The 57671-nt window shown below is 56.4% G+C and carries 59 protein-coding genes, 3 tRNA genes and 1 pseudogene (1 of these 63 running past the window's edge); all 63 read left to right on the forward strand.

Going from position 1 to position 57671, the window contains the following annotated elements; translation table 11 throughout:
* A partial coding sequence (locus RDU76_08805) for a tetratricopeptide repeat protein (GenBank protein MDQ7799024.1) occupies positions 1-704 on the forward strand: 704 nt, incomplete at its 5' end.
* 9 nt (positions 705-713) lie between these two features.
* Positions 714-1643 (forward strand): ABC transporter ATP-binding protein, encoded by a 930-nt coding sequence (locus tag RDU76_08810; protein MDQ7799025.1) that lies wholly within the window; start codon positions 714-716, stop codon positions 1641-1643.
* A complete protein-coding gene (locus RDU76_08815; GenBank protein ID MDQ7799026.1) occupies positions 1636-2403 on the forward strand; it encodes an ABC transporter permease in 768 nt (255 codons plus the stop codon). The genes RDU76_08810 and RDU76_08815 overlap by 8 nt, the downstream gene beginning before the upstream one ends.
* Positions 2400-3266: a hypothetical protein gene (locus tag RDU76_08820; GenBank protein ID MDQ7799027.1), complete on the forward strand. Its 867-nt coding sequence runs from the start codon at positions 2400-2402 to the stop codon at positions 3264-3266. Before RDU76_08815 ends, RDU76_08820 begins: the two co-directional genes overlap by 4 nt.
* 155 nt (positions 3267-3421) lie before the next feature.
* Positions 3422-3671, forward strand: a pseudogene (locus RDU76_08825) (GxxExxY protein).
* A gap of 51 nt (positions 3672-3722) precedes the next feature.
* The gene (locus RDU76_08830; protein ID MDQ7799028.1) at positions 3723-3995 is read left to right on the forward strand and encodes a TMEM165/GDT1 family protein; all 273 of its coding nucleotides are present in this window, start codon (positions 3723-3725) and stop codon (positions 3993-3995) included.
* Between the two features lie 104 nt (positions 3996-4099).
* Positions 4100-5266 carry a pyridoxal phosphate-dependent aminotransferase gene (locus RDU76_08835; protein MDQ7799029.1) on the forward strand — a complete coding sequence of 389 codons (1167 nt, stop codon included), beginning with the start codon at positions 4100-4102 and terminating at the stop codon, positions 5264-5266.
* Between the two features lie 49 nt (positions 5267-5315).
* Positions 5316-6428, forward strand: a complete 1113-nt coding sequence (locus RDU76_08840) for a pyridoxal phosphate-dependent aminotransferase (protein ID MDQ7799030.1) — start codon at positions 5316-5318, stop codon at positions 6426-6428.
* A gap of 82 nt (positions 6429-6510) precedes the next feature.
* Positions 6511-6585, forward strand: a tRNA-Ala gene (locus RDU76_08845).
* Between the two features lie 57 nt (positions 6586-6642).
* Positions 6643-6719: transfer RNA gene (locus RDU76_08850), tRNA-Ala, on the forward strand.
* A gap of 136 nt (positions 6720-6855) precedes the next feature.
* Entirely contained in the window at positions 6856-7944 is a 1089-nt protein-coding gene (serC, locus tag RDU76_08855) for a 3-phosphoserine/phosphohydroxythreonine transaminase (protein MDQ7799031.1), read from the forward strand.
* 22 nt (positions 7945-7966) lie between these two features.
* On the forward strand, positions 7967-8893 hold the full coding sequence (locus tag RDU76_08860) for a 3-phosphoglycerate dehydrogenase (protein ID MDQ7799032.1): 927 nt from the start codon (positions 7967-7969) through the stop codon (positions 8891-8893).
* 188 nt (positions 8894-9081) lie between these two features.
* On the forward strand, positions 9082-10329 hold the full coding sequence (locus RDU76_08865; protein MDQ7799033.1) for a DUF1015 family protein: 1248 nt from the start codon (positions 9082-9084) through the stop codon (positions 10327-10329).
* Between the two features lie 172 nt (positions 10330-10501).
* Positions 10502-11854 carry an amidophosphoribosyltransferase gene (gene purF / locus RDU76_08870; GenBank protein ID MDQ7799034.1) on the forward strand — a complete coding sequence of 451 codons (1353 nt, stop codon included), beginning with the start codon at positions 10502-10504 and terminating at the stop codon, positions 11852-11854.
* Between the two features lie 111 nt (positions 11855-11965).
* Complete coding sequence (locus RDU76_08875; protein MDQ7799035.1) at positions 11966-13303, forward strand: CsgG/HfaB family protein; 1338 nt, start codon at positions 11966-11968, stop codon at positions 13301-13303.
* 180 nt (positions 13304-13483) lie between these two features.
* Positions 13484-14761, forward strand: a complete 1278-nt coding sequence (locus RDU76_08880) for a hypothetical protein (GenBank protein ID MDQ7799036.1) — start codon at positions 13484-13486, stop codon at positions 14759-14761.
* Positions 14762-14805: 44 nt separating this feature from the next.
* Positions 14806-15639 (forward strand): LPP20 family lipoprotein, encoded by an 834-nt coding sequence (locus RDU76_08885; protein MDQ7799037.1) that lies wholly within the window; start codon positions 14806-14808, stop codon positions 15637-15639.
* A gap of 103 nt (positions 15640-15742) precedes the next feature.
* Entirely contained in the window at positions 15743-16903 is a 1161-nt protein-coding gene (locus tag RDU76_08890) for a flagellar assembly protein T N-terminal domain-containing protein (protein ID MDQ7799038.1), read from the forward strand.
* A gap of 13 nt (positions 16904-16916) precedes the next feature.
* The gene (locus tag RDU76_08895; GenBank protein ID MDQ7799039.1) at positions 16917-17846 is read left to right on the forward strand and encodes a CsgG/HfaB family protein; all 930 of its coding nucleotides are present in this window, start codon (positions 16917-16919) and stop codon (positions 17844-17846) included.
* A 41-nt stretch (positions 17847-17887) separates the two neighbouring features.
* Positions 17888-18673, forward strand: coding sequence for a FecR family protein (locus RDU76_08900; GenBank protein MDQ7799040.1), 786 nt, complete (start codon positions 17888-17890; stop codon positions 18671-18673).
* A gap of 25 nt (positions 18674-18698) precedes the next feature.
* Positions 18699-20042 carry a DUF6340 family protein gene (locus tag RDU76_08905; GenBank protein ID MDQ7799041.1) on the forward strand — a complete coding sequence of 448 codons (1344 nt, stop codon included), beginning with the start codon at positions 18699-18701 and terminating at the stop codon, positions 20040-20042.
* Between the two features lie 120 nt (positions 20043-20162).
* Positions 20163-21380, forward strand: a complete 1218-nt coding sequence (locus tag RDU76_08910) for a DUF512 domain-containing protein (GenBank protein ID MDQ7799042.1) — start codon at positions 20163-20165, stop codon at positions 21378-21380.
* A 9-nt stretch (positions 21381-21389) separates the two neighbouring features.
* Positions 21390-22271: a phosphatase PAP2 family protein gene (locus RDU76_08915; protein ID MDQ7799043.1), complete on the forward strand. Its 882-nt coding sequence runs from the start codon at positions 21390-21392 to the stop codon at positions 22269-22271.
* 7 nt (positions 22272-22278) lie between these two features.
* Entirely contained in the window at positions 22279-23043 is a 765-nt protein-coding gene (locus RDU76_08920; protein ID MDQ7799044.1) for an ElyC/SanA/YdcF family protein, read from the forward strand.
* Positions 23044-23049: 6 nt separating this feature from the next.
* Complete coding sequence (locus tag RDU76_08925) at positions 23050-23694, forward strand: small multi-drug export protein (GenBank protein ID MDQ7799045.1); 645 nt, start codon at positions 23050-23052, stop codon at positions 23692-23694.
* Positions 23687-25072, forward strand: a complete 1386-nt coding sequence (gene der, locus RDU76_08930) for a ribosome biogenesis GTPase Der (GenBank protein ID MDQ7799046.1) — start codon at positions 23687-23689, stop codon at positions 25070-25072. Before RDU76_08925 ends, der begins: the two co-directional genes overlap by 8 nt.
* A 38-nt stretch (positions 25073-25110) precedes the next feature.
* On the forward strand, positions 25111-25761 hold the full coding sequence (gene plsY, locus RDU76_08935; GenBank protein ID MDQ7799047.1) for a glycerol-3-phosphate 1-O-acyltransferase PlsY: 651 nt from the start codon (positions 25111-25113) through the stop codon (positions 25759-25761).
* Complete coding sequence (locus tag RDU76_08940; GenBank protein MDQ7799048.1) at positions 25758-26777, forward strand: NAD(P)H-dependent glycerol-3-phosphate dehydrogenase; 1020 nt, start codon at positions 25758-25760, stop codon at positions 26775-26777. The genes plsY and RDU76_08940 overlap by 4 nt, the downstream gene beginning before the upstream one ends.
* Positions 26771-27496 (forward strand): peptidoglycan editing factor PgeF, encoded by a 726-nt coding sequence (gene pgeF, locus RDU76_08945; protein MDQ7799049.1) that lies wholly within the window; start codon positions 26771-26773, stop codon positions 27494-27496. Before RDU76_08940 ends, pgeF begins: the two co-directional genes overlap by 7 nt.
* Positions 27489-27884 (forward strand): MerR family transcriptional regulator, encoded by a 396-nt coding sequence (locus RDU76_08950; GenBank protein ID MDQ7799050.1) that lies wholly within the window; start codon positions 27489-27491, stop codon positions 27882-27884. The genes pgeF and RDU76_08950 overlap by 8 nt, the downstream gene beginning before the upstream one ends.
* A gap of 56 nt (positions 27885-27940) precedes the next feature.
* Positions 27941-28018 (forward strand) — tRNA-Pro (locus RDU76_08955).
* A gap of 108 nt (positions 28019-28126) precedes the next feature.
* On the forward strand, positions 28127-28273 hold the full coding sequence (locus RDU76_08960; protein MDQ7799051.1) for a hypothetical protein: 147 nt from the start codon (positions 28127-28129) through the stop codon (positions 28271-28273).
* 63 nt (positions 28274-28336) lie between these two features.
* Complete coding sequence (locus RDU76_08965; protein ID MDQ7799052.1) at positions 28337-29437, forward strand: aminopeptidase; 1101 nt, start codon at positions 28337-28339, stop codon at positions 29435-29437.
* Between the two features lie 96 nt (positions 29438-29533).
* Positions 29534-30199: a glycosyltransferase family 2 protein gene (locus RDU76_08970; protein ID MDQ7799053.1), complete on the forward strand. Its 666-nt coding sequence runs from the start codon at positions 29534-29536 to the stop codon at positions 30197-30199.
* A 78-nt stretch (positions 30200-30277) separates the two neighbouring features.
* Entirely contained in the window at positions 30278-31057 is a 780-nt protein-coding gene (gene surE / locus RDU76_08975) for a 5'/3'-nucleotidase SurE (GenBank protein ID MDQ7799054.1), read from the forward strand.
* On the forward strand, positions 31057-32304 hold the full coding sequence (locus RDU76_08980) for an MFS transporter (GenBank protein MDQ7799055.1): 1248 nt from the start codon (positions 31057-31059) through the stop codon (positions 32302-32304). The genes surE and RDU76_08980 overlap by 1 nt, the downstream gene beginning before the upstream one ends.
* A gap of 38 nt (positions 32305-32342) precedes the next feature.
* The gene (locus tag RDU76_08985; GenBank protein MDQ7799056.1) at positions 32343-33602 is read left to right on the forward strand and encodes an MFS transporter; all 1260 of its coding nucleotides are present in this window, start codon (positions 32343-32345) and stop codon (positions 33600-33602) included.
* A 57-nt stretch (positions 33603-33659) separates the two neighbouring features.
* Entirely contained in the window at positions 33660-34310 is a 651-nt protein-coding gene (locus RDU76_08990) for a protein-L-isoaspartate(D-aspartate) O-methyltransferase (GenBank protein MDQ7799057.1), read from the forward strand.
* Positions 34300-34761, forward strand: a complete 462-nt coding sequence (locus tag RDU76_08995) for a TIGR00725 family protein (GenBank protein MDQ7799058.1) — start codon at positions 34300-34302, stop codon at positions 34759-34761. The genes RDU76_08990 and RDU76_08995 overlap by 11 nt, the downstream gene beginning before the upstream one ends.
* A 102-nt stretch (positions 34762-34863) precedes the next feature.
* Positions 34864-35484: a hypothetical protein gene (locus tag RDU76_09000; protein ID MDQ7799059.1), complete on the forward strand. Its 621-nt coding sequence runs from the start codon at positions 34864-34866 to the stop codon at positions 35482-35484.
* 19 nt (positions 35485-35503) lie between these two features.
* Positions 35504-35779 carry an acylphosphatase gene (locus RDU76_09005; protein ID MDQ7799060.1) on the forward strand — a complete coding sequence of 92 codons (276 nt, stop codon included), beginning with the start codon at positions 35504-35506 and terminating at the stop codon, positions 35777-35779.
* 364 nt (positions 35780-36143) lie between these two features.
* Positions 36144-36671 carry an adenine phosphoribosyltransferase gene (locus RDU76_09010; GenBank protein MDQ7799061.1) on the forward strand — a complete coding sequence of 176 codons (528 nt, stop codon included), beginning with the start codon at positions 36144-36146 and terminating at the stop codon, positions 36669-36671.
* Positions 36672-37070 carry a hypothetical protein gene (locus RDU76_09015; GenBank protein MDQ7799062.1) on the forward strand — a complete coding sequence of 133 codons (399 nt, stop codon included), beginning with the start codon at positions 36672-36674 and terminating at the stop codon, positions 37068-37070.
* A 76-nt stretch (positions 37071-37146) separates the two neighbouring features.
* Positions 37147-40017, forward strand: a complete 2871-nt coding sequence (locus tag RDU76_09020; GenBank protein MDQ7799063.1) for a BamA/TamA family outer membrane protein — start codon at positions 37147-37149, stop codon at positions 40015-40017.
* Entirely contained in the window at positions 40017-40574 is a 558-nt protein-coding gene (gene rsmD, locus RDU76_09025) for a 16S rRNA (guanine(966)-N(2))-methyltransferase RsmD (GenBank protein MDQ7799064.1), read from the forward strand. Before RDU76_09020 ends, rsmD begins: the two co-directional genes overlap by 1 nt.
* Position 40575: 1 nt before the next feature.
* Entirely contained in the window at positions 40576-41058 is a 483-nt protein-coding gene (gene coaD, locus RDU76_09030) for a pantetheine-phosphate adenylyltransferase (protein ID MDQ7799065.1), read from the forward strand.
* Positions 41055-42032, forward strand: coding sequence for a GTPase ObgE (gene obgE, locus RDU76_09035; GenBank protein ID MDQ7799066.1), 978 nt, complete (start codon positions 41055-41057; stop codon positions 42030-42032). Before coaD ends, obgE begins: the two co-directional genes overlap by 4 nt.
* A complete protein-coding gene (locus RDU76_09040) occupies positions 42025-42663 on the forward strand; it encodes a HEAT repeat domain-containing protein (protein MDQ7799067.1) in 639 nt (212 codons plus the stop codon). The genes obgE and RDU76_09040 overlap by 8 nt, the downstream gene beginning before the upstream one ends.
* Entirely contained in the window at positions 42650-43750 is a 1101-nt protein-coding gene (dprA, locus tag RDU76_09045; GenBank protein ID MDQ7799068.1) for a DNA-processing protein DprA, read from the forward strand. Before RDU76_09040 ends, dprA begins: the two co-directional genes overlap by 14 nt.
* A 22-nt stretch (positions 43751-43772) precedes the next feature.
* The gene (locus tag RDU76_09050; protein ID MDQ7799069.1) at positions 43773-44531 is read left to right on the forward strand and encodes a GGDEF domain-containing protein; all 759 of its coding nucleotides are present in this window, start codon (positions 43773-43775) and stop codon (positions 44529-44531) included.
* A 21-nt stretch (positions 44532-44552) separates the two neighbouring features.
* Positions 44553-45665, forward strand: coding sequence for a DUF362 domain-containing protein (locus tag RDU76_09055; GenBank protein MDQ7799070.1), 1113 nt, complete (start codon positions 44553-44555; stop codon positions 45663-45665).
* Positions 45662-46570 (forward strand): lysophospholipid acyltransferase family protein, encoded by a 909-nt coding sequence (locus tag RDU76_09060; protein ID MDQ7799071.1) that lies wholly within the window; start codon positions 45662-45664, stop codon positions 46568-46570. Before RDU76_09055 ends, RDU76_09060 begins: the two co-directional genes overlap by 4 nt.
* Positions 46567-46758, forward strand: coding sequence for a hypothetical protein (locus RDU76_09065; protein MDQ7799072.1), 192 nt, complete (start codon positions 46567-46569; stop codon positions 46756-46758). The genes RDU76_09060 and RDU76_09065 overlap by 4 nt, the downstream gene beginning before the upstream one ends.
* Before the next feature lie 25 nt (positions 46759-46783).
* Entirely contained in the window at positions 46784-48514 is a 1731-nt protein-coding gene (gene mutL, locus RDU76_09070) for a DNA mismatch repair endonuclease MutL (GenBank protein MDQ7799073.1), read from the forward strand.
* A complete protein-coding gene (gene miaA / locus RDU76_09075; protein MDQ7799074.1) occupies positions 48511-49419 on the forward strand; it encodes a tRNA (adenosine(37)-N6)-dimethylallyltransferase MiaA in 909 nt (302 codons plus the stop codon). The genes mutL and miaA overlap by 4 nt, the downstream gene beginning before the upstream one ends.
* A 162-nt stretch (positions 49420-49581) precedes the next feature.
* Positions 49582-52371 (forward strand): hypothetical protein, encoded by a 2790-nt coding sequence (locus RDU76_09080; GenBank protein MDQ7799075.1) that lies wholly within the window; start codon positions 49582-49584, stop codon positions 52369-52371.
* Positions 52365-54158, forward strand: a complete 1794-nt coding sequence (locus RDU76_09085) for a BamA/TamA family outer membrane protein (GenBank protein ID MDQ7799076.1) — start codon at positions 52365-52367, stop codon at positions 54156-54158. Before RDU76_09080 ends, RDU76_09085 begins: the two co-directional genes overlap by 7 nt.
* 241 nt (positions 54159-54399) lie before the next feature.
* Positions 54400-54771: a helix-turn-helix transcriptional regulator gene (locus RDU76_09090; GenBank protein MDQ7799077.1), complete on the forward strand. Its 372-nt coding sequence runs from the start codon at positions 54400-54402 to the stop codon at positions 54769-54771.
* A 412-nt stretch (positions 54772-55183) separates the two neighbouring features.
* Positions 55184-55669, forward strand: a complete 486-nt coding sequence (locus RDU76_09095; protein ID MDQ7799078.1) for a ferritin family protein — start codon at positions 55184-55186, stop codon at positions 55667-55669.
* A gap of 100 nt (positions 55670-55769) precedes the next feature.
* Positions 55770-56075 carry a hypothetical protein gene (locus RDU76_09100; protein ID MDQ7799079.1) on the forward strand — a complete coding sequence of 102 codons (306 nt, stop codon included), beginning with the start codon at positions 55770-55772 and terminating at the stop codon, positions 56073-56075.
* Positions 56076-56079: 4 nt separating this feature from the next.
* Positions 56080-56292: a hypothetical protein gene (locus RDU76_09105; protein MDQ7799080.1), complete on the forward strand. Its 213-nt coding sequence runs from the start codon at positions 56080-56082 to the stop codon at positions 56290-56292.
* 111 nt (positions 56293-56403) lie between these two features.
* Positions 56404-56631, forward strand: coding sequence for a protein L (locus tag RDU76_09110; protein MDQ7799081.1), 228 nt, complete (start codon positions 56404-56406; stop codon positions 56629-56631).
* Between the two features lie 95 nt (positions 56632-56726).
* A protein-coding gene (locus tag RDU76_09115) for an N-6 DNA methylase (GenBank protein MDQ7799082.1) crosses the window boundary here: on the forward strand, positions 56727-57671 show its 5' portion. The gene runs 1932 nt beyond the window's last position; the window shows 945 of its 2877 coding nt (coding positions 1-945); it begins with the start codon at positions 56727-56729; the stop codon falls past the right edge of the window.

Consider the following 57671-nt stretch of genomic DNA (forward strand, 5'->3'; position numbering starts at 1 on the left):
GCCTGGGGGCCTCGGCCTATGCCCGCAACCAGGTCTGGCGGGACGACCTGCTGTTGTGGCACGACACCGTCACCAAATCCCCCGGCAAGGCCCGGCCGCACCTCAACCGGGGCAATGCCTTTATGAAGCTGGGCCGGTATGACCGGGCTTTGGGGGACTACCAGCGAGCGGTCGAGTTGGATCCCGCCTATGCCCAGGCCTGGTATAACCGGGGTTTGATCTATGCCATCGCTAAGCAATACGCTCTGGCCAGAAATGATTTCAAAAAGGCCGCTGAGCTTAAGCCGGAATATATATCGGCTGTGATCAATCTGGGCAATACCTATAACGACACCGGAGAATACCTCGCGGCAATAGAAGCCTACACCCAGGCCCTGAGGATAGATTCCAGCGATGCCAACGCTTTGTGCAACCGCGGTCTGGCCTATTATCGCCTGGGAGATCGGACAAATGCTTTAAAAGATTACAACCAATGCCTGGCAGCGGACAGTACTTTTATCAACGGCTATCTCAACCGGGGGCTCCTGTTTCTGTCGGAGGATCTGAACCCTTCGGCCCTCAGTGATCTGGACCGCTATATTTCAGTCAATAAATACAATCCCCGGGCCTATTATTACCGCAGCCAGGCGCTTCTTAAGCTGGGCGACACCGTTTCGGCCGGGGAGGACCTTAAGGTTTATAATTCATTATCAGGAAGCAAATAAGGGACGCATATGGAAGCAGTGATACAGATCAAGGACCTCACCAAGATGATCCAGCCGCACTTCTGGTCGAAGAGACAGATGATACTCCAGGGTCTGGACCTGGAGGTCCATTCCGGGGAGATCTTCGGATTTCTGGGTCCCAACGGGGCCGGCAAGACCACCACCATAAAATCGCTGATGGGGATCATCGGCCCCACCTCCGGGCAGATAAGGATCCTGGGGAGTGACCCCCGGGATACAGCGGTCAAACAGCAGGTCGGCTACCTTCCGGAGACGCCTTATTTTTACGACTACCTGACCGGGCGGGAATTCCTGACCTTCTGCGGCGATCTGTTTGAAGGCAGGAAGGCCGGCCTCAAGGAAAAGATCGGCTATCTGCTGGCCCTGGTCAGGATGGAGGAGTCGGCCGACCGCCAGCTGAGGAAATACTCCAAGGGCATGCTGCAGCGGATCGGCCTGGCCCAGGCCCTGATCAACGACCCCAAGCTGGTGGTGCTGGACGAGCCGCTGACCGGCCTGGACCCGATGGGCCGCAAGGAATTCAAGGACATCATCGCCGGACTGAGGGAAAAAGGGACCACGGTGTTCTTCAGCTCGCACATCCTGCCCGATGCCGAGACCATCTGCGACCGGGTGGCCATCATCAACAAAGGGAAGGTGCTCAAGGTCGGAAGGCTGGACGAGCTGCTGGATGCCAAGTTGGAATCGGTGGAACTGATCTGCCGCGGTCTGTCCGCCGAAGGGTTGAATAAGATCCAAAAACTGGCAACCGGCTCCAGCCGGAACGGCGACGAGTATATTCTGACCTTTCCGGATATGGTTTCGGCAAACACTGCGGTGAAAGATGTTCTGGCTTCCGGGGGGCAGGTGGTCTCCCTGAATCCGCTCAAGGAAAGCCTGGAAGAATATTTTGCCCGGGAGGTAAGCCAAGATGCCTAAGATATTCGCCATCGCCAGGAATACTTTTACCGAGGGCCTTCGGGCCAATACCCTGTATATCATTTTTGCTTACGGCCTGCTGATATTGCTGGGCCTTGCTTTTTTGACGCCGCTGGCCCTGGGAGAACAGGGCCGGATCCTCAAGGACCTGGGGCTGGCCGGCATCGAGGTGATGGGGATGATGGTGGCCATCATTGTCGGGACCACCCTGGTATACAAGGAGGTTGAGAAACGCACCATCTATGTGCTGGTATCAAAGCCCCTGTCCCGTTCCCAGTTCCTGGCCGGCAAATATCTGGGGATGGAGATGCTGTCCGCCGTGATGGTGGGCCTGATGGCGGTCATTTTCTATGCCGGCCTGCTGGTGATGAAGCAGGACAGGCTGGCGGTATACACGGTCCCGATTTTTCTGATCTTTGTCAAAATATCCATCATCAATGCCGTGGCCTTGTTCTTCTCCAGCCTGGCCTCGCCCATCCTGGGGGCGGTTTTCACCTTCTGCCTTTACCTGGCCGGGACCCTCAGCCGGGATATTTTGGAGCTGGCCCAGAGGCTGAGCATTCACTCCGTCAGCCTGGCCGTGAAGGCGGTATATTATCTGCTGCCCAACCTGGGAAACCTGGATGTCAAGAACCGGATCATCTACGACCAGCAGATAATCTGGCCCCAGATATGGTGGGGGATAAGCTACAGCCTGGCCTACATACTTTCCGTCATGTTGATAACCGTAATGGCCTTTGAAAAAAAGGATTTCAAATGAGGTTCCGGACCGGGACATATCTTTCGAAGACCATATTATGGCTGCTGCTGCTGGCATCGGGGCTTTTGGTATTCACCAGCCAGAACAGCCTTGACCGGATGAAGGCCGCCGATGGCCAGCAGGGGGAGCTGTTGTATTTTCCCTCGGCCCGCTTCACCAGGGCCGCCGCCTTCGGTTTCACCAATCTGGCGGCCGACGGGATCTGGCTGCAGATGATCCAGTATTACGGCCAGCATTCTCTGAGCGACCGGGAATACAAGTACCTGGGGCATATGTTCGATCTGCTGACCTACCTGGCGCCGCAATTCAAAATGGCCTACAACTTCGGGGCGCTGTTGTTGGTAAGCGATGCCCGCGATCCGGCCGGGGCTTTAAAGTTATTGGATAAGGGGATATCCTTGAATCCGGAGGACTGGTCGATCCCCTTCACCAAAGGGTTCATCAATTACATTTTTTTGAGCGATTACCGGGAGGCCGGCCGGTGGTTCACCATCTCCTCCCGCCTGGCCGGCGCCCCGGAGATGGCCGGGCGTTTCGCCGCCTTCGCCCGCAAGAAAGGCGGCGACATCTATGCCTCCCGGGAGCTGTGGGTGGAGATCTACAACAAGAGCCGGAACCAGACCGAAAAAGAAATAGCCAAAATGTATATAGACCAGATCGACCGGCAGCTGATCATTGATAAATTGAACAGCATTGTCAGCGCTTACCGAAAAGAAAAGGGAGACTGGCCAAAGGGATTGGGGGAGATGGTCGAATCCGGTCATTTGAGGCATATTCCTAAGGATCCCCTGGGAGGTAGATTTGTTCTGAATAAAACCAGGGATTCGGTTATGGCGGTTGGCGGCAGGGATAAGAAAAAATAAGGTTGATAAGTATAAGTTAATGTAATATCATTACCGGAATGAAAGTTGATCAGGAAAGAGTCGATCCGCAGAATACTCAGATGATCGCAGATAAAGTTAAAATCCAGGGTACTGATAAAAGGGATTTAGAGACCTATGCAATAATTGGTGCCGCAATGAATGTTCACAAAGAACTGGGGCAGGGGTTTTTAGAGCCGGTTTATCAGGAAGCTTTGGCAATCGAATCGGGCTGATTTTATTTGTTTTGGCAGTGTAATCCTGGAATTAAAGGCGTTATCAAATATGAGCGGTATTGAAGAAGCCCAAGTCATAGATTATCTAAAAGCTACCGGTCTCAAGAAGTCTTTATTGCTAAATTTTGGCAAACCCCGACTAGATTACAAGCGCCTTATCCTGACTAAATAGAATCTGTGCCAATCGGCGAACATCTGTGGATAAAAAACAAAGAGGAACCTTATGAACTGGAAGATATTCGGCGCCGCTTTCCTGACCCTGTTCCTGGCCGAGCTGGGCGACAAGACCCAATTGGCGGTCATCACCATGAGCGCCGAGTCCAAGAGCTGGCTCTCGGTCTTCCTGGGCGGCAGCCTGGCACTTATCTGCGTGACCCTGATCGGGGCGCTGTTCGGGCAGGCCATCATCAAAGTGATCCCGCAGAACATCCTGCATTACATCGCCGGGGGGCTGTTCATCGTGATGGGCATCCTGGCCATCCTGGGGAAATTATAAACCTTACCCACTAAAGTACACTAAATAACACGAAAATATATTTATTTTGGTTTTCGTGTATTTCGTGGGCAAAAAAAGTGGGGAAAATAATAACGGAGAGATATATGAAGTTTGCAGCCAAGATGGAGAAACTGAAGGTCGAGACCGCCTTCGAGATGATGGCCAAGGCCAAGAAGCTGGAGGCCGAGGGCAAGAAGATCATCCACCTGGAGATCGGCGAACCGGATTTTGACACCCCCAAGAACATCAAGGAAGCCGCCAAGAAGGCCCTGGACGCCGGCATGACCCACTACGGGCCCTCGGCCGGCCTGCCCGAGCACCGCCAGGCCATCGCCCAGTACTACAGCAAGCAGATCGGCGTCCAGTACGGGCCGGAGAACGTGGTGGTGACCCCCGGCGCCAAGCCCATCATGTCCTTCGCCATCACCGCCCTGCTGGAGGAGGGCGACGAGTGCCTGGTGCCGGACCCCGGATTTCCCATCTACCAGTCCATGGTCAAGTTCAACGGCGGGGTGCCGGTGCCTCTGCCGCTGCGGGAAGCCAACGACTTCCGGCTGGATGTCAATGAGCTTAAATCCAAGATCACCAAGAAGACCAAGCTGATCATCATCAATTCGCCCCACAACCCCACCGGCGGGATACTGACCAGGGACGACCTGAAGGCGGTGGCGGACATCGCGGTCAGCCACAACATTCCGGTGCTGTCGGACGAGATCTACGACCGGATGATCTACGAGGGCAAGTTCGAGAGCATCGCCCAGTTTGAAGGGATGAAGGACCTGACCATCATCCTCAACGGCTACTCCAAGACCTACGCCATGACCGGCTGGCGGGTGGGCTACGGCCTGATGCCGGTGGAATTGGTGGGGCACATGGCCCAGCTGATGACCAATATCAACTCCTGCACCGCCACCTTCAGCCAGATCGCCTGCATCGAGGCCCTGAAAGGCCCGCAGGACGAGGTCACCGCCATGATGACCGAGTTCAAGAAGCGCCGGGATTTTATCGTCGACCGGATCAACCGGATGCCGAAACTTTCCTGCCGCAAGCCGGCCGGGGCCTTCTACATCTTCGTCAACGTCAAGCAGACCGGGATGGACTCCCGCAAGTTCACCGACTTTCTGCTGAATGACTGCGGGATCTGCGCCCTGGCCGGGGCCAACTTCGGGGCCGAGGGCGAGGGCTACGTCCGCTTTTCCTACGCCAACACCATCGAGAACCTGGCCGAGGCGGCCGATCGGATAGAAAAAGCTTTGTCAAAACTATCCTGAACCGCTAAGACGCGAAGATCGCAAAGAAACCAATAAATATTTCAAAGCTGTGAACACAAATTACCTTTCCTGGTTCAAGGCCCTTGACATCGCCCTGCAGGACCGCAGGGACTGCTTTCAGCTGCTGTCCAGCAACGTCTATGAACCGCTGGACATGCTGGAGAAACAGGCCAAAGAAAACTGGGCCGAGCTGCGCCGCCTTCAATCCTACAACAACGACTGGGGACATCCGGTGCTGAAGCAGCTAATTGCGAAGCGCTACGGGATCAGGCCCACGGAGATACTGCTGACCAACGGCTGTACCAACGCCACCTATCTTTCCATAATCTCCCAGGTCAAGCCCGGCGATACCGTGATCTGCGAGACCCCGGCCTACCAGCCGATGTGGCAGACCGCTCAGCTGTCGGGCGCAAAGATCAAATGGCTCAAGCGCCGCCCTCCGCACTACGAGGTCGATCCCGATGAGCTGGCCGGCCTGGTCGACCGGAAGACCAGCCTGGTGATCCTGACCAACCTGCACAACCCCAGCGGGGCGTATCTAAGCAAAAAGGAACTGGCGGAGATAGCCCGGGCGGTGCGCCGCAGGAACCAAAAGACCCGGATCCTGATGGACGAGGTCTTCCGCGACTTCGTACCGGACCGGCCGGCCTGTACGGTGGATCCGGTCTACATCTCCACCGGCAGCCTGTCCAAGGTCTACGGCCTGAGCCACCTGGAATGCGGCTGGATCCTGGCTGATAAAAGGACCATCGATCATATCGCTCCGTACTTCGTGCTGTCGGACGGCAACGGCTCGCGCTACCTGGAGGCCATGTCGGCGGTGGTGTTTGAAAAGCTCGACGCCTACCTGTCCCGGTCAATGGATATCGCGGCCCGCAACCGGAGGGAGCTGGCCGGGGCGGCCGGGCCGCTGATAAAAGAAGGACTGATCTCGGGAGACATCCCGGAACAGAGCTGCATCTGGTTCCCCCAGGTGGCCGGTTTCAGGGATGCCGGCAAACTGGCGGACCTGCTGGCCAGGAGATACCAGGTCTATGTGGTGCCGGGAAAATTCTTCGGCGACGCCGGCAGGATCAGGATCGGCTTCGGCAGCCAGCCGGAGGCGTTCAGGAAAAGCATTGCCGCCTTTGCCGGGGCGGTCAGGGATATAACTAAACGCTGAATGGGGTTGAAATCGTAGTGAAATTTTGTTATCATACTAAGTTGTTAGGGTTTAGGGTTTAGAAATTAAGATTTAGTATTGTGGGGCTGTAGCTCAGTTTGGTAGAGCGGCGCGTTCGCATCGCGTAGGTAGCCCCGATGAATCGGGGTCAGCTCCATAATGCTTGGGGCTGCCTTTTGGGGTGGATTGAACAAATATCATATTGAAGATAAGTGGGGCTGTAGCTCAGTTTGGTAGAGCGGCGCGTTCGCATCGCGTAGGTAGAGGGTTCGAATCCCTTCAGCTCCACCATTATTACATCTTGCCGGGCATTAGTCCGCCGCAGGCGGGCACCAGTTTTGGTGAACTAAAGTAATGGATCCAAAACGGACAATTGAAAATTTGTCCGCCTAGGATCGTAAATTTATTAAAGCTTAAGGAGAATACAATGGCGAAACGGGTCTACAATTTTTCGGCCGGGCCGGGAATGCTGCCAGAGGCGGTATTGAAGAAAGCCGCGGAAGAGATGCTGGACTACCAGGGTTCCGGGATGTCGGTGATGGAAATGAGCCACCGCTCCAAGGTCTACCAGTCCATAATCGACGGCGCCGAGAAGGCCATCCGCGACCTGATGAACATCCCGGCCAATTACAAGGTGCTGTTCCTGCAGGGCGGGGCCTCCACCCAGTTCGCCATGATCCCCCTGAACCTGCTGAAGAAATCCAACAAGGCCGACTATGTCAACACCGGGGAATGGGCCAGCAAGGCCATCGCCGAGGCCAAGCGCTACGGCGACATCAAGGTGGTGGCCAGCTCCGAGCCGGAGGTGTTCAACCACCTGCCGGAACTCGATCCCAAGGAGTTCCGCCCCGACGCCGACTATTTCCACATGACCACCAACAACACCATCTTCGGAACCTCCTGGAAGAAATACCCCGACACCAAGAGCGTCCCGCTGGTGGTGGACATGTCCTCGGACATCCTGTCAAAGGTGGTGGACATCAGCCAGTTCGCCCTGGTCTATGCCGGGGCCCAGAAGAACATGGGTCCGGCCGGGGTGACCGTGGTCATCATCCGGGATGACATGATCGACTTCTCCAAGCCCGAGACCCCCACCATGCTCAAGTACAAAACCCACGTGGACGGCGCCTCGATGTACAACACCCCGCCCTGCTTTGCGGTCTACATGGTCAAGCTGGTGTGCGAGCATGTGCTGGCCCTGGGCGGTGTGGCGGCCATGGAGAAGATCAACAATCAGAAGGCCGCCCTGCTGTATGAGGTGTTAGACAATTCCAAGCTTTTCAAGTGCCATGTCCAGAAAAAGGAGGACCGATCCATCATGAACATTCCCTTCCGGACCCCGTCCGAGGAATTGGACAAGAAGTTCCTGGCCGAGGCCGCCAAGGAGGGACTGACCACCCTCAGCGGCCACCGCAAGACCGGCGGGATGCGGGCCAGCATCTACAACGCCATGCCGCTGGAGGGGGTGCAGAAGCTGGTGGAGTTCATCAAGAAGTTCGAACAGGCCAATTCGTAATACCAATTAAAAGGGATATATCATGTCTAAAAAAGTTTTATTGGCCACCGAAAAGCCCTTCGCCAAGGTGGCGGTGGAAGGTATCTCCAAGATCTTCACCCAGGCCGGCTACGAGCTGATCAAGCTGGAAAAATACACCGACAAGGCCGACCTGCTGAAGGCGGTGGCCGACGCCGACGCCATGATCATCCGCTCGGACAAGGCCGACGCCGCGGTGATCGAGGCCGGCCAGAACCTGAAGGTCATCGTCCGGGCCGGGGCGGGCTACGACAACATCGATCTGGCGGCGGCCAGCGCCAAGGGGATCTGCGCCATGAACACCCCGGGGCAGAACTCCAACGCGGTGGCCGAACTGGCCCTGGGGTTGATGGTCTTTCTGGCCCGCAACAAGTTCACCGAGGGCAACGGCTCGGAGCTGAGGGGCAAGAAGCTGGGCATCCATGCCTACGGCAACGTGGGCCGGCTGGTGGCCGGCATCGCCAAGGGCTTTGGGATGGAGATCTGCGCCTTCGATCCCTTCGTCGAAAAATCCAAGATGGAGGCCGAGGGGGTCAAGGTGTTTGAAAAGATGGAAGACCTCTATTCCCAGTGCGACTACGTCTCCCTGCACATACCGGCCAACGACCAGACCAAAAAGTCCATCAATTACGACCTGCTGTCCAAGATGAAGAAGGGCGCGGCCCTGATCAACACCGCCCGCAAGGAGGTGATCGACGAGGAGGGCCTCAAGAAAGTGATGGCCGAGCGGGAGGACCTGAAGTACGCCACCGACATCGCCCCGGACTGCCACGCCGAGATCGCCGAGAAGCTGGGCAACCGCTACCACGCCACCAAGAAGAAGATGGGGGCCGAGACCTCGGAGGCCAACATCAACGCCGGGCTGGCGGCGGCCAACCAGATCGTCAAGTTTTTGGAGCAGGGCGATAGGACCTTCCAGGTGAACAAATAACTTTTGACCGCCCCCTTTATCCCCCTCCCGCAAGGAGGGGGATTTTTAATCCCTTCTCCTATGGGGAAAGGGTAGGGGTTAGGACCGTCCCCGGGCTATTTAATTTGATTGAAATTTAAACGGAAATGTAATAGAATTAATGTTCATTTGATCAAACAATAGTTTTAAATATAAACATCAGGAGCAACATGGCCATCGTTCTACCATTCAAGGCAGTCCGCCCCAAAAAGGAGTTTGCCAAGGACATCGCCGCGCCGCCCTATGACGTGGTCAACAGCGAGGAGGCCCGGGAGCTGGCCAAAGGCAACGACAAGAGCTACCTGCACATCAGCCGCCCGGAGATAGATCTGGACCCCAAGACCGACGAACATGCCGGCCAGGTATACGACCAGGGGAAGATAAACTTCGAGAAATTCAAGGCCAACGGCTGGATGTTCCAGGAGCAAAAGCCCTGCTTCTACATCTACAAGCAGATCATGGGCGGCCACCAGCAGATCGGCCTGGTGGCGGTGGCCTCGGCCGAGGACTATGACCGGGATGTCATCAAGAAGCACGAGCACACAAGACCCGACAAGGAGGACGACCGCACCCGGCACATCAGCACCATAGACGCCAACACCGAGCCGGTGTTCTTCACCTATCCGGCGGTGCCGGCCATAGACTCAATGATCAACGACTGGATCAAGCAGACCCCGGAATATGATTTCACCAGCGACGACGGTGTCAAGCACACTTTGTGGGTCTGCAACGACGACCAAATCATCTCGGCGCTGAAGGCTGAATTCTCAAAACTGAAATACATGTACGTGGCCGACGGCCACCATCGCAGCGCCGCCGCCTGGCGTCTGTGGAAGGAGCGCAAGGCCCAGAACCCCCAGCATAATGGGAAGGAGGAGTACAATTTCTTTCTGACCGTGATCTTTCCCGACAACCAGATGAACATCATGGCCTACAACCGGGTGGTCAAGGACCTCAACGGCAATTCCAGTGACGAGTTTCTGAAGAAGCTCGGCCAGAAGTTCGCCGTAAGCGAGAACGCCCCGGATGTACCGGGAGCCAATTTGAAATTTTCCATGTACCTGGACGGCAAGTGGCATCTGCTGACCGCCAGGGACGGCAGCTATGATGACCAGGATCCGGTGAAAAGGCTGGACGCCTCGATCCTCCAGGACAACCTGCTGCAGCCTGTGCTGGGGATAGAGAACCCCCGCACCGACCAGCGGATCGGCTTCGTGGGCGGGATCCGGGGGACAAAAGAACTGGTCAAGCTGGTGGATTCCGGCAAGTATGCGGTGGCCTTCTCCCTGCACCCGGTCAACATCAAGCAGCTGATCAGCGTGGCCGATTCCGGGCAGGTGATGCCGCCCAAGAGCACCTGGTTCGAGCCCAAGCTGAGGAGCGGGTTGTTCGTGCATCAGTACAACGGCAAGAAATAAGATGCTAGATGAAGTTCCGGCTTTTTTAAGATCGGGACTTTGTTTTTTCACTTAAAATGATCCCCGATTTATGGTATAATAAATTTTAAAATCTGAACTTGCCTGTTAAACGCCAATCACAAAATTGTCGTTTAGTGTGTTTGGTGGGCAACATACTTAAGGGATATTGAAAATGTGCGGAGTTTGCGGGGTCTATAATTTCGACAAGGCTTCCGAGATGCTGTACCTGGGAATTTTTGCCCTGCAGCACCGGGGGCAGGACAATGCCGGGATGGCGGTCTGGGACGGGCGGGAGGTGAGGATACACAAGGACAAGGGGCTGGTGTTCGACATATTCAAGCCCGAGGTGCTGGCCGCCCTGCCGGGCCGGGTGGCCATCGGCCACACCCGCTACCCCACCGCCGGGGACAGCTCCCTGGTCAATGCCCAGCCCCATCATGCCGACACCAGGGACGGCCGGATGGTGATCGTCTCCAACGGCGACGTCACCAACATGCTGGAGCAGACCCGCTACCTCAAAGCCCAGGGCTTCACCCCCTACGGTTCCAACGATGCCGAGGTGATAGTGGCCTCGATCGCCTGCTATTACGAACAGAGCGGGGATGTCGCCCGGGCCATAGAGATGATGATGGACAATGTCCAGGGCAGCTATTCGGCCATTTTGCTGTTCCGGGGTGATATGTACGTATTCCGGGACCCCCTGGGCATCCGGCCGCTTTCCCTGGGGAAATCGGGCGACGGGCTGGTCTTCGCCTCGGAGAGCTGCGCCATCGAGACCATGGGGGGCAGCTACCAGCGGGATATCGAGCCGGGAGAGCTGTTCATCGTCAAACCCGGCGGCACCGAGAGCCGGAGGCTTAAAAAGATGCCCCATTACAAACACTGCGTGTTCGAGCACATATATTTTTCCCGCCCCGACAGCGTGGTCTACGGGGAGAGCGTGGCCCAGAAACGGTTCATGTTCGGCCAGAAACTGGCCCAGGAGAGCCGGGTGCTGTCGGAATTCGTGATGCCGGTGCCGGACTCCTCCAATAATGCCGCCCTGGGCTATGCCGACCAGGCCGGGATCCCCTTCAAGCTGGCCCTGATCCGCAGCCATTACATCGGCCGGACCTTCATCGGCTCCTCCCAGGCCATCCGGGATTTCGCCGTCAAGCTCAAGTTCAACCCGGTCAAGAGCCTGATCCGGGGCAAGAAGGTGGGGGTGGTGGACGATTCCATCGTCCGGGGCACCACCTCCAAAAAACTGATGAAGTTCATCCGGGAGGCCGGGGCGGAGGAGATCCACTTCCGGATAGCCTCGCCGCCCATAAAACATCCCTGCTTTTACGGGGTGGATACCCCCCGAAGGCACGAATTGATAGCCTCATCCCAGTCGGAGGGGCAGATAAAAGAGTTCGTGGGGGCGGATACCCTCAGTTACCTTTCCCTGGAGGGCCTGAAATCATGCCTGAAGGAGCCGGGGAACTACTGCTATGCCTGCCTGGACGGACGTTATCCCATCGACCCGCCGCCCGGCAAATAGTATTTTATATTTCAGTCCGGAGCATGGGGTTAAAAAATAAATTTATTATAAAAAAATCTTGACTTTGGCCCCCAATTATGAGAACATTTTCAAAAAGGAGGAGTAAAACCTATGCTCAATCTCAGGAAGCTTGTTTTCTTACTGATTGTGGCCCTGATCCTGCCTGCTACAATATATGCCGGCGGCAAGTGGTATAATTACTACGAGGAAGGCCAGAAATACATGAAGCTGGGCAGCTGGGACCGTGCCATTGACGAGTTCCGCAGCGCCGCTTCTTTGGAATTCAAGGATAAACCCCAGTTCCGGATGTACGGGATGCATTTTATGGACTATTTCCCCCAGCGGGAGATGGGCATCTGTTATTATAACCTGGGCGATGAGGCCAATGCCAAGAAATCCCTGGAGCTATCCATGGCCTTCGCCCCCTCCAAACGGGCCCGGGAATATCTGGACAAGCTCTCCAGGGGCGATGCCCCGTCGGCCGCCTCGCTTACCCCCTACGTCGACCGGGATGAGGAAAAGCGCCTGGCCCGGGAGAGGGAGCAGATAGAGCGGGAGAAGAAACGGCTGGCCGAGCAGGCTGCCGCCCTGGAACGGCAGAAGAAGGAGGCCGATGAGGCCACCTCCAAGAAGGTGGCCATGGAAGAAAAGCGGATCGCCGCGGAAAGGGAGCGCCTGGCCAGGCTGGAGGCCGAGAAGACCACCAGCGATGCCGGCACCCTGCCGGTGGGGGCCCTGACCTACGACCCCACCCGGGTCACCCAGGTGGGATCCCGGCTCTCCATAGCGGTCCTGCCCTTCGAGAACAAGGGGGGGGACGCCACCATCTCCAGCACCGTCCAGGACAAGATGATCACCTCGCTGTACAGCCTGAAAAGGTTCAAGATCATCGAGCGGTCCCAGATCGACAAGGTGATGAACGAGCAGAAGCTCGGGATGACCGGGGCCATAGACCCCGATCGGGCGGTCAAGGTGGGCAAGATGATCGGGGTGGACGCCATCCTGATCGGCTCCATCTCCTCCACCGCAACCGGGGTGGGCATGGATGCCCGGCTGATCGACACCGAATCCGGGGTGATCATCACCGCCAAGGACGCCTACAGCCCCAAGAACTCCCTGCAGGACGTCAAGAACATGGCCACCGACATCTCCATCCAGGTGTACAACGACGTGCCGCTGGTGGAGGGCTACGTCATCAAGGCCGACGTGCCGACCATCGTGCTGGATGTGGGCTCGGCCAAGGGGATGCGCAAGGGCATGAAGATGGTGGTCTACAAGGAGGGCGACGCCATCACCCACCCGGTGACCGGGGAGATCCTGGGCAAGCAGGTCACCAAGATGGGCGAGCTGCTGCTGACCGAGGTCCAGGCCAAGATGTCCGAGGCCCAGGTGGTGGAGAAGGAACCGGGCCAGACCTTTACCGTGGGCAACAAGGTGGTGGCCAAATAGACCACCCCCCTTAATCCCCTCCTTGATCAAGGAGGGGACATGGGGAGGTCTTTTTATAAAAATATTTCTCTGTTTGTAATTTATTTTATGAAGGGAGGTGGGGTTTTCTTTATAAAGGTATAGTATGCTATCTGTGAATAAGTAATAACCAAATTTTAATAATTACTGGAGGAACTCACAATGCGCAAGTTAGGTTTGATACTACTGACCATAGCCGCTATTGGCTCGCTGGCCTACGCCCAGAACATTGATTTCAATATAATGGGCACCGGGGCCCGGGCCCGGGGAATGGGCGGGGCCTTCATCGGCGTGGCCGACGACGCCACGGCAGTGGGTTGGAACCCGGCAGGTATTGCCCAGTTGGAAAAGCCAGAGGCTTCTGCAGTGGCATTATTTAACATTAAAAGCATAACAAATGAAGGCACCTTTACCGACGATCCGACTTGGAACTATAAGGAAACTGAATCTGTAAAGCACTTTGCTCCGGCATTTGGTAGCCTTATATTGCCTTTTAAAGCTGCCGAAAAGAATGTTGTATTTGCTGTTGCTTATCAGCGACTGATTGATTTTGGCTATGTCCATACAAAAGACACTACCGTTCTTGGTATTACTTATACATCAATTGATAAAATGACTGGTGGAGTGGATGCAATAACTCCAGCGGCCGCTATTCAAATTACCCCACAAATCATGATAGGAGCCGCTGGTAACATAATCGTAAGGGGTGGCGAGTATACTGAAGAAACAACGTCCTCTGATGATTCTTATGACTATAACTGGACACAAAACTATAGTTATTCTGGTTTTAATTTCAACACGGGTATTTTAGCCACTTTCAATAAATTTAATTTGGGCGCTTCTTTCAGATTTCCGTTTAATTTAAAAGAAGAAAGTGAATGGGAAGAAAGCGTAACTGGATTTACTGGTTCCAGTGGGGATGGCCCTGTTTACGAGTATAATTTCCCATTGATGATGGGCTTTGGCGTTGCGCTCAAACCAACTGATAAACTGACCTTAGCTGCCGATTTTGAAACCAGAAAATATTCCAATACAAACGGCGAATGGGAATACATGGGCATGACCGGCACCGATACAATGGATTGGCAAGATTGCAACCAGTTCAGAGTCGGGTTGGAATATATCATGTCCGGGACCAATGCGGTATTTCCGATCAGGCTTGGTTTTAGGACTGATCCAAAGACCACGCCATCGGTTGTTAATGATTGGGACGCTTCATTTAATCTGGTTTCGTCAGATACAACCACATTAAACGGCAAAGTATATACTGCTGGCTTCGGTTTAGTGATGGGGAAATTGATGTTAGATTTTGCCTATGAAATGTCCACGGGAGATATTTACTATAAGGAAAATAATTGGGGTATTGATAACACCAGTTGGACTTGGAAAGATTCGGAGGTATCCCACAACATCATGGCCTCGGCCATCATTCACTTCTAAGAATTTCTACACGACGGCTTAAGAAATTTTAAAAGGAGACAGAAATGTTCAAAAAGACAACCATAATCGCAGTAGCTCTTATAGCCCTGGCCGGGCTGGCCCTGGCCCAGGTGGAACAGCAGGTGCAGGGCGCCGGAATGGTGGACTGGACCACCCAGGCCGTCAAATCGACCGGCATCGGGGCCATCAACCCCAAACTGCCGCCCTCGGCCCAGCGCAAGAACGCCCTGCGGGCCGCCCAGCTGGACGCCATGCGCAACATGATGGAGACCCTCAACGGCGTGCTGCTGACCTCCGAGACCACGGTGGAGAACGCCATGATGAGCTCGGACATCATCAAGACCCGGGTGGAGGGCATCGTCCGGAACTTCCGCTTCACCTCCAAGCCCCGCTACATGTCCGACGGATCGGTGGAGATCGACATGGAGATGCTGCTCAACCAGAAGGTGGGCGACGCCCTGTATCCCGAGACCATGGGCGGCAAGACCCCCACCTTTGCCAGCCTGCCGTCCGATTTCAACTCCCAGGAACCGGAGAAGTACACCGGGCTGATCATCGACGCCACCGGGACCGACGCCGTTCCGGCCATGGTCCCCAACGTGCTGGATGAGTCCGGCGAGGGCATCTACGGCCAGGATTTCGTCCCCCGCGAGGCGGCCGTCAAGAACGGCGTGGCCATCTACGCCAAGAGCGTGGAGGAGGCCCGCCGCAATGTTGAGAAGGTGGGCACCAACCCGCTGGTCATCATGGCCGTCCGCTCCTCGGGCCTCAACAAGGCCGACCTGGTGATCTCCGACGGCGACGTGGAGAAGGCGGCCCTGATCGCCGACAACACCGATATCTATGACAACTGCAAGGTGATCATCGTAGTCAAATAATTTCCGGATAACCAAATGATTATGGGGAGAAGGCAAAAGGCGACCATACCTGCTTCTCCCCGTAATTTATGCCAGACATAAATCCATTGGGAGGTTTTAGCGCATGATGAGGAAGCTACTATTGTTCCTGGCCGCTGTTGTCATGGTCTTCTCCCTGTCATATGCCCAGGATGAACTGAGGGAGATCACCACCGACGGCACGGCGTCAGTTTTGAATAACGACAAGGCCATGGCCCGGGATGTGGCCATCCAGGACGCCCTGCGCAACGCGGTGGAGCAGGTGACCGGCGCGGTGATCAGCTCCAGCACGGTGGTGGAGAACGCCATGGTGGTGGAGGACAACATCTACTCCAAGGCCAAGGGCTATGTCAAGGCCTACTCGGTGCTCAGCGAGGGCGAGGCCGACAACGGGCTGAGCTATAACGTCAAGGTCAAGGCCCAGGTCCGGGCCGGGGCCATCAAGGAGGACATCGGCGACATCCTGAGGGGGGCCGGCAATCCCCGGCTGATGGTCCTGATCACCGAGCAGAACATCGGCCAGCAACAGTACAGCGGGCTGGATGTCAGCCTGAACGTGGCCGAGAACGCCATCATGGAGAATATGCGCAACAAGGGCTTTGAGTTCGTGGACCAGGAGACCAACGAGCGTAACATGCGCAAGGACAAGGCCCTGGCGGCCATGCAGGGTGACGCTGCCGCGGCGGCCTTCATCGGGGACCGGGCCGGGGCCGAGGTGATCATCACCGGCAAATCGTTCGCCAAGGAGGCCTCCGGGGTCAGCGACATGCTGGGCGGCATGAAATCCATGCAGGCCACCGTCTCGGTCAAGGCCATCAACACCGACGACGGCCGGGTGCTGGTCTCCAAGAGCCAGAGCGACAAGACCATCCATATCGACGAGGTGGCCGGCGGCACCAAGGCCATCGAGATGGCCGCCAACAAGGTGGCCGATTACCTGGCCGACGAGATCGTCAAGAAATTCACCCGGGGCTCCAATACCGTCACCCTCAACGTCACCGGGATCGCCGATTACCAGATGTACACCGACCTGGTCAACATCCTGAAGTACGAGATCCGGGGCGTCAAGGGGGTATCCGAGCGGGAGGTGGCCGGCAGCACCGGATTGATAGAGGTGGACACCAAGTTCAACAGCGGCCAGCTGACCTCGGAACTGCTGTACAAGACCTTCCCCAATTTCAGGGTCAGGATAATCAGCCGCACCGCCAACAAGATCAACCTGAAACTGGTGGCCCGAAAACAATAAAGGAGAATAGTGCATGAAAAGAATCACAGCGATCTTCACCCTAATAGCCGTGGCCTGCGCCCTGGCATCCGGCCCGGCCCTGGCGGAGAAATCCGGCGGGCTCAAAAAAAGGGTGGCGGTGGTGGATTTCGAGGATAAGACCGGCCACGGCGGCTGGCACATAGGCTCCGGAATGGCCGACATGCTGACCACCGCTCTGGTGAAATCCGGCAGTTTCATGGTCATCGAGCGCCAGCAGCTGGAGCAGGTGATGAAGGAGCAGAAACTGGGACTGAGCGGCGCGGTCACCCCCCAGAGCGCGGCCCAGGTCGGCAAGCTTCTGGGGGTGGAGCTGATAGTGCTGGGCAGCGTCAACGAGTTCGGCCAGAAGGAATCCTCGGTGGGCGGGTCGGTGGGGAGCAAGGTCTCCAAGGGGATGTTCGGCCTGAATAAAGTGGGGGTGGAGACCAAGACCGCCCGGGTGGGGATGGATATCCGGCTGGTCAACACCACCACCGGCGAGATCGTGGCGGCCGACGGCTTTGCCGAGGAGGAGAGCAAGAAGGGGCTGGACGTGGGCACCGATGATTTCGCCTTTTCCAACGATTCCCGCTTTGACCAGACCCTGTCCGGCAAGGCCACCCGCAAGGTGGTCAACAAGGTGGTGGACATGATAACTTCGGCCATGAACAAGCTGCCCTGGAGCGGCAAGATCCTCAAGCTCAACGCCGACAAGACCGTGATGCTGAAGCCCGGGGCGGAGGGCGGGGTCAAGGCCGGGGACATTTTCAACGTCTTCTCGCAGGGCGAGGAGATCATCGACCCCGATACCGGACTTTCCCTGGGCAGCGAGGAGAAGCAGGTCGGCACCATAGAGGTGGTGGAGGCCAAGGACAAGTATGCCACGGCCAAAGTCATTTCCGGCTCCGGGTTCAAAACGGGCGACATGGTCAGGGAGAAATAATTTCCCCGACATAATCAAGGCTCTATTTTTAGGAGGGTATTATGAAACATATTAAAAGCAGTTCCAACGGCGTTATCTGGCTTTTTCTGGTCACCGCCCTGGTGGTGATGGGCATGGTGTCGGGTCAGCTGATAGCCAAGACCTCGTCCATCGCCAAGATCACCTTCTATACCGGCCAGGTGGAGGTCCAGAAACCAATGAAAGACGTCTGGAGCAAGGCCCTGTTCAACCAGTCGCTGCTCTCCGGCCAGAAGGTGAAGACCCAGGAGGATTCCCGGGCCGAGATCGGCTTCGCCGACGGCAGCATCATCCGGATAGACGGCAACTCCAAGCTGGATATCATTGACGCCAAAAAGGAGAAGAGCGGGGCCCAGACGGCCACCGCCAAGGTCTGGAGCGGCAAGGTGTGGGCCAACGTCAACAAGATGAGCAAGAAGACCAAGTTCCAGCTGGAATCGCCCACCGCGGTGGCGGCGGTCCGCGGCACGGTCTACCGGATGGCCGTCTCCGACGATCAGACCACCAAGATCGCGGTCTACAGCGGCGAGGTGGCGGTGGACAACAAGCCCATAGTCAAGTTCATGGAGCAGAAGAAGGCCAAGGCCGGCGGGAAGCAGGGCGAGATCGAGGGGCCGACCCAGATCGCCGGTCCCAGCGAGGTGACCATGGAGCAGTGGGTGCAGATCGTCAAGGCCCAGATGGAGATCACCATCCACCCCGACGGGACCTACGACATCGTCAACTTCAATCCCATCATCGACAGCCAGGACGACTGGGTGAAATGGAACCAGGAGCGGGACGAGAAGCTGGGGATAAACCGGGATTAACCATTATCAACTCTTTCTGGATGTTATGATGAACCGGCTTAAATTATTTCTGCCGTCCGCTTTGGCGGCGCTGATCCTGTTTTCCTGCGGGCCTTCCACGGTCAGGCTCAAAAGGCTGGAGAGGGCCAACCTGCAGATTCCCCCGGTCACCCGGCTGGCGGTGGTGGACTTCGACGACCCCACCCACCGCAGCCTGGGCCCGGCGGTGGGCAACGTGCTGGTATCCCAGCTCAACACCCAGGGCTTCTACCAGATCATGGAGCGGGGCAAGATCCAGTCGGTGATGAAGGAGCATGCCTTCAACATGACCGGAGCGGTGGACCCCGGCACCATCAAGGAGCTGGGCGCCATCCTGGGGGTGGACGCCATCATCACCGGCGAGATCATCTCCTACAATGTGGAGACCAACCGCCGCACCGAGATGGTGGAGCGGAAGACCGGCACCGGGCGCTATGAGGAGGTGGAGAAGACCAATCCCTTCACCAAGAAGAAGTACAAGGTAAAAGAGGAGATCATGAAGACGGTGCTGGTTCCCGAGGAGCGCACCAGCAAGAGCGGAACGGTCTCCATCAACTACCGGATGGTGGACATCGCCTCCGGCAAGGTGGCGGTAAGCAAGACCCAGAGCTCCAGCTCCCAGCGCAGCTACAAGGACAACATCCCGGGGGATGAGCAGATATTAAGCGGGCTGCTGAACTCGGTCACCGAGGCTTTTGTCAAGGATATCTCGCCCCATTACATCGTGGTGGCCAAAAGGCTGCTCAAATCCAAGGCCGATCCCAACCAGATGGGCGCCGCCTACGCCAAACAGGGCGAATGGAGACGGGCGGCTGAGATCTGGGAAAAGCTGTCGGCCGTGAACCAGAAGGACCCGGCCTTGTGGCACAACCTGGGGGTGGCCTATGAGGCCATGGGCGAGGTGGAGAAGGCCGAACTAGCTTACAACAAGGCCCAGGTCATCGAACCCGGCAACCGGCTGTATATCGAGGACACCGCCCAACTGAGGAATGCCTTCCGCGGGGCCCTGCCATCGGAGAACCAGCAGGTGGCGGTGAACAACGCCAACGGCCCTAGTTCCGTTTCAGCCGGTGACGGCAAGATCGTGCGGATCGAGAGCACCGGGGAGATCTATGTCGATATCGGGTCAAAATCCGGCCTTAAGGCGGGCGACCGGCTGCTGGTCTTCGGTCAGAGGGAGATCCGCAATCCGGATACCGGGGAGATCCTGGATGTGGAGCAGGTGGACAAGGCCGAATTATCGGTGACCAAGGTGATGTTAAACTCGGCTCTCTGCCTGATATCTAAGCAACAAACTGGTAATAAGTTAGCACTGAAAGATAAAGTTAAGATCATTAAAATTGATAAGTAAACCGAAACTTTAATCAATAATCAATCATACGGGGAGATGAAAATCTCCCCATTATTATGTTTTATGAAAATTGCATCTGTACGAAATAAAAGCTTGGGGCATAAAGCAGGCCTTCGGCCGATGTTTGATCTGCTTTCCATCAACGGCCAGAAGATAAGCGACAACATCGATCTCCGTTTTCACCAGAGCGACGAACTGCTGGAGGTGGTCTATAAAGACAGGGCCGGCAAAATGAACCGCTGGCTGATCGAAAAGGGCTATGACCATCCCCTGGGTGTCGTTCTGGAGGAGCCGAAATTTCATTCCTGCGGGAACAAATGCATCTTTTGTTTTGTGGATCAGATGCCACAGGGGATGCGGCCGGCATTATATTTCAAGGATGAGGATTTCCGCCTGTCATTCCTCCACGGAAATTACATCACCCTGAGCAATATCAGCCGTTCCGACCTGGACCGGATCAAGCAGCAGCGTCTGAGCCCCCTTTACATTTCGGTCCATGCCACCGATGTCAAGTTAAGGCGGAAGATGCTGGGAAGCCGGCGAGAGCACGATCTTTTAAAGGTCATCAATGACCTGATCGCCGGGGGGATCGAAATGCATACCCAGATCGTGCTGTGCCCGGGCATCAACGACGGGCGGCATTTGAAAAAAACCCTGTCCGATCTATTGAAGCTGTACCCCGGCCTAAAAAGCATTGCGGTGGTTCCGGTGGGGCTGACCAAACACCGGCAAAAGCTCTATCCACTCCGTGCTATAACCAAGGAATACTCCCGGCAACTTATTGAGGAATATAAGAGATTGCAGCAGCAGTTAAGGCATAGGTTCAAAAGAACAATCCTTTACTTTGCTGACGAGTTCTATCTTAATGCCGGACTTGACTTTCCGGCTTCGTTTTGGTATGATGATTATCCTCAGCTGGACAACGGGGTGGGGATGGTCAGAGATTTTTGGAATAGCTTTCGCTCCCTGTCACCCGATCTCCCGAAGAGGCTTAAGCGGAGGAAAAAGGTTCTTTTAATATCCGGCATCTCCGGAGCCAGGGTGTTGAAGCCGGTGACAGTCCGGCTCAACGGTATCAGCGGCCTGGACTGTTCGGTTCTATTGGTGAAAAACCGGCTGTTCGGGGACTCGGTCACTGTCAGCGGGCTACTGTCCGGCAGGGATATTCTTTCCGCCCTGAAAGCTGAAGTCAGGGACTGCGACCTGATGGTCCTGCCGGAGAACCTGTTGAATCGCCAGGGAAAATTCATCGATGATCTGAGCCTGGGGGAATTCGGGAGAAGTCTCAAACCGGTCAAGGTGGTGGTCGGCCTGGAGGCATTGATCAAGGCAATCTGAACTTAATTCATGATTAAGTTGGGATATAAAATATTCCGGCCGGTGGATTGGCTGATAGTGGGTTTTCACCTGCTGATGACCCTGTTGACGCTGATATTCAGGGAGAACATCGGCGATTGGCAGACCGCTTTCTGGAAGTATTTTTTCTCCACCGCCGCCATGATATTGCTCCGGGCGGTCAACCATCGTTTTGACCGGCCCGGGTTGAATTTTGTCTCGGAATGGTACCCCATACTGTCATTGCCCTGGGTTTACAGCGGGACCAAGTATTTCGTCCACGCCCTGTTTCCCTGGACCATCGACGGCCTGCTGCACCAGGCCGATCTGGCCCTGCTGGGGGGCGACCCGACCCTGTTCCTCCGGAGTCTGGGAGGCCCCTGGTTCAGCGACCTGATGCAGGCTTCCTATTGCCTGTTCTTCGGGCTGATATTCTTCAGCTGTCTGATCCTCTATCTGAAAAAGGGCCGGTGGCAGTTCGAGAACCTGCAGATGATCATCCTTACCGCATTGTACGGCACCTATATCCTGTTCATTCTGCTGCCGGCCCACAGCCCCCGTTTCATATATTATCATGACCTTCCGCTGAACGGGGGCTGGCTTACCGACACGGTCGGATCATTTATTGACAGGGCGGCCCACCGGGGAGGGGCTTTCCCGTCGGGCCATGCCGCGGCCTCGGTGGCCATCTGCGTTTTCATGTGGCGCTACGCCCGGGCCTGGGCTCCGTGGTTCATCATCATAACCCTGTTGCTTTTATTATCCACCGTTTACGGAGGATACCATTATGTGGCCGACCTGCTGGCCGGATTCGCCTACGGGGGGATCTCCTGCCTCCTGGCGATCCTCTGGAACCGGCACTGGCGGAAGAGCCTGAACGGGAATTTCAAATGAAGGCCGGATGTTCATATTAAAAAAAATAATCAGCGGCATCATAATGCCGTTGCCGGTGGTGATGGTCATTCTGGCGGCAGGTATCCTTCTTATCTGGCCGCTGAAAAAGAAGAGGGCTGGTTGGATCGCTGCCGCGGTATCTTTCTTATCCCTGCTGCTGCTGGGGTACGGCATTATCGGCGACATGATGTTGAGCGACCTGGAGAACAGATATCCCGCGCCGGTCGGCATCGAAACCCACGCCGACGTCAAATGGGTGGTGGTGCTGGGCGGTGGGATGAACAGCGATCCCCGGCTGCCAGTCACCTCCCAACTGAGCAACGGCTCGGCGGTGCGGACTATTGAGGGCATCAGGATCCACCGCCTTCTGAAGGGCGCCAAACTGCTGTTCTCCGGCGGGCCGGTCTTCAACCCGGTCCCGGAGGGCCAGGGGATGGCCCAGCTGGCCCTGGATCTTGGCCTGCCGCGGGAGGAGATGATGACCGAGATATTATCCCGCGACACCGAGGAGCAGGCCCGGCTGATCAAAAGCCTGGTGGGGGCCGACAGCATATTTCTGGTGACCTCGGCGGTCCATATGCCGCGGTCCATGGCGCTGTTCAAAAAGACCGGGATGGCCTGTATTGCGGCGCCCACCGACTTCCTGTATAAAAAAGAACTGCAGTTCAACCCCAGCCGATTGTTTCCCGGCTACGGCGGCTTCCGCAAAGCCGAGGCCGGCTGGCATGAATATATGGGGACCCTATATGGCCGGATAACGGGAAGGATCTGACATCTGATGACACCAAACAGACTGTTCAGGCATTTTTTAGCTGCCACCGCGCTCCTGGTATCCGGATGTTCCGTCGGCTGGGCCGGCCAGGAAGCCTTGATCCGGCAGATCAGTTCCTGGGGGCTGCCGGGCTGGCTGGTGACCATTATCATTGCCATGCTGCCGGTCTTCGAGCTGAGGGGGGCCATTCCGGTGGCCTACCAGCTGCTGGGCATCCCGATCGCTCCGGCGGTGGCTTTTTCGGTGGTCGGCAACCTGATCCCGGTGGTCCCGATATTGCTTTTTTTGGGGCCGGTGTCCGGCTGGCTGAGAAAAGTTCCCCTGTTCGACGGGTTCTTTGAATGGTTGTTCTCCCGCACCAGAAGCCGGAGCGATCTGATCAAAAAATACGAAATGGTGGGGCTGATGCTGTTCGTGGCGGTTCCCCTTCCGATGACCGGGGCCTGGACCGGCGCGATCATGGCCTTTCTGTTCGGGATAAAATTCTGGCCAGCGCTGCTTTTCATAAGCCTGGGGGTGTTGATAGCCGCAGCCATCGTAACTGCCCTGGTGCTGATGGGCATCTGGGGCGCAATCATTGCCGGCACGGTCCTCTCGGCCTTGGCCGTTTCGGCCGCCTGGGGATCTTTTAGAAAGAGGGATCATGTCTAACCCTACTGTGGCCATCATCGGCCGACCCAACGTGGGCAAATCAACCCTGTTCAACCGGATCCTCAAGCGCAAGCTGGCCATCGTGGACGACCGGCCCGGCGTCACCCGGGACCGCAACTACGCCCTGGCGGACTGGAACGGCCGGGAGTTCTACCTGGTCGACACCGGCGGACTGGTGCCCAACACCGAGGACCGGATGGAGAAGTCCATCAAACACCAGGTGGAGATAGCCCTGGAGGAGGCCGATGTGCTGCTGATGGTGGTGGACCGCCAGACCGGGATCACCGATATCGATTACCATGTGGCCAAGCTGATCCGCCAATTCGGCAAGCCGTATCTGCTGCTGGTCAACAAGGTCGACGACCAGAAGCACGAGGGCGACTCCTATGAATTCATGAAGCTGGGCCTGGGGGAGCCGCTGCTGATAGCGGCCGGACCGGGCCGGGCCATCGGCGACATGCTGGACAAGGTGGTGGAGATGCTGCCCAGAGACAGGGTCGCTCCCCTGGACCCGTCCACCATCAAGGTGGCGGTGCTGGGAAAACCCAACGTGGGCAAATCCTCCCTGATCAACGCCATCACCGGGGAGGAGCGGGTGATCGTGGACTCGGTGCCCGGAACCACCCGGGATTCGGTGGACACGATCTTCGAGTGGCGCAACCAGAAATACATGCTGATCGACACCGCCGGATTGCGAAGGAAAAGCAGGGTCAAGGATTCCCTGGAATTCTACACCACCCTCCGGACCGAAAAAAGCCTGGAACGGGCCGACGTGGGGGTGCTGGTGCTGGACAGTTCCGAAGGGCTGTCCCATCTGGACCTGACCCTGGCTTCGATGCTGGAACACTCCAACAAGGCGGTGATGGTGGTGATAAACAAATGGGACCTCCAGAAGGACCCCAACAAGGCCAACTATCTGGGTTGGCTCAAGGAGCAGATGCCTTTTTTGAATTTTGCCGAGTTCATCTTCACCTCGGCCACCGAGGAGCAGGGGATGCCTCAGCTGCTGCAGACCGTGATCTCGGTCTGCTATCTGTGGCGGAAAAATGTCGAACCGGAGGCCCTGGCCCGGGCCTTCGACCAGGCGGTGGAGAAGAACCGGCCGCCCAGCATCAAAGGCAAGCGGATAGACCTGTACTCCATAACCCAGACCGACGTGGCTCCGCCCCGCTTCCTGATCAAGGCCTCCGAGCCGGAGCTGGTGGCGCCCAATTACCAGAAGTACCTCCACAAGCAGCTTCATGAGGGCCTGGGATTAAAAGGGACGCCCATCCGGCTGATGTTCAAGCGTTCCAAGCCGCCGGCCGACTGGAGCGAACGAAACTATGTGGATTACGGCGGCCGGCCGAGATACCATTCCTCCAAGGGGGAAGACTGACCTAATATCACAACCGCAAGATGAAGGTTGATTATCAAGTGCTGATAAAAATATGTTATATCGTATCGGCCTATCTGGCCGGGGGCGTCCCGTTCGGTTTTCTGGCCGGGAAGGTCTTCAAGAAGGTCGATATCCGGGAGCACGGCAGCCGGAACCTGGGAGCCACAAATGTCTTCCGGGTGGTGGGGAAGGGGCCGGGGCTGGCGGTGTATCTTCTGGATGCCCTCAAGGGCTTTACCCCGGTGCTGATATCAAAGATGGTCTGGCCCAGTGCCAGCATTCCCGGCCAATGGTTCTATATCGCAGTGGGGCTGGCGGCCATTCTGGGGCATGTGTTCACCCCTTATCTCAGATTCAAGGGCGGGAAAGGGGTGGCCACCGCCTCCGGAGTCCTTCTGGCCCTGGAGCCGGCGGCCACCATGATCGCTTTGGCCGCCTTCATCGCCGTATTATCGGCCTCCGGCTATGTTTCGCTGGGATCCATAATCGCCTCCCTGGTCTTTCCCATCTCGGCCGCGGTGATCAGAATCGTGCAGAACCAAAATCCCCTGGTCCCCATCGTGGCCCTGGGGTGGTTGATCACGATATTGATAATGCTGACCCATAAGAAAAACATCATCCGGCTGCTCAACGGAACGGAAAACAAGTTCCGTTTCAAAAAAGATAAATTTCCATCGGACGATAAATGACGGTACGGAACAAAAAAAAGGGGGCCGCGGTCCTGGGAGCCGGCAACTGGGGCACCACCCTGGCGGTGATGCTGGCCGAGAAAGGATATGCTGTCCGCCTCTGGGAGTTTCGGGCCGAGGCGGCCAGGAAGATCCAGCAGCAGAGGGAGAACCAAGAGTTTCTGCCGGGCATTCCCCTGCCGTATAACATCTCGGTCGGCTCCGATGTTGAAAAAACCTTAGCTGATAACCAGGTTGTTTTCTGGGCGCTGCCCTCACAAGTATTGCGTTCCGTCTGCCGGAATCTCTCGCCGCTTCTGGGGGACGATCGGCTGCTGGTAAGCGCCATCAAGGGGATAGAGGTGTCCAGCCTGATGCGCTGTTCCCAGGTGCTGGAGCAGGAACTGGGGCCAAAAGCTTCCCGGCTGGCGGTGCTGTCAGGGCCGAATATAGCGCCCGAGATCGCCCGGCATGTTCCCAGCACCACGGTGGTGGCCGCCAAATACCCGGGGGATGCCAAGGAAGTGCAGGAGATGCTGCGGTCGCCCTATTTCCGGGTGTATACCGGGGATGACATCATCGGACTGGAGCTGGGCGGCTCGCTGAAGAACATCATCGCCATCGCCGGCGGGATAATAGACGGGCTGGGCCTGGGGGCCAACACCAAGGGGGCATTGCTGACCCGCGGCTTGGCTGAGATCACCCGGCTGGGGGTGGCGCTGGGGGCCAGGCCGGATACCTTTGCCGGGTTGTCCGGAATGGGGGACCTGATCACCACCTGCTTCAGCCAGCAGAGCCGCAACCGCTCGGTGGGCCAGCAGATCGGGCAGGGGCGAAAACTGGGCGATATCCTAAAACAGATGTCAATGGTGGCCGAGGGGGTGGAGACCACCAAAGCCGCCCACCGGCTGGCCCAAAAGCACGGCATAGAGATGCCCATCACCCAGCAGATGTATCGGGTGCTGTTCGAGGATAAGGATCCGGCCGAGGCCTTAAAAGATCTGATGGGGCGGGATGCCAAGGCGGAACTATGGTGAGATACTGGCAGGTGACCCAAAGATACGGCTGCGATGTGCTGGAATTGAATTTCCTCAACGAATTCGGGATCAATCACGGCCTGGTGGTCAAAACCCAGGGGCGGGATATTGACCAGGCCGAGGTCTACCGCTCCCTGTCGGCCCGGCGCAAAACGGTGGTCACCAGCCAGGTCCACGGCTGCGACATCTGCCGGGTGGACTCCCGGTTCGATAAATTCTATCCCCACCGGGTCCAGGCCGACGGCCTGATGACCGACCGCAGCGATGTGGTGCTTACCATTCACACCGCCGACTGCCTGCCGATATACCTGGCCTCTTCGGACCGACGCTACCTGGCCCTGGTGCATGCCGGGTGGAGGGGCACGGCCGCTAACTTTGCCGCCAAAGCGGTCGATGTTTTCTGCGGTGAATATGGACTCAGCCCCAGAGAACTGGTGGCCGCCATCGGGCCGGGCATCGAGGCCGGCTGCTACCAGGTGGACCGCGATGTGGCCGGGAGATTCCCGCCGGAACATGCCAGACCCGAGAATAACGGCAAATGGTTGTTGGATCTGCGAAGCACCAACCGCGACCAGTTGTTATCGTCCGGGATGAAACCCTGCAATATCTACGTCAGCGATTTTTGCACCAAATGCCGTCCCGATATGTTCCATTCCTACCGCCGGGAGGGAAAATTAAAAGGTAAGATGATCGCCTTTATGGAGGCCCCAGATGATTGAGCCGGTAGCCCAAAAAAACAAAGAAAAAACCAAGACCTTAAAACGGTTGCCGGGCACCAAGGTTTATCACAATATCCGTGAGGTGGGCGAAATGACATCCCTGAAGCCCTATGTCCTGAGGTTCTGGGAGAGCGAATTCCCCCAGCTCCGGCCCCGCTTGAGCCGGGGCGGAAGACGCCAATACCAGCTGGACGACATCAAAATGGTGCTGATGATCAAGAAGCTGCTTTACGAGGACGGCTTCACCATCGCCGGGGCCCGGGGCCGGCTGGCCGAGATCCGGGAGCAGGACCCCGACCAGATGGAGATCCCGTTCAACCAGTTCCGGGAGAGGTCCCAGCTGGAGCAGATAATCGAGGAATTGAGGGTAATGTTAAAATCGCTTTAGCCGGTTCATTTTCTGCTTGCTTTAGGAATGTTTTTACCGTATAATTATCCGGTTGTCGGGGTGTAGCGCAGTCCGGTTAGCGCACTTGACTGGGGGTCAAGGGGCCGGTGGTTCGAATCCACTCACCCCGACCATTTATTCGATAGAGCGGGGCTAGAATTGCGATGATGGCAAAAATCTTAGGCGACTAAGGCTTTTGCCATTTTTGCCAGCAGCTGGCCAGGGAGTATTACCGGACCACGGTGTTCACCGGGAAGCTGATCTCCCACAAGGAGAGACTTTCCCAGCGGCTGTTGCACAACGAGACGGCCTACTCCATCCAGCGCCGGCTGCTGTGGGAGGTGATCACCACCGCGGTGCCGCCCATCAGGGACTCGGGGTGTCTTTGACAACGGGTGACATTTCAGGGAAATTGTGAAAGATAAGTTTAATTTGCATGTCTAAGGAGAGTTATGGATCCCAGAGTAACCAAGCACGCCGAGGTGCTGATGAAATATTCGCTGGCCCTGAAGAAAGGCGACAAGCTGATGATCCAGGGCGAGCATTTCACCATGCCCCTGATCAAGGAATGCTTTCGACTGGCGCTGGAGCTGGGGGCCCATCCCCAGGTCAAGATATTAAATTCCGAATTGTCGGAGATCATGATGAAGCAGGGCAGCGACCAGCAGCTGACCTTCATCCACGAAAGCGACAAAGTGGCCGTTAAGACCGCCGACGCCCTGCTGACCCTGATGGGCAGCGTCAACACCAGGATGATGAGCAACGTGGATCCCGACCGGCTCAGGGTCGCCAGCCGGGGCAATGCCGAAATATTCAAGATGTTCTTCGAGCGGATGGCCAGGAACGAACTGCGGTGGTGCGGGACCATGTTCCCGGGCCAGTCCAATGCCCAGGAGGCCAGCATGTCCTTGTCCGAATATGAGGACTTTGTCTACAATTCCTGTTATCTGGACCGGGACGACCCGGTGGCCAAATGGCGGGAGATCGAGCGGGAACAGAAAAAGATCTGCGACCACCTGGACGCCAAAAAGGAACTGCAGATAATATCCCAGGACACCGACCTGAAGATGACCATCGCCGGGCGCAAGTGGGTCAACTGCTGCGGGCAGGTCAATTTCCCGGACGGCGAGGTGTTCACCGGGCCGGTGGAGGATTCGGTCAACGGGCATATCCGGTTCAGCTTTCCGGGCATCTATTCCGGCCGGGAGGTGGAGAACATCCAACTGACCTTCCAGAACGGCAAGGTGGTCAAGGCCACCGCCGACAAGGGTGAGGAGCTGCTGAACAAACTGCTGGAGACCGATGCCGGCGCCCGCTTCGTGGGAGAGATCGCGGTGGGCACCAATTACAACATCACCAAATTCACCCGGAACATGCTGTTCGACGAGAAGATCGGCGGCACGGTCCATCTGGCCATCGGACGCTCCATCCCGGAATCGCTGGGCGTCAACCAGTCGGCCATTCACTGGGACATGCTGTGCGACATGAAGCAGGGCGGCAGGATACTGGCCGACGGCCAGGTCGTCTACCAGGACGGCAAATTCACAATTTAGGGCCGGCAGTTTATTGAAAAAGCACATCTTTTTGATGTGCTTTTTTCTTTGAAATACAATAGACAAACCGGCAGGAATAAGTTATAATAAAATGTTATGAAAGTAGCTGTAATAATACCGGCTTACAACGCAGGAGGCACCCTGGGAAATCTGCTGGCCGAGGCCGTTGGGTGGGTGGATTTATGCGATGTCATGGTGGTCAACGACGGCTCGGATGACGCTACGGCTGCCATTATGGAAAGATCCCCGGTCATAAGCCTGGCCCATGTCGCCAACTGCGGAAAGGGCCGGGCACTGAGGACCGGGTTTGCCCATGCCCTGTCTTTGGGCTATGATGCGGTGATAACCATGGATGCCGACGGCCAGCACGACCCGAAGTATATTCCGTCGATGATTGATATTATGGATGCTGGACATTGGGACATTATTGTTGGTTCCCGCAGGAATGAGTTTGGAAGAATGTCATTTGCCCGTTTTCTGAGCAACAGTATCACCACGGTGGTGGTGTCTCTTTTAGCAGGTCAGAAGATCGAGGACAGCCAGTGCGGCTACCGGCTGATCCGGCGGGAGGTGCTGGAAGCAATTGTTCTGGAAACGGACGGCTATCAGATGGAGTCAGAACTGCTGATCAAGGCCGGGCGGAGGGGATTCACTATCGGGCAAGTTCCGATAGATATCAGAAGCTCTGCCACCAGCCATATAAGGCATTTGACTGATACTTGGAAATTTATGGTCATGGCCCTGAAGTCACTTTGGTTGTGATTTGGATTCCCACCTGGGCGGGAATGACAATCAATGATGATTCGATAAACATAACACTGAATATAACAAAAAATCCTGATGAAGAAAAAACCATTGATCCTGATCACCAACGATGATGGCATTGACGCCCTGGGCATCAAGGCCCTGCGCTGCAGTTTAAAAAAGATAGCCCGGACCGTGGTATTCGCCCCGATGTCCGAGAAAAGCGGGGCCAGCCATTCCTTCTCCCTGCGCAAGCCGCTGGAGGTGGTGTGGCGCAACCGGACCACCGTGGCGGTGGACGGCACCCCCACCGACTGCGTGATGCTGGCCATCCGCGGACTGCTGAAGGAGAGGCCCGACCTGGTGGTGTCCGGCATCAACCACGGCCCCAACCTGGGCGACGATGTCACCTACTCCGGCACGGTGGCCGGGGCCACCGAGGGCACCCTGCTGAGCATCCCGTCCATCGCCGTGTCATGCACCTCATGGAACGGCTGTAACTTCCAGGCGGCCGCCCATTACGCCCGCCGGGTGGCGGCCACCGCCCTCAAGCAGGGTCTGCCCAAGAACACCCTGCTCAACGTCAACGTACCCAGCCTGCCGATGGCCAGGATCAAAGGGGTCAAGATCACCAAGCTGGGAAAGAGGATCTACCGCGACGTGATAGTGGAGCAGAAGCATCCCGACGGCCGGCAGTATTTCATGATTGACGGGGCCGACCCGGACTGGGAGCGCCAGCCCAGGACCGATTTCGAGGCCATCGAGCAGAACTACGTCTCCATCACCCCGTTCCACCTGGACTGGACCAATCATCGGGCATTGGCCAGTCTGAAAAGTTGGGAAAAACTGCTGGCCACAGATCGAATCGCAAGATAATGATCGCCGCACTAAATAATTTCGCCAGCGAAACTTTTTCCGCCCTGCGGGTGCGCAATTACCGCCTGTACTTCATAGGACAGGGGATCTCCTTGAGCGGCACCTGGATGTCGACCATCGGCCAGGCCTGGCTGGTGCTCAAGCTGACCGAATCCGGCACGGCCCTGGGCCTGGTGTCGGCCTTTCAGTACCTGCCGGTGCTGCTGCTGGGGCCGCTGGGAGGGGTGGTGACCGACCGGTTCCCAAAACGGAAGCTGCTCTACTTCACCCAGGGTGCTTTCTGCCTGCTGGATCTGATACTGGCGATTCTGGTGGTCACCGGCAAGGTCCAGTTATGGATGGTCTACAGCCTGGCCCTGTGTTTCGGGCTGCTGGTGGCCATAGACAACCCCACCCGCCAGTCCTTCGTGCATGAGATGGTCGGCAGCAAGCTTCTTAAGAATGCGGTGACCCTGAACTCCATGGAGATCAACCTGGCCCGGGTGATCGGGCCGGCCCTGGCCGGGGTGCTGATCGCCAGCGTGGGGATGGCTTCCTGTTTCTTCATCAATTCGTTTTCCTTTTTGGCGGTGTTGATCTGCCTTTTCCTGATGCGGGGCAAAGACCTTCATCCCATCCCGCCCATCCGGCAGTTCAAGGGGCAGCTGAGCCGGGGATTCGTCTACATGTGGAAGACCCCGGTGATCCGGGAGGTCCTGGTCATGATGGCCATCGTGGGCACCCTGACCTATGAGTTCCAGGTGAGCCTGCCGCTGATAGCCAAATATACCTTCCACGGCAATGCCCGGACCCTGGCCCTGTTGACCTCCGCCACCGGAATAGGATCGGTGCTGGGGGGCCTGTTCACCGCCAGCCGGGGGAAGGCCGGGACCTTTTGGGTGGCCTGGGCCAGCCTGGCCTTCGGCACGGCCATCCTGGCGGTCTCGGTTTTGCCCACTTTGGCTCTGGCCGTTACGGCCATGGTGATCGTGGGGATCTTTTCCATTGCCTTCAATTCGCTGGGCAACACCACCCTGCAGTTGGAGTGCACCCCGGAGATGCGGGGCCGGGTGATGTCCCTTTGGGCGGTGACCTTCATCGGCTCCAATGCCATAGGCGGACCGGTCATCGGCTGGGTGGGAGAACACACCGATCCCAGGTGGAGCCTGGCCTTGGGCGGGATGGCGGCAATAGTTGCCGGGATTTACGGGTTGATCTCATCCAAAAAGGCCTATTCCAAAATAGATCTGGCTGTCGAGACGGCTTAATTCACCACCACGCCAGCCAAGGTTCGAAATGATAAATAATGCTAGCCGCCCTAAATAATTTTGCCAAGGCCACCTTTTCGTCCCTGCAGGTGCGCAACTATCGCCTTTACTTCATCGGGCAGGGCATTTCGATGTGCGGCACCTGGATGCAGTCCATAGGCCAGGCCTGGCTGGTGCTAAAGATAACCGGATCCGGCACGGCCCTTGGCCTGGTGACGGCTTTTCAGTTCCTCCCGGTATTGCTGCTGGGGCCGATGGGCGGGGTGGTGACCGACCGGTTTCCCAAAAGAAAACTGTTATATTTTACCCAGACCGCTTTCAGCCTCCTGGCCCTTACCCTGGGGATCCTGGTGGCGGTGGACCGGGTCCAGTTGTGGATGGTCTATCTGCTGGCTCTGGGTTTCGGCCTGCTGGCCGCCATCGACAACCCCACCCGCCAGTCCTTTGTCCACGAGATGGTCGGCAGCCAGCTGTTGCGAAATGCGGTCACCCTCAACTCCACCGCCATCAACCTGGCCCGGGTGATAGGGCCGGCCTTGGCCGGAGTGCTGATAGCCGGGGTCGGGCTGGCCTCCTGCTTCATCATAAATTCGGTCTCCTATCTGGCAGTTTTGATCTGCCTGCTAATGATGCGCGACAGCGAGTTTAACGCCGTTCCGCCGATACGGGCCATGAAAGGGCAGCTGCTCAAGGGGTTTGCCTACATGTGGAAGACCCCGGTGATCAGGGATATCTTGATAATGATGGCGATAGTCGGGACCCTGGCCTATGAATTTCAGGTCAGCCTGCCGCTTCTGGCCAAATATACTTTTCACGGCACCGCCGCCAGTTTTGCCATGCTGACATCGGCCATGGGAATGGGGGCGGTATTGGGCGGTCTTTTTTCAGCCAGCCGGGGAAGATCCCGTCCGGTGTGGGTGGCCTGGGCCAGCCTGGCCTTTGGAGCCGCCATTCTGATCGTTTCCTTGTCCCCCGGTTTGTCTTTTGCCGCTATGGCCCTGGTGGCGGTGGGGATATTTTCGATCCTGTTCACCTCCCTGGGAAATACCACCCTGCAGCTGGAGTGCCAGCCGTCCATGAGGGGGAGGGTGATGGCCATTTGGACCGTGGCCTTTATGGGATCTACCCCCATAGGCGGTCCGATCATCGGCTGGGTGGGGGAGCATGCCAGCCCCCGGTGGAGCCTGGTGGTGGGCGGGGTGGCGGCCCTTTTGGCCGGGGCCTATGGATTGATATCCACCAGGAAAAATTATTCCCAGATAAATCCGGCCGCCGGGACGGCCCAAGATGGCCCATAGGATGCTGGTCGGCAGAAGAAAAGACTTTTAATGATAAATTATTTTTACGGGCAGTAGATGAATTACGAGCTTTCACGAAAGCAGATGGTGGATCAGCAAATCATCCGCCGGGGGGTGAACGATCCCAGGGTGATCGCCGCCATGCAAAAGGTGCCCCGGCACCTGTTCGTGCAGGAAGCCCTGCAGGACCGGGGTTATGACGACAATCCCCTGCCCATCGGCCAGGCCCAGACCATCTCCCAGCCCTATATCGTGGCCCTGATGAGCCAGAACCTGAACCTTAAGGGCGGGGAGAAGGTGCTGGAGATAGGCACCGGCTCCGGCTACCAGGCGGCGGTGCTGGCCGAGATGGGGGCCAAGGTCTTCACCATCGAGCGGGTGGAGAAGCTGTACCACAATTCCCGGAAACTGCTGGAGGAGCTTAAATACCACGATATAGCCGTCAAGCTGGGGGACGGCACCATCGGCTGGGCCGAGCATGCGCCCTACGACCGGATCATCGTCACCGCCGGGGCCCCGGAGGTTCCCAAGACCTACTGGGACCAGCTGGCCGAGGGCGGCCGGATAGCCATCCCGGTGGGCGATGTCCATGTGCAGTCGCTGGTGCTGGTGGACAAGATCGAGGGCAAAGAGGTGAAGAGCCAGGTCTGCGGCTGCGTGTTCGTGCCGCTGATCGGTAAATACGGCTGGCAGACCAATGGACAGTAGGATCAGGATAGGAGTGATCGGGGCTTCGTCCTGCTCGGCCAAGCTGGCCCAGGCGGCCTACACGGTCGGCAAGCTAATAGCTGAGAGCGGCGCCATTCTAGTATGCGGCGGGATGGGCGGGGTGATGGAGGCCGCCTGCCGGGGAGCAATAGAGGCCGGCGGGATGACGGTGGGCATACTGCCCGGCTCTTCGGCCAAAGAGGGAAATGATTATCTGACAGTTCCGGTGGTGACTGGGCTGGGCTATGCCCGGAACTCCATTGTGGTGCAGTCGGCTCAGGTGCTGATAGCCATCGGCGGGAAATACGGCACGCTGTCGGAGCTGGCCTACGCCGCCGGGTTCGGGATCCCGGTGGTGGGGCTTTCCACCTGGAAGATCCGGGCGCCGATCAAGCATGTGAGGACCCCGGAGGAGGCGGTGAGGATGGCGTTGAAGATGGTGAGGACGTGAGATGGGAAAATGGGACGCAGATAAACGCTGATTTCAAAAAGTATCAATAAAATATACCCACTGTATAAATGTAATGGTTAGGCGCAATTAATACGGGATAATATGAAAATTTCAAAATTATTATTGCTGGTTGCTATAACACTTTTAATTGTACAAAAAGCTGAAGCACAAACAGAATATTTGAAAAGTTGGTCGCATACATATTGGCATACTTCAATTTCACTAAAAGATCAATTGAATATCAAAATATCTGCGCCAATGGAAGGTGTTAATCTTCCAAATTCATTTGAAACCAGCCTGGTAAGTATTTCTGCCATTGAACAAAATAAAAAATATTACATATCAGCAAATCCATTATTTATTGGTGCAGCATTAGGTGGTGCTGGATTGGTAAACATTTTTAACAAAGAAACACGATCACCAATTTATGGCATTGCGGCAGTTGCAATACTTGCACCACAAATCTTGGGAAATTTTAAAATCGGTTTTGCTCCTAACAGTAATATTGCATTTATGGCGGGCCAAAATACAGACTATTATTTGTTTTATAAAATATCAAGGATTTGCACTGAAAGTTCAATTGGTATAAAATTATCTAACGATGCTTTCAGAGTAACACTTGATTTGCGTATTCCTTGGACAAAAGGGTATTTTGATAATAAACAACCTTATATTAATTTCGGCATTGGGTACTTCCCGGTATTTCCAAATACACCATTTTAGTATTCTTTATAATTTGTAAATGAACAAAACAATGTTTGCCCATATCGCCGGCATGGTGCAGGGCGTGGGATTCAGGTATTACGTGTGGCATCAGGCCAGGCATCTGGGGCTGGCCGGATATGTTCGCAACCTGCCGGACGGTTCAGTGGAGGCCGGGGCCGAAGGCGAAGAGGATAAATTAAACCAGTTTATTGAGGCCCTCCGGGCCGGGCCCTCCGGCGCGGTGGTGGAGGAGGTCAAAGTGGTGTGGGGAGAATACGGCGGAAAATATCGGGAGTTTAATATTACGCACTAAACCAATGGCGCGTCATCCTGAAGGCGACATCAGTTTTTGCTGTTGAAGGATCTGCGCCGATAGGATACAGATTCTTCGGCTTGCCGGGCAGGGCATTGGGCTCAGTATAACGAAAGGCCATTTGGCGGGGGTGAGGTCAAAACTCTCCCCTTATTAGGGGAGATACGGGCCAAGCAAGAAAAGTCTTTGTGCCTTGGTGTCACTTCGACAAACTCAGTGCATAGCTTTGTGGTTAAAGTGCCATGGATTCCCGATTGCTCGGGAATGACAGATGATCTTCTGTGGATTGCTTCATCAGAAAAGCAGCGAAGCTTTTTCGCAATGACAAATAACGAACAGATATAAAACTCATCAGGAGCAGAACATGGCAGTCAACCTGGGAAAATTCATCAGAGAAGTGCCGGACTTTCCCAAAAAAGGCATCGGCTTCAAGGACATCACCACACTTTTAAAGGATGCCGAGGGCTTCAAGCTGGCGGTGGACCAGCTGTCAGAACAACTAAAGGACGTTAAGATAGACGCCATCGCGGTGATAGAGTCCCGGGGCTTTCCCTTCGGCTCGGCTTTGGCCTACAAGCTGGGCACCGGCCTGCTGCTGGTCCGCAAGCCCGGCAAACTGCCGGCCCCGACCATCCGCCAGGAATATGAGCTGGAATACGGCACCGACGCCCTGGAGATCCACCAGGACGCCATCACGCCGGGACAGAATGTCCTGATCGTGGACGACCTGCTGGCCACCGGAGGGACGGCCATGGCGGTGGCCCAATTGGTGGAGAAGCTTAAAGGGAAGGTGGCCGCCATCGCTTTCGTAGTGGAGCTGGATTTCCTGAAAGGGCGGGAGAAGCTGGCCGGTCATAAGGTGGTCTCACTGGTGCACTATCAAAGCGAGTAATTGAAAAACAGGTTCGCATATCTTTTCCTGCTGGCGGCCCTTTGGCTGCTGATCGGAGCCGGTCAGGCCCGGGCCCAGCAGGCCTCGCCGGCCGACTCGGCCTCCGGGTATTTTCAGGAATACTTCTCCCGGCTGATGGAGGAGTGGCGCCTCAACCAGATCCAGGAGCTGGCCAAACAGTGGGGCATCTCGGCGATGGGCACCAAGGGCATCAGGATGAACCGCAGCTTCTGGGAGGAGCGGCTGAGCCTGGTGATGTGGCTGCCCCGCAGCAGCCGGGGGCAGAGCCTGGTGCTGGAGTATCAGTTAAAAAAGCACTTCCTGGTCAGGGGGGAGATCGACCGGCATTCCCGGAGCGACAACGCCTGGCTGGATTTCATCTTCCGGACCGAATATTGAAGGGTTAAACTTTGGCAGCGGCAACAGGGTCAAATACCCCTGTAAGCTGTTAGTTAAATTTATTTTAGGTGTCAACATGAAACGAATGATCGCGGCAATGCTCCTGGTCCTTTTGACCGTTCCGGCCCTGGCCCAGGACGGCTATTTCGGCAAGAACAAGGTCAAATACAAGAGTTTTCGCTGGGAGAAGATCACCACCGAGAATTTCGAGCTCTACTATTACCAGGGCGGGCGGGAGCTGGCCCAGGTGGCGGCCCGGATGGCCGAGAACGCCGGGCGCAGGATATCCCAGGACATGGGGCACACCCTGTACAATAAGATACCCATCGTGCTGTACACCTCCCACAATGATTTCGCCCAGACCAACATCGCCCAGGATATCATAGACGAAGGGGTGGGTGGTTTCACCACTTTGCTCAAGAACCGGGTGGTGGTGCCCTATACCGGCTCCTACGCCGACCTGGATCATGTGATCACCCACGAACTGGTCCATGCCTTCATGTTCGACCTGTTCTTCGGCCAATCCATGGAATCCATCTTCTCCCAGCAGAGTCTGCTGCAGCTGCCGCTGTGGTTCGTGGAGGGGATGGCCGAGTACGAATCGCGGGGCTGGGATCCCGAGACCGAGATGATAATCAAGGACCTGGCTCTCAACCAGCGGCTGATCCCCATCCAGGAGCTGGAGGGGTACGGCGGGAGCTATTTCGTCTACAAGGAGGGCCAGGCCATCATCAAGTTCATAGTCGAGAGGTACGGACAGCAGAAGATCGGCGAGATGTTCCACATGCTGAAATCCAGCCGCAGCATGGACAAGACCTGCGAAAAACTTCTGGGCAGCAACATCGAAAAGCTGTCGGAGCTGTGGCTCAAGGATATGCATAAAAAATACTGGCCCTACCTGGCGGCCAAGAAGGAGGTCCCGGACTTTGCCAAACAGCTGACCGAGCATGACGTTTTCAAGACCGGCTCCTACTTTAACCTGGCCCCCTGTTTTTCGCCCCAGGGGGACAAGATCGCCTACATCTCCGACCAGGACGGCCGGGCCGGGATATACATCATCTCCAGCATCGACGGCCACCGCATCAAGCATCTGGTCAAGGGCGAGCAGAATGCCCAGTTCGAGGCCATGCACCTGGCCTGGTTCCGGGGGGGTCTGAGCTGGTCCCCGGACGGCAAAAAGCTGGCCTTTGCCGCCAAATCCACCACCGGCGACAAGCTGTACGTGGTCCGGGTTGACAACGGCAAGATCCTTAAAAAACTGGAGTTCCCGATGGACGGGATCTATTATCCCAGCTGGTCTCCGGCCTCCGACAAGATCGCCTTCTGCGGACTCAAGGACGGCCAGTCCGACCTGTATGTGGCGGACATCGCCGACAGCCACAACGTGGCCTACAGTCTGGAGCGGCTGACCGATGATCAGTACGACGACCGGGAGCCGGAGTGGTCCCCGGACGGACGGGCGCTGGTTTTCGTCTCGGACCGTCCGGCCGGGGAAGACCAATCCGGCCTGGACACCATGCATTTCGGCCGGTACCGCCTGTTCTCCATGGATCCGGTCTCCGGCAGCATCGGCTGCCTGACCCCGGAGGAGGCCATGGTCTCCCGTCCCAGCTGGTCGCCCAAGGGGATAGCCTATACCGCCATCCGCCGGGGGGTGAGCAACATCTTCGCCCTCTCCGGGGACAGCACCCTGCAGCTTACCGACGCCATCACCGGCTGCCTGCAGTCCAAATGGTCCCGGGACGGCAGCAAACTGGTGTTCATCGGATATCACAAGACCGGCTGGAACATCTTCACCATCAAGAATCCGCTGGACAAGCTTCCGGGGACCGACAGCCAGAAGGTCTTCTTCTGGGCCTCGGCCGACACCGGCTGGTACCAGCCCCGGGAGTTCGAACAGCCTTTGGCCGACAACAACCGCTATAAACCCGGCCCGGCCCGGACCAAATTTTCGGTGGACTGGGCCCAGGGATCATTCAACTACAACACTTTGAGCGGGCTGGGCGGGCAGGCCGAGATCGTGGTCAGCGACGTGATGGGCAACCATCAGTTCTACTGGCTGTCGGACATGGTCATCAACCTGCAGAATTCGGATTATCAGCTGACCTATTTCTACCGCCCCCGGCGCTGGGACTACGGCATCAGCTACTACCAGTATCACAACTACTATCTGGCCTCCAACAACGACATCATCATCGAAAAGATCAACGGGGTCCAGGGGATACTCTCCTATCCCTTCAATCGTTATCAGCGGATCGATTTCATGGGCAGCTGGAGCCACTATAAGGAGGAATACTACTATTACTCGGCGCCCGATGCCAGCCTGAACGTGCTCATCCCGGCGGTATCCCTGGTGCACGACAATGTCCAGTGGTCCTACTACGGCCCCCGGGAGGGCCGGAGGGCCATGGCCGCGGTGGAGGCCAGCAGCCGGACCCTGGGCAGCGACCTGAACTTCGTCAATTATTTCACCGACATCCGGCAGTACTGGCCGCTCACCAAAAGGTCGGAATTCGCCCTGCGCCTGATGGGCGGCCTGTCGACAGGATCCGACGCCCAGTACTTCGAACTGGGCGGGCCCTACACCCTAAGGGCCTATGATTACAATGAGCTGGACGGCACCAGGATGGCCCTGATGAACCTGGAGCTGAGGGTGCCCTTCGTGGACCGTATCCAGATGGCCATCCCGCCCATCTCCTTCTACGGCCTGCGGGGGGTGATGTTCTTCGACATCGGGGCCGCCTGGTCCGACAACCGGCAGTTTCAGCTCTTCCAGCGCGATGCCAACGCCCTGCTGAAAATGAAGGACCTCAACGGGAGCCTGGGCACCGGGATCAGGATGATAATATCGCCCTTCATGATGAAACTGGATTTCTCCTGGAAGACCGACCTGTCCTCGATCTCCGACAAGGCCAGGATATCCTTCGTGCTGGGCAGCGAGTACTGATGCCGGTGAGGATAATCGCCGGAGAATTCCGGGGCAGGAACATCAGCTGCCCGGATGGCGGGGATGTCCGTCCCACCTCCAGCATGGCCCGGACGGCCATCTTCAACGTTCTGCAGCAGGGCGGCGCCTGCCGCCGGGCCCTGGACCTTTACGCCGGGTCGGGCGCTCTGGGGATCGAGGCCCTATCCCGCGGGGCGGAATCGGCAGTGCTGGTGGAGAAGGCCCCCGGACCGGCCGGAGCCATAAAGGACAACCTGGCAGCGCTCAAGCTGTTCCCCCGGGCCAGGCTGCATGCCGGAGACGCGCTGGAATTTTTAAGGACCTGCGGGGAGCAGTTCGACCTGATCCTGGCCGACCCGCCCTATCCCCAGCGCTGCCTGCCGGATATCCTGGAGGCCGTGGAGCGGAGCAGAACGCTGGCCGATCACGGCACCCTGGTCATCCAGCACTCCCTAAAGGAAGCCTCTCCGGAGAGCTTCGGGAGGCTGAAAAGGTGGAAGAACAAAATCTACGGCAAGACCCAGGTGAGCTTTTATCGTTATAATGGGGAGGAATGAAATGGGAAACCTGGCAATTTACCCGGGGACCTTCGATCCGGTGACCAACGGCCACCTGGACATCATCCAGCGCGGGGCGGAGATCTTTGACCGGATAATCGTGGCGGTGGCCTCCAGCCGGAATAAAAACCCCCTGTTCACCCTGGAGGAGAGGGTGGAGATGCTCAAAAAGAGCGCCGCCGGATATAAAGGGGTGTCGGTGGAACCCTTCGACGGACTGCTGGTGGACTATGCCCGGTCCAAGGGGGCCCGGGTCATCATCCGGGGCCTGCGGGCGGTGTCCGATTTTGAATACGAGTTCCAGCTGGCCCTGATGAACCGCAAGCTGAACCCCGGGATGGACACCTTCTTTGTGATGCCCTCGGAGAAGTACGTATATTTAAACTCCGGCCTGATCAAGGAGATCTCCCGCATGGGCGGAGACATCTCTTCCCTGGTGCCGGATGAAGTGCTGAATAATTTAAAGGCGAAGTACCACAAATGAGTTTAGTAGACAAAGCAGAATTGGAGATCACCGCCGGGAACGGGGGCAAAGGAGCCATCAGTTTCCGCCGGGAGAAATTCGTTCCCAAGGGCGGCCCGGACGGCGGGGACGGAGGCAAGGGCGGCTCGGTGGTCCTGGAGGTCAATCCCAACCTGGTGACCCTCCGGGATTTCAGATATCAGCACCGGTTCAAGGCCGGGCACGGGCAGAACGGGGCCTACAAAAAAATGTACGGGGCCAACGGTCCGGACTGCGTCATCCAGGTCCCGCCCGGCACATTGGTTTACGACAAGGAGACCGGGGAACTGCTGGCGGACCTGATAGAACCGGCCAGCCGGATAGTGGTGGCCAAAGGGGGCATCGGCGGCCGGGGCAACGCCAAGTTCGCCACCTCCACCAACCAGACACCCCGGGTGGCAGAGAAGGGCCAGATAGGCGAAAGTAAAACTTTGCTTTTGGACCTGAAATTGCTGGCGGACGTTGGTTTGCTGGGGTTCCCCAATGCCGGAAAATCGACCCTGCTATCCTGCCTGTCGGAGGCCAGGCCCAAGGTGGGCAACTATCCCTTTACCACCCTTTCGCCCAATCTGGGGGTGATGGAGCTGGAGGGATTCAAGACCTGCACGGTGGCCGATATGCCGGGGCTGATCGAAGGGGCCCACCAGGGCAAGGGGCTGGGCACCCGTTTCTTAAGGCACGTGGAGAGGACCAAACTGCTGGTCTATGTTATCGACGCTTCGGTGGCCGACCCCTGGAAGGAATACCGGGTGCTGAAGGATGAGCTGGTCGAATTCAATCCCGCTATCGCCCAGAGGCCCTCATTGCTGGTTCTTAACAAGATGGACCTGGTCAAGAAGAGACCATCCGCACCCAAGGGATCAAAGGCCCTTTATATCTCGGCCCTCAAGGCGGAGGGCATCCCCCAACTGAAAAAAGCCATCACCAAAGCATTGAGCAAGGTAAAAAATGACTGACCACCAGCTGACCGAGGCGGTGGAGCTGCTGAAGTCCCGGGATGCCAAAAAGCGCATGACGGGGCTGGACATGGCGTCCCAACTGAACAGCGCCGGGGCGGTGGCGCTTCTGATCAAGGCCATCCAGGATCAAAGCTGGAGCCTGCGGGAACATGCCATCAAGAAAACGGCCCTGGCCGGGCATCAGGCCGTCCAGCCTCTGGTCAGGCTGCTGCGGGACGGGGTCTGGTACACCCGGGCCGCGGCCTTGCAGGCTTTGGAGCTTATCGGGGACATTTCTGCTTTGAATGCCGTCCTGGGGCTCTGCAAAGATACCAACCGCAGCGTGGCCGAAGCCGCCCGAAAGGCGGCCAGCGTCCTGGCCGGAAAGGCTGAGATGGGCGCACTGCTGTCCCAGGCGGAAAAGATGAACTCCGAACAGCGCGGTATTTTGATCAGCCTGGCTTCCGAATCCAACGCCAACCTGGCGGAAAGCCTGAAGGCCCATATGGCCGGGCTTCCGACCGATACGTCCTCCGGCGTATCCTCCTTGGCTGATGAGCCCGATGCGGCCGTGAGACTGCAGGGGTTGCGGCGCGAGCTTAAGGCCATATTAAGGCAGAACGACAGGGTGGGCAATGAAGACGCATGAGGAATTGCTGTGGTGGCTGCGATTGCAGTCGGTCAAGGGAGTCGGCTCTATCAAGTTCAATGAACTGGTCGGGGCCTTGGGCCATCCCCGAAGGGTGTTTGCTTCCGGCGACTCAGAGCTGGCCCAGGTTCCCAAGATGGATGCCAGGGTCATCCGGGAGATCCGAAGCTTTAAATTCGTGCCGGGCTATGCCGAGGAGCAGTTGGAGAAGGCCGATAGGCTGAGGGCCGAGATCCTGACCATCGACGATCCGGAATACCCGGACAACCTTAAGAATTTCACCGATGCCCCGCCAATTCTGTTCGTTCGGGGCTCCCTGAAAAGCTCCGACCAGAGGGCGGTGGCCATAGTCGGCTCCCGCAATGCCACCACCTACGGCAAGAACACCTCCGCGGGGATGGCCCGGGAACTGGCTGCGTCGGGGATCACGGTGGTCAGCGGAATGGCCCGGGGCATCGATTCCGCGGCCCACCAGGGGGCGCTGGCCGCCGGGGGCCGGACCATTGCGGTGCTGGGCTGCGGGGTTGACATCGCCTATCCGGCCGAAAACAGAAAGCTCCGGGATTCCATCATGGAGAGCGGGGCGGTGCTCTCGGAATATCCCATCGGCGAAAAACCGCTGCCGGCCCATTTCCCCAACCGCAACCGGATCATCACCGGGCTCTCGCTGGGGGTGCTGGCGGTGGAGGCCCGGGAGGACAGCGGGGTGTTCTCCACCGTCCGGTGGGCGGCCGAACAGGGCCGGGAGGTCTTTGCCGTGCCCGGCCCCATAACCTCGGCCACCAGCCTGGGGCCCAACCAGCTGATCAAGCAGGGGGCCAAGATGGTCCTCAACATAAGCGACATCCTGGAGGAGTTGAAGCTCTCGGGTCCCGATAAAATGCCGCCCAAAGAAATCCGTCCTGAAATAGAACTGGAAGGCGATGAGGGTTCGGTGTTCGCCAGCCTGGCCGACGATCCCCGGCATGTGGATGTCATAGCCCGATCGGCAGAGCGCAGCTCCTCGGACACTCTGAGAATACTTTTTACCCTGGAGATGAAGGGTTTGATACGGCAGCTGCCGGGAAAGATGTTCGCCAGGATATGATGCCCTTTCCAGATCATTGATCATGAAGATCAATCTAATAAAACTGCCAGCAATCTACGGCCTGATCGGGGCAATGGCCGGCTACCTGTTCCTGCATCCGGCCTCGATGTTCATCCACCAGTATTACTACGATCATATGATGGGCTGGGGTTTCCTGCCGTTGTCGTTTTCGCCTGAGCATTTGGTGATGGCCCTGTATTATGCCATGATCGGCGCTCTGGCAGGCATATTGTTCGGAATACATCCCCAGCGGATGTCCAGACTGCTGGCCAGGGTCAAGCGCCTGGCCAGCACCGACGACCTGACCGGGATATACAACCGGCGGTATTTTTTCCAGAGGTTCAAGCAGGAGCTGGAGCGGTCGACCCGGTACGGCCGGCGGACGGCCCTGCTGATGCTGGACATAGACCATTTCAAGCACTACAATGACGTCCACGGCCACCAGATGGGGGATTCGCTGCTTAAGAAGCTGGCCCAGCTGCTGAGCATCTCCATCCGCCAGCCGGATTTCATCGCCCGCTACGGCGGAGAGGAGTTCGTGGTGGTGGCCCCGGAGACCGGCCGGGAAGAAGTGGTGCAGCTGGCGGAAAAACTGAGGTCGGCCGTCGAAAAACACCCCTTTTTGATGAGGGAGAGCCAGCCGGACGGCAAGATCACCATCAGCATCGGGGTGGCGGTGTTTCCCGAGGATGGCCGATCGGTGGACGAAATGGTCGGCAAGGCCGACGCCGCTTTGTATATCGCCAAGGACCTGGGGCGGAACCGGGTTGTTTCCGGCTGATCAAATCAGAAAGGATAGGACATGACGAAGGTTTCATTGGTAAAATGCGGTTCCTACCAACCCCACGAAGTCAGGATCGCCGTAAGGCGCTCGCTGGACCTTCTGGGGGGCATCTCCGCTTTCGTAAAGCCCGGGCAAAAAGTGCTGTTAAAGCCCAATCTGCTTTCCTACCACCATCCCGACAAGGCCGTCACCACCCATCCGGTGTTTCTGGAGGCAGCGCTGGAACTGGTCAAGTCGGCCGGGGGAGTCCCGGTGGTGGGCGACAGCCCCATAGGTTCGGCCCGGCATATAGAGGAGTACTGGGAGGTGACCGGATTCCAGGAGGTCTGCCGGCGGCAGGGGGCGGAGCTGGTGGCTTTCGAAAAATCCGGGGTCTACAAGAAGGACCTTAACGGCAGGAATTACCATATCGCCAGGCCGGTGCTGGATGCCGAGGTGATAATCAATCTTCCCAAGCTCAAATCCCACAGCCTGACCCTGCTGACCTGCGCCGTCAAGAACATGTATGGCGCGGTGCCCGGGCTCAAAAAGTCCATGTATCACCGGGAGGCCCCCCTGCCCATGGAATTTTCAAAATTGCTGCTGGATATTTACGCCCTGGCCAGGCCGCAGCTGAACCTGGTCGATGCGGTCATCGGCATGGACGGCAACGGGCCCTCGGCCGGCGATCCCAAGCCTATCGGAATGATCATGGCCGGGGCGGATGGCGTGGCCATAGACTGCCTGGCGGCCCATCTGATGGGAATGGATCCCCTGAAGGTGCCGACCAACCGGTTGGCCCGGAAAATCAGCCTGGGCGAGACCCAGCTCAAGAACATCGAAAGGCTGGGCGATGCGATCGAGGTGAGAAACGATTTCCGATGGCCGTCCACCTGGGCCTACTCCCTGATCCCGTCATTTTTGGCCCGGCATATGGCCAAACTTTTCTGGATACGGCCGGCCATCGATCCCGTCAAATGCGTCAACTGCGGGGCCTGCGTGGAAAGCTGCCCCACCAGCGCCATCTCCTCCGGAGAACCGACGCCGGTCTTCAATTACAGGCTCTGCATCAACTGTCTGTGCTGCCAGGAGATCTGTCCCCAGCAGGCGGTCCATCCCCGGCGAAGCCTGATAGCGAAGATGGTCCGATGAGCTCCATCAGACCCAAACACCGGCTGGAATATGCCTTGCTGGCATCATTGGGTTGGATGGCCCGGGCCCTGCCCGAAAAGGCCGCGGCATCGGCCGGCGCCCGATTGGGCGGGCTGGTCTTTGATGTTTTCCGGTTCCGCCGGAAAGTGGCGCTGGATAACCTGGCCCGGGCCTTTCCTGAAAAAACCCCCGGCAAGATCAAGGATATCGCCCGGCGCCTGTATCGCAATCTGGGAAAGAACCTGCTGGAATTCTTAAGGTTTCCCAAACTGTCAGGCGAAGATATAAAAAGCAAGGTGAAATTTATCGGGCAGGAGCACTTGGCCCAGGCGATCAAAGGCGGCCAAGGGGCCTTGCTTATCAGCAGTCATTTCGGCAATTGGGAGCTCTGTTCTTCATCCATTGCGGCTTACGGATATCCCCTTTCGGTGGTGGTGTATGAACAGCATAATCCCCTGGCCGACCGGATGATGAACAACATCCGCCGAGCCAAGAACCTCGATGTGATATTCAAGCCGGATGCCCCCCGGGCCATATTGAAGGCCCTTGCCCGGAACCGATTCGTGGCGATATTGATCGATCAGGATGCCGGGCAGGACGGGGTGTTCGTGGACTTCATGGGGCGGCCGGCCTCCACCGCCAAGGGCCCGGCGGTTTTCGCCATCAGGACAGGCGCTCCGCTGCTGGCCGGAGTGATCGTCCGGCAGGATGACGGCGGACATATCTGCTATATCGAACCTCCGATCTATGCCGACCCGGCAAATGACAAGGAACAGGAGATCCTGCGATTGACCGACTTGGTTACCCAGGCCATGGAAAAATACGTCCGGAAATATCCCGACCACTGGTACTGGGTGCACCGCCGGTGGAAAACCAAGCCCGGGAAAGAGGAGAACTTATCATGAAGCGTCTGATCTTTACCGTTCCGTTATTCCTGCTGATGGCGGGCTGCGCCCAGAAGACCGAAAACAATTCCAGCCCCGGCACACCGATGGACACCTACCGCCAAGGGATCGACCGGGCCCAGGAGGTAAAACAGCAATCCGATGAACGGGCTAAAAATCTGGATTCCGTTTCCCGGGGAGATCAATGATAATCATCTTGACGATTGAAATATCATGCCTATAAAAATACTGCCCCTGGACATAGTCAACAAGATCGCCGCCGGGGAGGTGGTGGAACGCCCGGCATCGGTGGTCAAGGAGCTGGTGGAGAACAGCCTGGATGCCGGTGCCTCGGCCATAGAAGTGGAGATAGGGCGGGGGGGGCTGCAGCTTATCCGGGTCTCCGATGACGGCAGCGGAATGGACCCCGCCGAGATGCGTTTGAGCCTGGAGCGCCACGCCACCAGCAAGATCACCGGCTATGACGATCTGCTGACCATCGCCAGCTACGGATTCCGGGGCGAGGCCCTGCCCAGCATCGCCTCGGTCTCCCGGCTGACCATGTCATCCCGTCCGGAGGTGGCCTCCTCGGCCTGGGTGATAGAATGCGACGGCGGAGGCATTGTCAGCCAAAAGGCCAGCGCAGGCAATAGGGGCACCACCATCACGGTGGAGGATTTGTTTGCCAAGGTGCCGGCCCGGAGAAAATTCCTCAAGGCCGATATGACAGAGGTCCGCAGGGTGGCCGATGAGGTGGTCAGCCAGGCCCTGGCCAATCCGAAAGTGTCGTTTCGGCTGGTGATAGACGGAAAGGAGAGCTTCGATTATCCGGGGGGAAGTTTGGAGCAGCGGCTGGAGGGTGTTTTGACCGCCGAGGTTTTTCGCAGCATGCTGCCGGTGGATTTCGGACAAAGGCCCCTGGCCGTCAAAGGATTTGCCTTGAGGCCCGACAAGCTGCTGGCCCGGCGCCGGGACCAATACCTGTTCGTCAACGGCCGGCGGGTATCCGACCGGCTGGCGGGATCGGCCATCTACCGGGGCTACGGCCCCAGCCTGCTGGGCAGGCACCCGTCCTATGTGATCTTCCTGGAGATCTCGCCCAAACAGGTGGACATCAACGTCCATCCGGCCAAGCGCGAGGTCAGGTTCCGGGATGAAGGGCTGGTGTTCAACACCGTCCGTTCCGCCATTCACCGGGCGATGTTCCAGGAACAGGGCGCTCCGGATAATTTGTCGCCGGGCAGCCTGGGCGGCTTCTTTGGTACCGATGACCGGCAGCATCACGGGCCGGAGGGCCTGGCTCAGGAGGATAAAAAGGCCGTCTACCAATTGTACGGATCGGAGGAGCCGAAAGCCCTGGGTGATCTGTTCGGTGTGGCCGAGCCCCGTTCCGAAAATGTTTCCCTGGTCAGCTACTGGCAGGCCCATAACCGGTATATCTTCGCCGGGATCAAGAACGGCATCATCATGGTGGACCAGCATGCCGCCCATGAGAGGGTGCTTTTTGAGGAGCTGTTGAAATCCCGTGAAAAAAGGCTCTCCCAGCAGCTGCTTTTTCCGATCTCCTTGGAATTGAATCCCTCGCAGAAGATAGCTTTTGAACAATTCCAGGATATTTTCACATCGTTCGGCTTCGATATCAAACAGTTCAGCGGAAACACCGTGGTCATCGAGGGCCTGCCGGCGGCGGCCGGCGACCGGGTGGAAGGGGAGAAGCTGATCCGGAATATTTTGTCCGACCTCTGCCAGAACCCGGCCGCCTCCCTGGAGCCGGCCGAGAAGCTGGCCATGTCCTTCGCCTGCCATGCGGCCGTCAAGGCCGGCCAGCCGCTTTCCCAGGAGGAGATGAACCGGCTGATAGACCGGCTGTTCGCCACCAGTTCGCCCTACCTGGACCCGCACGGCCGCCCGGCGGTGATCCGCCTTACCCTGGACGACCTGGAGCGGAGATTCGGCCGGATATGAATCCGGTGATGGTCATCGCCGGGCCGACCGCCGTGGGGAAAACTCCAGTGGCGCTGGCTCTGGCTGAAAAAATCGGTGGCGAGATAATCTCGGCCGACTCCCGGCAGGTATACAAATATCTCGATATCGGCACCGCCAAGCCCTCCAGGTCCGAAAGGCAAAAGATCAGGCACCATCTGCTGGATTTTCTGGAGCCTGATGCGATATACAGCGCCGCCCGTTTTGCGGCCGATGCCCGGGCCGTAATGGACAAGCTTGACGAGGGGGGCAAAAGATATGTGATATGCGGCGGATCCGGACTGTACCTGAAGGCTCTGATCAACGGCCTGTCGCAGATCCCACCGGCCGATGAGAATATCCGGCGGGAATTGGATTCGCTGCTGGCGGCCAAAGGCAAGGGAGCCCTATATGAAATGCTTAAGGAACTCGATTCGGAATCAGCTAAGAAAATAAAACCCAACGATGCCGTCAGGATGATCCGGGCCATCGAGGTGTTCCGGCTCTCCGGCATAAAAATGTCGCAGTGGCAGAAGAAGGAACGGGTCAGTGATAATCGGCTCTACCGGCTGGTGGTATTGAGCCGGGAGCGCGATTCGCTCTACCGCCTGATAGAGGCCAGGGTGGACCAGATGATAGAACAAGGGCTGTTCGAAGAAACGTCCAGCGCACTTAAGATGGGGTATTCTCCCGAGCTCAACTCGCTCAACACCGTGGGTTATAAGGAAGCCATAGCTTTCATCAATGGAGCAATGGACAGGAATACTGCGGTCAATCTCATCAAACAGAACACCAGGCGCTATGCCAAGCGTCAACTGACCTGGTTCCGCGGCATGCCCCAGGCGGAATGGCTGGAGGTTGAAAAAAAAGGCGGTTTGGCAAAGATCGCTGAAGCACTGAATCGGTAGGATTCCTCTGCAATACTGACCACTGAATCACGGAAATATTTGAAACACGGAATAATATCCATTAAATCTTCATCTTCTTAGTGATTTCCTTCCGAAAATTCAGTGTTTCCGTGGTAAAAGGTACTTTTGAAGAAGTCACAATAAATATTTAAGAAAGCCGAATTGAGAGCCATCAAATATCCCATCTTGCTGATATTTGTCCTGATAAATTGGACTGCGCCGGTCTTTGCCGGATTAGTGCCAGTGAACGGGGATTGGCGTTTTTTACGGACAGCCCATTTCAGGGTATACTACCAGACAGGCCAGGATCAGTATGCCCAAAAGGTGGCCCATAAGGCCGAGGATGTCCATGTTACGTTGGTGGGGTTTTTGAAATGGCTGCCATATGGGCATACTAATATCATACTGGCCGACCATACCGATATCGTCAACGATTATGCCACCCCTCTTCCCAAAAGGACCATAATAATCCATCCCGCCCAGAATGTCGGGGATCGCAATAATTTCGGGGACTGGTTGTACGAAGTGCTGGTCCATGAATATACCCACCTGCTTCAGATGGACATGCAGAGCGGCATCCCGGCCGGGTTCAATTCGCTATTCGGCAGGATATTTTTGCCCAATATTTTTCAACCCTTGAATCAGATCGAGGGGCTGGCGGTCTATTCCGAGACCCGGTACACCGATTTTGGCCGCAACAATTCGGCCCTGACCGAAGGGATGCTGCGTTGTGCGGTGGCCGAGAGCTGTTGGGTGCCCGTGGACCGGGCCGGGGTGGCCTCGACTCACTGGCCCATAGACGCCGCATATATCTACGGCGGCAAGTTCTATGAATACCTGGCCAATAAATACGGGCAAAAGAAACTGGCTTTATATCAGCGAAAACACAGCAACCTGGTGATACCCTGGATGCAGAACATGCCGGCCAAGAGCGTATTCGGTAAAAGCTTTCCGGCCTTATGGCAGGATTGGGAAAATGCATCATACGGGGAGTACGGCCGACAGATAGATTCCATAAAAAAAGGCGGTCTGACCGAGGCCGAACTCATATCAACCGACGGCTTTGACAAATCCGAATTGATATCCTCCCCCGATGGTAAGTATCTGGCCTACATCGACCGAAACAGCCATCAGAGATCAATCCTGAAGTTATATGATGCCAAGTCGAAAAAATACCGGACGGTCGACAGGGGAATCTTTTGGGGATCCATGCAATTCAGCTCCGAGGGGAGATACCTGGCTTTCGGAAAGATGGAGTATTCCGGCTCCGGCGGAAATTTATATGGTGATATTTATATCCATGATATGGATGGCCACAAAACCAAAAGGGTCACCCATGGTTGGCGGGCCAGGGACCCGGCCTTTTCCCGGGATAGCAGGTTGTTATATTTTGTGGCCTCCAAGTTGGACCAGAATGCCCTGGCGGTCGTGGATATGCAGACCGATCGGGTGGAATACCTGACCGAATTCGATGAGACTCAATTGTTCAGCCACCCGGCGGTGTCCCCCGACGGGAAGACCATCGCCCTCTCGGTATGGCAACCCGGCGGGTACCAGGACATCTATCTTTACGATATTGCTAAAAAGGAATGGCGGGCCCTGATGGCCGACCGGGCCCAGGATATCACGCCGGCCTGGTCCGGCGACGGCAAATATCTGTATTTTGCCTCGGACCGTTCCGGGGTCTGGAATATCTTTGACTATGACCTACAGACCGGCTCCATATCCCGGAGGACCAATGTCATCGGCGGGGCCTTTGATCCGGCGGTTGCCGGTGACATTTTATATTTCTTGAACCTCGGTGCAACGGGCTATGATCTGGCGAAAATAAAAATATCCGACACAATCCATTATCAAGATGCCGCCTACCCTGACACTGCGAAATTTGCCGAAAGGCCCCCAGATACCGCCGATTATCCTTCGGCAAAATACCGGCCTGGCAAAACCCTGCTACCTTTCTTTTGGTTTCCCGCCGCCACCATTGACGAAAAAGGAGGGGCCTGGGGAGTTGCTCTGATGGGCGCGGACGACCTGATGGCCAAGTCCTATACCGCCAGGTTCATTCCCAGCTTCAATGCCCGAAGGTTTTATTACGACCTGGCCTATTCCGATGCCGGCCGAAGCCTGAACTATGACCTTAGGTTTTCGGACAATACAACTGCCGAGAATGTCGATTTGGGAAATTCAGGCGCCACCTATTATCAAAGGCAGCAAAGCCAGTCGTTCCAGCTGTATTTGCCAGTGATCCGTTCGGGCCATGCGACGGCTGCCGCGGTGGCCTATTATCACACTAATTACACCGGATTGAATGCTGAAATATTTTCCTTCAACCCTTACTGGACCGGCCATCTGGCGCGTCTGCAAATGAACCTTGTTTTCAGCAACGCCCAGAAATATGGCTTTTCCATCAGCCCGGAGAAAGGCCGGGTGGTCTCATTAGAATCAAGATTGTATCGAAAGTATTTGGGAAGCGACTTGGACCAGGTTTGGCAGGGTTTTTCCTGGTCCGAATACCTGCCTATGCCGTTCCGGCATCATACACTGATGGGCAAGTTAATGGCGGGAGCCTGGGGAAAAGGCGGCTACGTGAATCAGGACATTCCGGATATGGACCCCCGGGGCTTTTCGTACTTATGGCCCGGCTCTCGCTATAAGACCCTTTTAACGGCGGAATACCGTTTCCCCATCGCCTATGTGGAGCGGGGGCATTCCACCTGGCCTTTCTATCTCAAGAATCTCAGCGGGGCGCTGGTCATGGATGCCGGGGCTTCGTCCGGCGATCGGCAAGAAATGTCGGTTAAGAATCTCAGCCGGAGCTACGGGGGAGAATTGCGCTCGGAATGGCTGTTCTCCTATGCTGCTCCGTTCAGAATAACGGTCGGCTTGTATCACCGATCCAATTCCCAGAGGAACAGCGCCGTGCTGAGGCTGGACTCGGAGCTGGTATGGTAGTCCGCAGATTATGCGTGATTCTGGCCCTCTCCGTTCTGTCGGCTGGGTTGTCGCTGGCGGCGGCGGAAAAGGTCGGGATCGCCATAGACGGCAATGCCAGTTTTTCATCGCGCCAGCTTAGGAGGGTGGCTGACCTTAAATTCCCGGATGACAAACTGGATAGCGACAGCCTGGAGCAGGGTATTTACCGGCTGAGATCTTTCTATAGGCGGAACGGATTTGTCGACAACGAAGTTGAATATATGATCGACAGCAGCCTGTCGGGCGGTGCCGGAATAAGACTGGTGATCACCGAAGGCGCCAGGTATTATGTGGACCGGATAGATTTTAGCGGGAGCCGGGAAATATCCGCCGCGGTATTAAGCCAGGCAGTAGCCAATAAGGTCCGAAGGCCGTTAAATTACCAGGAACTGGGGCAGGACGATTTCAGTTTGATGTTGTTATATGCCGATCACGGGTATATCTATGCCGAGGTGGATCACGACCTGGAATTCCAAAATGGGCATCAGGCGGTCATTACCTATAAGATCAAGGAGGGGCCCCGGGTAAACATATCCCGTATCTCTTTATACGGCAATGTCCATACCCAGGGGAAATACATCCTGAACACCATCCGGCTTTCCCCGGGCGATATTTTCAGCCGCAGCCAGTTGATAAAAAGCCAATTTCTGCTCCAGTCAACCGATCTGTTCCGGGCGGTGGCTGTCTCCCCCGGGGAGATCGACTCCCTGGCCAATGAGATCGCGGTGGATGTCCGGCTGGCGGAGAAGCCCCGGCGGTTGTTCGAGACCAGCATCGGCTACGGCAGTGGTGATGCGGTAAGATTAATGACCCAATGGGCCCATCGCAATCTTTTTGGGTTGGGCCGCAGAATTGAATACAACGGACTGGTCTCGGTTCAGACCAGGCTTCCCCTCAAACTGACCCGGGGCCGTTCCCTGGTCAGTTATTCCGATCCCTGCTTTTATTTATTTAAAAAGCCGGCCAGGGGCGAGGTTTATTACGATGATTTCAGGCCCAGCTACACCGATTACCGTCTGGAGACGGTGGGTTTTAATTTTACGGTAAGCACGCCGATATCAAATACCTTTAATATCGACTATCGTTGGAAACAGGAATGGCTGAAACTTTCTCCCAATTGGCAGCTTACCAAGTATTCATCCGATACTTTAAGTTATAAGGGCCGCAGGTCGCTGGTCGTTGCCTCCAGCTACCAGAATCTGGATGATCCGGTGAATCCGCGAAAGGGGTTAAGCAGCGATCTGGAACTGGAGTACACCGGCGGGATCATGGGCGGTGCGGAGACATTTCAGAGGGCGGTCAACAACTGGGCCTACTATTTCCAGGCTCCCTCGCACAGATTGTCTTTTGCCGGTCGTTTCCGGTACGGCATCATCGGTGACTGGTCGCAAAGGGCCGCCATTCCCAGCTATGAAATGTTCTTTCTGGGCGGCCCGTCAACGGTCAGGGGGTATGCCCTTAGCTCGATCGGCCCGGTGGACGACCGGGGCCGGGTGACCGGCGGGAGGATCATGCTGTTGGTCAATCTCCAGTCGGTTATCGACCTGGGCAAAAACTGGGGCTGGGCCACATTTATTGACGGGGGCATGCTCAGCAATAAGACCTTTGCCAAGCAATCTTTCGGCGATATGGTCTCCAGCCCCGGCCTGGGTATAAGGTATACCCTGCCTTTCGGCACCGGCCGGATGGATTTTGCCGCTCCCGGCACTCGGATGGGGCAGATAAAATACTGGAGATGGATGGTGGCCTGGGGAGAACCGTTCTGACGGCCGGAAACAGTCCGGCAAAAGCGGTGCGTTGGATATACGGGTTGAATTTGACAGCCCATCCCCGGCCCCGGCAGACCCCGCCATCTTTGGGGACGCCCAACCGGGCGCATTTCAATCCGAACCGGCCGTTCACCTTTGGGAAACGGTTTTTTTTGTTCTTGCTATTTCCCAATGAAATTGCTATAATTATGCCATATGAAACGGTCACAGGGGAGAATTTAAATAAGCAGGAGGTCCTATGAATGATTTTATCAGGTTGGTGGGAGCCAAAGTAAGAAAGCTGCGCAAAGCTCAGGGGCTTTCCCAGGAAAAGCTGGGAGAGAAGGCCGGCTTTGATTATCGGTATATCGGGTTTATCGAGCAATCCAGGGTCAATCCTACCCTCAAGACTTTGGAGAAAGTAGCCCATGCCCTTAAGTTGACGGTGCCGGATCTGTTTCCCAGCAGTAAGGAGATCGAGACCAACAAAAAGGGGGTGCCGGCCAAGGTTGCCGAAAGGGAAAAGATAATGTCCAAGATCATGAAGGACTTGAATAAGGTCGATAACAGTAAGCTGAAAAGCATTGCCAAGATTATAAATATTTCGGCGAGTGGAGAGGGCACTTCTTGAAAATAACCTGAAGCAAAAATTTAAGGCAGTTAACCGGACTTACAATCAAGGCGGGATATGATATCCCGCCTTTTTCTATGCCAGAGAGTATGTATAATTGCCTATTGCAAAATGGGGAGCAAATATTGCATAACTATTGCTTTGCCTTTATCGACCGAAGCCCTGAGCGGCTGCAATTCCATATAATTAGATGGCTTACGAATGTTGCGGAAAGCAACCCAAATGGCCTAAAAAATGCAGGCGAAGTTATTGGGGGAAAAGCTATTTTATTGGCTGTTTCTTGGCAGTATTTATAGTCCTGGTAGATCTACCATTTGGGATCACACCCTTGTCGCTTTGTTTGGTTTCCGATTGGTTTAAATAATAAAATGGCAATTGGAACTAAAACAATAATTGATAAGAGGGGAAATCAATGGAAAATAAGGAGTTGCTTAAAAACATAAAGCAGGCCGTTAAAATGGAGAACGAGGCGTCGCTTTTTTATAAGCATGTTGCCCTGCTAACCAAAGATAAACGGGCCGAAGAAATGCTGATGCAGTTTTCCCAAGACGAGGAGAAGCACCGAAGAATATTGGAATACGTGGCGGAAAGCTACAAACACAACCATGAAAAATTCGATTTCCCGGACATCGGGCCGCCCTCGGAATACGGGCCGCTTGAAACCAGCCCGTTATATGCCAAAAAACTGGCGGAATTGACCGAAGAGTTGAAGCCGGTTCTGCTGACATTAAGAGAGTTTATCAAAAAAGAAAACATAGCCATCGCCTTGTATGCCGAATTATCAGATAGCAGCGATGATGTAAATATCAGGAAATTCTTCGACTCCCTGGTCAAATGGGAACAAAGGCACCTGGATCTGCTTGAAAGACAGGCAATGGCCTTTGAATCGAAACGATAGTATTTGACTGTAAAACCGATAACTGTAGAATCGTCCGGCGTACCCCCAGACCCCGGCAATCCATTAACTGAATGTACGAAATAAAACAGGAGGATTTTCTATGGCCAAGAAAGTGCGAAACATCAACGGAACATCGGATAATAAATGCAGTTGCGGAAGCTGGCTGGCGCATTGGGAGAAATACAGCGGCCGCAAGGCGGTGTTTTGTTCCGAAGCCGGCTGCGCCAATCAAGCGGAGGCCGGCGGGCAGGTGCTGAGGGTGGGTGCCAACGATGACAATTGGTATATCATCCCCTTGTGCCACGAGCACAATTCCCTGACCGGGCGGGCCATCGAAGTTATCGACGCCACCACCTTCGTTCCGGTCGAGGTGGATGAAACCTGCGGCAGTGAAGGTCAAGGGTGAGAAGATGCGTTACGCGGGTTTGACCGACGATCCGGTTCAGCGGAAGCAGGACCACGGGAATCCCTTTGATTTTCACGTGATCCGTGAATTTGCCACCGAGGATGAAGCCCGGAAGTGGGAGAAAGGCATGCTGCTGCTGGGCTATCAGGGAAGAGCCGGAGGCCGGGGTTGGAGATACGGGTATACCTACACCATCACCTTATGGACCAGGCAATAGACGGGCTGCTCCGGCCCGAAATTGTTTTCTAAAAAGCCTGCGGTATCTTACTAATACATACTCCGGGCTTTTTGTTTATCGGCATATCTTGCCAAAATAAGGAGAATGGTTATGGCGGCCTATAAATATCCGGATTTCATCCGGCAGGTATATAACTACTCTTTTGATATTGCCGCCGGACCGGGGGAGCCGACCCAAAATTCCGGCATCTTCCGCTGCGACGGCTGCGGCTGTGAAATCATCGCCGGTTATGGAAAAGCCCTGCCGCCCCAAAGCCATCACCGGCATAAACCGGGTGAAGGGGAAATCCGTTGGCGGTTGATCGTAGCGACAGACTGATCGCCGTTCCAAGGTTAAATACTATTTGACAATTCTCTTTCAAAGGTATATAGTTGTTACTAAATAACTCGCAATAATATTTGTAATTTTATTTTATGTCTCAACTCAAAGCCGTCCTCCAAGCCCTGGTCGCTCAGGCCAAGACCCGTGGCTTAAGCAACCTCTCTGAAGAACACATTCAGGGCGGTTATACCGTTAAAGTGCTTGAAGCCTTAGGCTGGAATGATGGCGGTTGGATCATAAATTCCAGCCAGGAGCATACCGGCAAGCGCCCGGATATCATCCTAAAGGACGCCAAGGGCTGGACCATGCTGGTGGTCGAAAGCAAGGACGCCTCATCCGCCGACAAGCTTGACGGTTCTTATGGCACCGGGAAATATAAAAAACCGTTTGTAAGCCAGCTGGCCGACTACTGCAAGGCTGAGGGTGTTTATTGGGGAATACTTACCAACTTCATAGAATGGCGGGTATACAGCGCATACCAGGGACGGTTATACCCGCAAAATAAAAAATACGCCTTCCATGACCTGCTATGGGATGACGCGGACAAGAATTCCTATGTCAACCTGCTTTCCAAGGAAGGGCTGGAGTTCCTATCGCAGTTTTCCCGCCAGGCCCTGTGCAAAAAGCTGGGCAAGATAGACGATGATTTCGTCTATTACCCGGAAGAGAAGCAGGTGCGGGATGATTTCTTTGCCAAGCTAAAGGGCTGGCGCGAGGCTTTGCGGGATGAGCTTTGGGTCAAGAACCAGCATCTGGTGTCCGACAAGGAGAAAATAGAGCTTTATACCCAGAAGCTGCTTGACCGGATGATTTTCATGGATGTCTGCTACGACAAGAAGATAGTAGGGCCGGATGCGCACCGGGCCATACTCTACGCCCAGGGCTCAGTATACACTGAACTGAAGAAATGGTTTGTTAAAATGGACGACCATTTTAACACCGACCTTTTTGCCCCCGATGATAAGATCGACAATTTCATCATCAGCAATGATGTGTTGGCCCCGATAGTGGAGCAACTATCGGTGATTGATTTCTCC

It is taken from the genome of Candidatus Edwardsbacteria bacterium (genome assembly GCA_031082425.1).
Taxonomy (GTDB): domain Bacteria; phylum Edwardsbacteria; class AC1; order AC1; family EtOH8; genus UBA2226.

Bases quoted from the DNA above. Each gene is read 5' to 3' on its own strand.
- RDU76_08915 (MDQ7799043.1), top strand. From the start codon at position 21,390: ATGATTAAGTTGGGATATAAAATATTCCGGCCGGTGGATTGGCTGATA.
- RDU76_09055 (MDQ7799070.1), top strand. From the start codon at position 44,553: ATGACGAAGGTTTCATTGGTAAAATGCGGTTCCTACCAACCCCACGAA.
- RDU76_08990 (MDQ7799057.1), top strand. From the start codon at position 33,660: ATGAATTACGAGCTTTCACGAAAGCAGATGGTGGATCAGCAAATCATC.
- pgeF (MDQ7799049.1), top strand. From the start codon at position 26,771: ATGGTGAGATACTGGCAGGTGACCCAAAGATACGGCTGCGATGTGCTG.
- RDU76_09065 (MDQ7799072.1), top strand. From the start codon at position 46,567: ATGAAGCGTCTGATCTTTACCGTTCCGTTATTCCTGCTGATGGCGGGC.
- RDU76_08890 (MDQ7799038.1), top strand. From the start codon at position 15,743: ATGATGAGGAAGCTACTATTGTTCCTGGCCGCTGTTGTCATGGTCTTC.
- RDU76_09090 (MDQ7799077.1), top strand. From the start codon at position 54,400: ATGAATGATTTTATCAGGTTGGTGGGAGCCAAAGTAAGAAAGCTGCGC.
- mutL (MDQ7799073.1), top strand. From the start codon at position 46,784: ATGCCTATAAAAATACTGCCCCTGGACATAGTCAACAAGATCGCCGCC.
- RDU76_08835 (MDQ7799029.1), top strand. From the start codon at position 4,100: ATGAAGTTTGCAGCCAAGATGGAGAAACTGAAGGTCGAGACCGCCTTC.
- RDU76_08810 (MDQ7799025.1), top strand. From the start codon at position 714: ATGGAAGCAGTGATACAGATCAAGGACCTCACCAAGATGATCCAGCCG.
- RDU76_08925 (MDQ7799045.1), top strand. From the start codon at position 23,050: ATGACACCAAACAGACTGTTCAGGCATTTTTTAGCTGCCACCGCGCTC.
- RDU76_08860 (MDQ7799032.1), top strand. From the start codon at position 7,967: ATGTCTAAAAAAGTTTTATTGGCCACCGAAAAGCCCTTCGCCAAGGTG.
- purF (MDQ7799034.1), top strand. From the start codon at position 10,502: ATGTGCGGAGTTTGCGGGGTCTATAATTTCGACAAGGCTTCCGAGATG.
- RDU76_08910 (MDQ7799042.1), top strand. From the start codon at position 20,163: ATGTTTGATCTGCTTTCCATCAACGGCCAGAAGATAAGCGACAACATC.
- RDU76_08920 (MDQ7799044.1), top strand. From the start codon at position 22,279: ATGTTCATATTAAAAAAAATAATCAGCGGCATCATAATGCCGTTGCCG.
- RDU76_08940 (MDQ7799048.1), top strand. From the start codon at position 25,758: ATGACGGTACGGAACAAAAAAAAGGGGGCCGCGGTCCTGGGAGCCGGC.
- RDU76_08980 (MDQ7799055.1), top strand. From the start codon at position 31,057: ATGATCGCCGCACTAAATAATTTCGCCAGCGAAACTTTTTCCGCCCTG.
- RDU76_09060 (MDQ7799071.1), top strand. From the start codon at position 45,662: ATGAGCTCCATCAGACCCAAACACCGGCTGGAATATGCCTTGCTGGCA.
- rsmD (MDQ7799064.1), top strand. From the start codon at position 40,017: ATGCCGGTGAGGATAATCGCCGGAGAATTCCGGGGCAGGAACATCAGC.
- RDU76_09000 (MDQ7799059.1), top strand. From the start codon at position 34,864: ATGAAAATTTCAAAATTATTATTGCTGGTTGCTATAACACTTTTAATT.
- RDU76_08830 (MDQ7799028.1), top strand. From the start codon at position 3,723: ATGAACTGGAAGATATTCGGCGCCGCTTTCCTGACCCTGTTCCTGGCC.
- RDU76_09095 (MDQ7799078.1), top strand. From the start codon at position 55,184: ATGGAAAATAAGGAGTTGCTTAAAAACATAAAGCAGGCCGTTAAAATG.
- obgE (MDQ7799066.1), top strand. From the start codon at position 41,055: ATGAGTTTAGTAGACAAAGCAGAATTGGAGATCACCGCCGGGAACGGG.
- RDU76_08985 (MDQ7799056.1), top strand. From the start codon at position 32,343: ATGCTAGCCGCCCTAAATAATTTTGCCAAGGCCACCTTTTCGTCCCTG.
- RDU76_08875 (MDQ7799035.1), top strand. From the start codon at position 11,966: ATGCTCAATCTCAGGAAGCTTGTTTTCTTACTGATTGTGGCCCTGATC.
- dprA (MDQ7799068.1), top strand. From the start codon at position 42,650: ATGAAGACGCATGAGGAATTGCTGTGGTGGCTGCGATTGCAGTCGGTC.
- RDU76_08880 (MDQ7799036.1), top strand. From the start codon at position 13,484: ATGCGCAAGTTAGGTTTGATACTACTGACCATAGCCGCTATTGGCTCG.
- RDU76_08950 (MDQ7799050.1), top strand. From the start codon at position 27,489: ATGATTGAGCCGGTAGCCCAAAAAAACAAAGAAAAAACCAAGACCTTA.
- serC (MDQ7799031.1), top strand. From the start codon at position 6,856: ATGGCGAAACGGGTCTACAATTTTTCGGCCGGGCCGGGAATGCTGCCA.
- RDU76_08995 (MDQ7799058.1), top strand. From the start codon at position 34,300: ATGGACAGTAGGATCAGGATAGGAGTGATCGGGGCTTCGTCCTGCTCG.
- RDU76_09085 (MDQ7799076.1), top strand. From the start codon at position 52,365: ATGGTAGTCCGCAGATTATGCGTGATTCTGGCCCTCTCCGTTCTGTCG.
- RDU76_08900 (MDQ7799040.1), top strand. From the start codon at position 17,888: ATGAAACATATTAAAAGCAGTTCCAACGGCGTTATCTGGCTTTTTCTG.
- RDU76_09105 (MDQ7799080.1), top strand. From the start codon at position 56,080: ATGCGTTACGCGGGTTTGACCGACGATCCGGTTCAGCGGAAGCAGGAC.
- RDU76_08820 (MDQ7799027.1), top strand. From the start codon at position 2,400: ATGAGGTTCCGGACCGGGACATATCTTTCGAAGACCATATTATGGCTG.
- RDU76_09050 (MDQ7799069.1), top strand. From the start codon at position 43,773: ATGAAGATCAATCTAATAAAACTGCCAGCAATCTACGGCCTGATCGGG.
- der (MDQ7799046.1), top strand. From the start codon at position 23,687: ATGTCTAACCCTACTGTGGCCATCATCGGCCGACCCAACGTGGGCAAA.
- coaD (MDQ7799065.1), top strand. From the start codon at position 40,576: ATGGGAAACCTGGCAATTTACCCGGGGACCTTCGATCCGGTGACCAAC.
- miaA (MDQ7799074.1), top strand. From the start codon at position 48,511: ATGAATCCGGTGATGGTCATCGCCGGGCCGACCGCCGTGGGGAAAACT.
- RDU76_09110 (MDQ7799081.1), top strand. From the start codon at position 56,404: ATGGCGGCCTATAAATATCCGGATTTCATCCGGCAGGTATATAACTAC.
- surE (MDQ7799054.1), top strand. From the start codon at position 30,278: ATGAAGAAAAAACCATTGATCCTGATCACCAACGATGATGGCATTGAC.
- RDU76_08970 (MDQ7799053.1), top strand. From the start codon at position 29,534: ATGAAAGTAGCTGTAATAATACCGGCTTACAACGCAGGAGGCACCCTG.
- RDU76_08965 (MDQ7799052.1), top strand. From the start codon at position 28,337: ATGGATCCCAGAGTAACCAAGCACGCCGAGGTGCTGATGAAATATTCG.
- RDU76_09020 (MDQ7799063.1), top strand. From the start codon at position 37,147: ATGAAACGAATGATCGCGGCAATGCTCCTGGTCCTTTTGACCGTTCCG.
- RDU76_09010 (MDQ7799061.1), top strand. From the start codon at position 36,144: ATGGCAGTCAACCTGGGAAAATTCATCAGAGAAGTGCCGGACTTTCCC.
- RDU76_09040 (MDQ7799067.1), top strand. From the start codon at position 42,025: ATGACTGACCACCAGCTGACCGAGGCGGTGGAGCTGCTGAAGTCCCGG.
- RDU76_08815 (MDQ7799026.1), top strand. From the start codon at position 1,636: ATGCCTAAGATATTCGCCATCGCCAGGAATACTTTTACCGAGGGCCTT.
- RDU76_08885 (MDQ7799037.1), top strand. From the start codon at position 14,806: ATGTTCAAAAAGACAACCATAATCGCAGTAGCTCTTATAGCCCTGGCC.
- RDU76_08865 (MDQ7799033.1), top strand. From the start codon at position 9,082: ATGGCCATCGTTCTACCATTCAAGGCAGTCCGCCCCAAAAAGGAGTTT.
- RDU76_09005 (MDQ7799060.1), top strand. From the start codon at position 35,504: ATGAACAAAACAATGTTTGCCCATATCGCCGGCATGGTGCAGGGCGTG.
- RDU76_08905 (MDQ7799041.1), top strand. From the start codon at position 18,699: ATGATGAACCGGCTTAAATTATTTCTGCCGTCCGCTTTGGCGGCGCTG.
- RDU76_08895 (MDQ7799039.1), top strand. From the start codon at position 16,917: ATGAAAAGAATCACAGCGATCTTCACCCTAATAGCCGTGGCCTGCGCC.
- RDU76_09100 (MDQ7799079.1), top strand. From the start codon at position 55,770: ATGGCCAAGAAAGTGCGAAACATCAACGGAACATCGGATAATAAATGC.